Origin of the sequence: Stenotrophomonas sp. BR163, assembly GCF_047520985.2 — a bacterium.
GTDB lineage: Bacteria > Pseudomonadota > Gammaproteobacteria > Xanthomonadales > Xanthomonadaceae > Stenotrophomonas > Stenotrophomonas sepilia.
Window position 1 is genome coordinate 1 of the sequence record NZ_JAXBRE020000030.1, and the last position, 41,811, is coordinate 41,811.

Annotated in this window: 44 protein-coding genes; 14 read left to right on the forward strand and 30 right to left on the reverse strand. The window is 67.4% G+C overall.

Annotated features, from left to right (window positions below):
- Positions 1–51: 51 nt before the first annotated feature.
- Positions 52–1,146, reverse strand: coding sequence for a DNA polymerase IV (dinB, locus tag ACM0PY_RS18130; RefSeq protein WP_088496438.1), 1,095 nt, complete (start codon positions 1,144–1,146; stop codon positions 52–54).
- Positions 1,147–1,336: 190 nt separating this feature from the next.
- Here dinB and fabA point away from each other — a divergent pair, with 190 nt between their 5' ends.
- The gene (fabA, locus tag ACM0PY_RS18135; RefSeq protein WP_005415130.1) at positions 1,337–1,852 is read left to right on the forward strand and encodes a 3-hydroxyacyl-[acyl-carrier-protein] dehydratase FabA; all 516 of its coding nucleotides are present in this window, start codon (positions 1,337–1,339) and stop codon (positions 1,850–1,852) included.
- The gene (gene fabB, locus ACM0PY_RS18140; protein WP_005415129.1) at positions 1,852–3,060 is read left to right on the forward strand and encodes a beta-ketoacyl-ACP synthase I; all 1,209 of its coding nucleotides are present in this window, start codon (positions 1,852–1,854) and stop codon (positions 3,058–3,060) included. The genes fabA and fabB overlap by 1 nt, the downstream gene beginning before the upstream one ends.
- 95 nt (positions 3,061–3,155) lie before the next feature.
- On the opposite strand, the gene ACM0PY_RS18145 is transcribed toward fabB, so the two are convergent.
- Genes ACM0PY_RS18145 through ACM0PY_RS18155 form a run of 3 tightly spaced genes read right to left on the reverse strand, consistent with a single transcriptional unit; the run spans position 3,156 to position 5,598 of the window.
- The gene (locus tag ACM0PY_RS18145; RefSeq protein ID WP_072167739.1) at positions 3,156–3,839 is read right to left on the reverse strand and encodes an HAD family hydrolase; all 684 of its coding nucleotides are present in this window, start codon (positions 3,837–3,839) and stop codon (positions 3,156–3,158) included.
- Positions 3,836–4,537 carry a pseudouridine synthase gene (locus ACM0PY_RS18150; RefSeq protein WP_180885600.1) on the reverse strand — a complete coding sequence of 234 codons (702 nt, stop codon included), beginning with the start codon at positions 4,535–4,537 and terminating at the stop codon, positions 3,836–3,838. Before ACM0PY_RS18150 ends, ACM0PY_RS18145 begins: the two co-directional genes overlap by 4 nt.
- Positions 4,534–5,598, reverse strand: coding sequence for a class I SAM-dependent methyltransferase (locus ACM0PY_RS18155; RefSeq protein ID WP_180885598.1), 1,065 nt, complete (start codon positions 5,596–5,598; stop codon positions 4,534–4,536). The genes ACM0PY_RS18150 and ACM0PY_RS18155 overlap by 4 nt, the downstream gene beginning before the upstream one ends.
- A 157-nt stretch (positions 5,599–5,755) precedes the next feature.
- Between ACM0PY_RS18155 and ACM0PY_RS18160 the strand changes: the two genes are divergently transcribed.
- Positions 5,756–6,019 carry a hypothetical protein gene (locus ACM0PY_RS18160; protein ID WP_005415125.1) on the forward strand — a complete coding sequence of 88 codons (264 nt, stop codon included), beginning with the start codon at positions 5,756–5,758 and terminating at the stop codon, positions 6,017–6,019.
- A 70-nt stretch (positions 6,020–6,089) separates the two neighbouring features.
- Here the strand turns inward: ACM0PY_RS18160 and ACM0PY_RS18165 are convergent, their stop codons facing one another.
- The gene (locus ACM0PY_RS18165) at positions 6,090–6,383 is read right to left on the reverse strand and encodes a DUF3247 family protein (protein ID WP_019660923.1); all 294 of its coding nucleotides are present in this window, start codon (positions 6,381–6,383) and stop codon (positions 6,090–6,092) included.
- 43 nt (positions 6,384–6,426) lie between these two features.
- Positions 6,427–8,415 carry a hybrid sensor histidine kinase/response regulator gene (locus ACM0PY_RS18170; RefSeq protein WP_180885596.1) on the reverse strand — a complete coding sequence of 663 codons (1,989 nt, stop codon included), beginning with the start codon at positions 8,413–8,415 and terminating at the stop codon, positions 6,427–6,429.
- A 244-nt stretch (positions 8,416–8,659) separates the two neighbouring features.
- On the opposite strand from ACM0PY_RS18170, the gene ACM0PY_RS18175 reads away from it, so the two are divergent.
- Entirely contained in the window at positions 8,660–9,223 is a 564-nt protein-coding gene (locus ACM0PY_RS18175; protein ID WP_049412742.1) for a DUF3016 domain-containing protein, read from the forward strand.
- 88 nt (positions 9,224–9,311) lie between these two features.
- Here the strand turns inward: ACM0PY_RS18175 and alr are convergent, their stop codons facing one another.
- Entirely contained in the window at positions 9,312–10,379 is a 1,068-nt protein-coding gene (gene alr, locus ACM0PY_RS18180; protein ID WP_088496435.1) for an alanine racemase, read from the reverse strand.
- Entirely contained in the window at positions 10,358–11,662 is a 1,305-nt protein-coding gene (locus ACM0PY_RS18185; protein ID WP_099486354.1) for a D-amino acid dehydrogenase, read from the reverse strand. Before ACM0PY_RS18185 ends, alr begins: the two co-directional genes overlap by 22 nt.
- A gap of 149 nt (positions 11,663–11,811) precedes the next feature.
- Here ACM0PY_RS18185 and ACM0PY_RS18190 point away from each other — a divergent pair, with 149 nt between their 5' ends.
- A complete protein-coding gene (locus tag ACM0PY_RS18190; protein WP_005407919.1) occupies positions 11,812–12,291 on the forward strand; it encodes an Lrp/AsnC ligand binding domain-containing protein in 480 nt (159 codons plus the stop codon).
- Between the two features lie 111 nt (positions 12,292–12,402).
- Here ACM0PY_RS18190 and ACM0PY_RS18195 read toward each other — a convergent pair whose 3' ends face one another.
- Complete coding sequence (locus tag ACM0PY_RS18195) at positions 12,403–12,582, reverse strand: lana protein (protein WP_072167733.1); 180 nt, start codon at positions 12,580–12,582, stop codon at positions 12,403–12,405.
- A gap of 143 nt (positions 12,583–12,725) precedes the next feature.
- Positions 12,726–13,097: a classical arabinogalactan protein 4 gene (locus ACM0PY_RS18200; protein ID WP_111201836.1), complete on the reverse strand. Its 372-nt coding sequence runs from the start codon at positions 13,095–13,097 to the stop codon at positions 12,726–12,728.
- Between the two features lie 139 nt (positions 13,098–13,236).
- On the opposite strand from ACM0PY_RS18200, the gene msrB reads away from it, so the two are divergent.
- The 5 genes from msrB (at position 13,237) to ACM0PY_RS18225 (ending at position 16,473) form a co-directional block, all read left to right on the forward strand.
- Positions 13,237–13,704 (forward strand): peptide-methionine (R)-S-oxide reductase MsrB, encoded by a 468-nt coding sequence (msrB, locus tag ACM0PY_RS18205; RefSeq protein WP_005415117.1) that lies wholly within the window; start codon positions 13,237–13,239, stop codon positions 13,702–13,704.
- A gap of 91 nt (positions 13,705–13,795) precedes the next feature.
- Positions 13,796–14,650, forward strand: coding sequence for a flagellar motor stator protein MotA (motA, locus tag ACM0PY_RS18210; RefSeq protein ID WP_005407915.1), 855 nt, complete (start codon positions 13,796–13,798; stop codon positions 14,648–14,650).
- A 3-nt stretch (positions 14,651–14,653) separates the two neighbouring features.
- The gene (gene motB, locus ACM0PY_RS18215) at positions 14,654–15,592 is read left to right on the forward strand and encodes a flagellar motor protein MotB (protein WP_134972796.1); all 939 of its coding nucleotides are present in this window, start codon (positions 14,654–14,656) and stop codon (positions 15,590–15,592) included.
- Positions 15,593–15,689: 97 nt separating this feature from the next.
- Complete coding sequence (locus ACM0PY_RS18220) at positions 15,690–16,184, forward strand: hypothetical protein (RefSeq protein ID WP_049440119.1); 495 nt, start codon at positions 15,690–15,692, stop codon at positions 16,182–16,184.
- Between the two features lie 13 nt (positions 16,185–16,197).
- Complete coding sequence (locus tag ACM0PY_RS18225; RefSeq protein WP_061478631.1) at positions 16,198–16,473, forward strand: DUF4031 domain-containing protein; 276 nt, start codon at positions 16,198–16,200, stop codon at positions 16,471–16,473.
- A 94-nt stretch (positions 16,474–16,567) separates the two neighbouring features.
- Here ACM0PY_RS18225 and ACM0PY_RS18230 read toward each other — a convergent pair whose 3' ends face one another.
- Positions 16,568–17,110, reverse strand: a complete 543-nt coding sequence (locus tag ACM0PY_RS18230; protein WP_134969290.1) for a DUF6630 family protein — start codon at positions 17,108–17,110, stop codon at positions 16,568–16,570.
- A gap of 90 nt (positions 17,111–17,200) precedes the next feature.
- Here ACM0PY_RS18230 and ACM0PY_RS18235 point away from each other — a divergent pair, with 90 nt between their 5' ends.
- Positions 17,201–17,449 (forward strand): DUF3297 family protein, encoded by a 249-nt coding sequence (locus ACM0PY_RS18235; protein WP_180886301.1) that lies wholly within the window; start codon positions 17,201–17,203, stop codon positions 17,447–17,449.
- Positions 17,450–17,528: 79 nt separating this feature from the next.
- Here ACM0PY_RS18235 and ACM0PY_RS18240 read toward each other — a convergent pair whose 3' ends face one another.
- The 3 genes from ACM0PY_RS18240 to ACM0PY_RS18250 all read right to left on the reverse strand — a co-directional run bounded on the left by ACM0PY_RS18240 (position 17,529) and on the right by ACM0PY_RS18250 (position 20,526).
- On the reverse strand, positions 17,529–19,178 hold the full coding sequence (locus ACM0PY_RS18240) for a Na+/H+ antiporter (protein WP_069140060.1): 1,650 nt from the start codon (positions 19,176–19,178) through the stop codon (positions 17,529–17,531).
- Positions 19,179–19,295: 117 nt separating this feature from the next.
- Positions 19,296–20,084, reverse strand: a complete 789-nt coding sequence (locus ACM0PY_RS18245; RefSeq protein ID WP_180886299.1) for a dioxygenase family protein — start codon at positions 20,082–20,084, stop codon at positions 19,296–19,298.
- Between the two features lie 31 nt (positions 20,085–20,115).
- Positions 20,116–20,526: a DoxX family protein gene (locus ACM0PY_RS18250; RefSeq protein WP_061478627.1), complete on the reverse strand. Its 411-nt coding sequence runs from the start codon at positions 20,524–20,526 to the stop codon at positions 20,116–20,118.
- 96 nt (positions 20,527–20,622) lie between these two features.
- On the opposite strand from ACM0PY_RS18250, the gene ACM0PY_RS18255 reads away from it, so the two are divergent.
- Complete coding sequence (locus ACM0PY_RS18255; protein WP_180886295.1) at positions 20,623–21,504, forward strand: LysR family transcriptional regulator; 882 nt, start codon at positions 20,623–20,625, stop codon at positions 21,502–21,504.
- A 137-nt stretch (positions 21,505–21,641) separates the two neighbouring features.
- On the opposite strand, the gene ACM0PY_RS18260 is transcribed toward ACM0PY_RS18255, so the two are convergent.
- Positions 21,642–24,704, reverse strand: a complete 3,063-nt coding sequence (locus ACM0PY_RS18260) for a bifunctional diguanylate cyclase/phosphodiesterase (RefSeq protein ID WP_180886303.1) — start codon at positions 24,702–24,704, stop codon at positions 21,642–21,644.
- A gap of 176 nt (positions 24,705–24,880) precedes the next feature.
- Here ACM0PY_RS18260 and ACM0PY_RS18265 point away from each other — a divergent pair, with 176 nt between their 5' ends.
- Positions 24,881–26,992: a M13 family metallopeptidase gene (locus ACM0PY_RS18265; protein ID WP_180886293.1), complete on the forward strand. Its 2,112-nt coding sequence runs from the start codon at positions 24,881–24,883 to the stop codon at positions 26,990–26,992.
- A 108-nt stretch (positions 26,993–27,100) separates the two neighbouring features.
- On the opposite strand, the gene ACM0PY_RS18270 is transcribed toward ACM0PY_RS18265, so the two are convergent.
- Positions 27,101–28,030: an oxygenase MpaB family protein gene (locus ACM0PY_RS18270; protein ID WP_111201830.1), complete on the reverse strand. Its 930-nt coding sequence runs from the start codon at positions 28,028–28,030 to the stop codon at positions 27,101–27,103.
- 309 nt (positions 28,031–28,339) lie between these two features.
- Here ACM0PY_RS18270 and ACM0PY_RS18275 point away from each other — a divergent pair, with 309 nt between their 5' ends.
- The gene (locus ACM0PY_RS18275) at positions 28,340–28,954 is read left to right on the forward strand and encodes a hypothetical protein (protein ID WP_005415104.1); all 615 of its coding nucleotides are present in this window, start codon (positions 28,340–28,342) and stop codon (positions 28,952–28,954) included.
- Between the two features lie 38 nt (positions 28,955–28,992).
- On the opposite strand, the gene ACM0PY_RS18280 is transcribed toward ACM0PY_RS18275, so the two are convergent.
- The 14 genes from ACM0PY_RS18280 to ACM0PY_RS18345 all read right to left on the reverse strand — a co-directional run.
- Positions 28,993–29,337 carry a hypothetical protein gene (locus ACM0PY_RS18280; protein ID WP_111201828.1) on the reverse strand — a complete coding sequence of 115 codons (345 nt, stop codon included), beginning with the start codon at positions 29,335–29,337 and terminating at the stop codon, positions 28,993–28,995.
- 34 nt (positions 29,338–29,371) lie between these two features.
- A complete protein-coding gene (locus tag ACM0PY_RS18285; RefSeq protein ID WP_088496427.1) occupies positions 29,372–30,142 on the reverse strand; it encodes a LytR/AlgR family response regulator transcription factor in 771 nt (256 codons plus the stop codon).
- A complete protein-coding gene (locus ACM0PY_RS18290) occupies positions 30,132–31,391 on the reverse strand; it encodes a histidine kinase (RefSeq protein WP_134972552.1) in 1,260 nt (419 codons plus the stop codon). Before ACM0PY_RS18290 ends, ACM0PY_RS18285 begins: the two co-directional genes overlap by 11 nt.
- A gap of 188 nt (positions 31,392–31,579) precedes the next feature.
- Complete coding sequence (locus ACM0PY_RS18295; protein ID WP_180886291.1) at positions 31,580–33,229, reverse strand: M28 family metallopeptidase; 1,650 nt, start codon at positions 33,227–33,229, stop codon at positions 31,580–31,582.
- 348 nt (positions 33,230–33,577) lie between these two features.
- On the reverse strand, positions 33,578–35,233 hold the full coding sequence (locus tag ACM0PY_RS18300) for a CsgG/HfaB family protein (protein ID WP_180886289.1): 1,656 nt from the start codon (positions 35,231–35,233) through the stop codon (positions 33,578–33,580).
- Between the two features lie 16 nt (positions 35,234–35,249).
- Positions 35,250–35,927, reverse strand: a complete 678-nt coding sequence (locus tag ACM0PY_RS18305) for a hypothetical protein (RefSeq protein WP_151355430.1) — start codon at positions 35,925–35,927, stop codon at positions 35,250–35,252.
- 98 nt (positions 35,928–36,025) lie between these two features.
- Positions 36,026–37,126 carry a hypothetical protein gene (locus tag ACM0PY_RS18310; RefSeq protein ID WP_061478618.1) on the reverse strand — a complete coding sequence of 367 codons (1,101 nt, stop codon included), beginning with the start codon at positions 37,124–37,126 and terminating at the stop codon, positions 36,026–36,028.
- Entirely contained in the window at positions 37,117–38,313 is a 1,197-nt protein-coding gene (locus ACM0PY_RS18315; protein ID WP_134971989.1) for a hypothetical protein, read from the reverse strand. Before ACM0PY_RS18315 ends, ACM0PY_RS18310 begins: the two co-directional genes overlap by 10 nt.
- A gap of 106 nt (positions 38,314–38,419) precedes the next feature.
- Positions 38,420–39,682, reverse strand: a complete 1,263-nt coding sequence (locus ACM0PY_RS18320; protein WP_180886287.1) for an RNA polymerase sigma factor — start codon at positions 39,680–39,682, stop codon at positions 38,420–38,422.
- A gap of 45 nt (positions 39,683–39,727) precedes the next feature.
- The gene (locus tag ACM0PY_RS18325; RefSeq protein ID WP_032128771.1) at positions 39,728–40,084 is read right to left on the reverse strand and encodes a DUF1428 domain-containing protein; all 357 of its coding nucleotides are present in this window, start codon (positions 40,082–40,084) and stop codon (positions 39,728–39,730) included.
- 22 nt (positions 40,085–40,106) lie between these two features.
- Positions 40,107–40,517, reverse strand: a complete 411-nt coding sequence (locus ACM0PY_RS18330) for a VOC family protein (RefSeq protein WP_005415091.1) — start codon at positions 40,515–40,517, stop codon at positions 40,107–40,109.
- A 33-nt stretch (positions 40,518–40,550) separates the two neighbouring features.
- On the reverse strand, positions 40,551–40,973 hold the full coding sequence (locus ACM0PY_RS18335; RefSeq protein WP_134971994.1) for a VOC family protein: 423 nt from the start codon (positions 40,971–40,973) through the stop codon (positions 40,551–40,553).
- 67 nt (positions 40,974–41,040) lie between these two features.
- Entirely contained in the window at positions 41,041–41,454 is a 414-nt protein-coding gene (locus ACM0PY_RS18340) for a YciI family protein (RefSeq protein ID WP_032953878.1), read from the reverse strand.
- Between the two features lie 258 nt (positions 41,455–41,712).
- The coding region (locus tag ACM0PY_RS18345) for an IS3 family transposase (protein ID WP_423171149.1) at positions 41,713–41,811 on the reverse strand (99 nt) is incomplete at its 5' end.

Here is a 41,811-nt window from a genome sequence, read left to right on the forward strand (position 1 = left end):
GGGGTCAGAGCCCGTTGCTGCGCAACGGGCTCTGACCCCACTATTTGATGATTAGGTATCTGTGGGATTGTTCATGTCGTGCTCGAACAACTCCCCCTGCACCACCGGTTCCTTTTCGCGGAAGCCGCCCAGCCCGACACCCACCAGCCGATAGCGCGTCTCCGCCGGCAGGTCGACGCGGGCGCGCAGGGCCAGTGCGATGTCGCGCAGTTCTTCCATCGACTCCGGCGGACGTTCCGGGGTGAAGCTGCGGGTGAGAATGCGGAACTGCGCGGTTTTCAACTTCAGCACCACGGTATGGCCGACACGCTCGGTCTTGCGGGTCGCCTTCCAGGTCTTCTCTGCCAGCTGCACGATGGCCTCGGTCAGGTCTTCCAGCAGCAGGTCTTCGGCGAACGTGTCCTCCGAGGAAATCGACTGCACCTGCTGGTCCGGTTCCACCGGCCGCTCGTCGATGCCGCGTGCGCGGTTGTACAGGCTGCGGCCGAAACTGCCGAACGCTTCTTCCAGATCGATCAGTGCCCACTGCCGCAGGTCGCCGCAGGTGGCGATGCCGCGCGCGGCCAGCTTGCCTTCCATCACCTTGCCGACGCCAGGCACCCGGCTCACCGGTAACGGCAGCAGGAAGGCGTCCACCCGCTGCGGCGGAATCACGAACTGGCCATCGGGCTTGCGCCAGTCCGAGGCGATCTTGGCCAGGAACTTGTTCGGCGCGATCCCGGCTGAAGCAGTCAGGTTCGTCTCCTCACGGATCTGCATGCGGATGGTACGGGCGATATCGGTCGCCAGTTCGATGCCGCTCTTCGGCTCGGTCACGTCCAGGTAGGCTTCGTCCAGCGACAACGGCTCAACCAGGTCGGTGTGGCGCAGGAAGATCTCGCGCACCTGGCGTGACACCGCCTTGTAACGTGCGAAGTCGGGCGGCACGAAGATCGCATCCGGGCACAGGCGTTCGGCCCGCACTGCCGGCATGGCCGAACGCACGCCGAACACGCGTGCCTCGTACGATGCCGCGCACACCACCGAGCGTGCGCCGCGCCATGCCACAACCACCGGCTTGCCGCGCAGTGACGGATCGTCGCGCTGCTCCACCGACGCGTAGAACGCGTCCATGTCAACGTGGATGATCTTGCGCAGTCGGGTCATGTCAGGTGGAAAAGGCGGGGCCGGGCCGGGTGGGCCACACGCCGAAGTATGGTCGTTGCACATCAACAGGATGCGCGTATTCCCTTGAAAACACTACGGTTGCGTACGGTTGAAATGTTTGATCGGCGCAGTTTCCACGGGCATTCTCGGGCGCTTGTTTCCCTGTTCTCCGCTTCCAGGATTGTGCTTCATGACCCGTCTCCACGCGTTCAACCGCGAACAGCTGCTGGCCAGCGCACGCGGTGAACTGTTCGGCACCGCCGCCGGCCGTTTGCCCAACGACCCGATGCTGATGTTCGACCGCATCACCGACATCCGAGAGGACGGCGGACCGCATGGCAAGGGCATGGTACGCGCCGAACTGGATATCCGCCCGGACCTGTGGTTCTTCGGCTGCCACTTCATCGGCGACCCGGTGATGCCAGGCTGCCTGGGCCTGGATGCCATGTGGCAGCTGACCGGCTTCTTCCTGACCTGGCTGGGTGCACCCGGCAAGGGCCGCGCGCTGGGCTGTGGCGAGGTGAAGTTCACCGGCCAGGTATTGCCGGACGCCAAGCTCGTACGCTACGAGATCGACATCAGCCGGGTCATCAACCGCAAGCTGGTGATGGCCCAGTCGGACGCCCGCATGTACGTGGACGACCGCGAAATCTACAGCGCGCGCGACCTGCGCGTCGGCCTGTTCACCGAAACCGGGAGCTTCTGATGCGTCGCGTCGTCATCACCGGCATGGGCATCACGTCCTGCCTCGGCAATGATCTGGATACCGTTTCGGCCGCGCTGCGTGAAGGACGCTCGGGCATCACCGCCCTGGCCGACCACGCCGAAGCAGGCCTGCGCAGCCAGGTCGGAGGCCGCGTCGACCTCGACCTGGACGCCTTGATCGACCGCAAGCAGAAGCGCTTCATGAGCGACGCGGCGGCCTTCGCCTACCTGGCCATGCGCGATGCCATCGCCGATGCCGGGCTCAGCCCCGAGCAGGTCAGCAGCCTGCGCACCGGCCTGATCGCCGGTTCCGGTGGCGGCTCCAGCGAATGGCAGATCGGTGCCGTCGACCTGCTGCGCGAACGGGGTGTGCGCAAGGTCGGCCCGTACATGGTGCCGCGCACGATGTGCTCGACGGTCTCGGCCTGCCTGGCCACGGCCTACCAGATCAAGGGCGTCAGCTACTCGCTGTCGGCTGCCTGCGCGACCTCGGCGCATTGCATCGGCGCCGCTGCGGACATGATCCGGCACGGTGCGCAGGACATCATGTTCGCCGGCGGTGGCGAAGACCTGCACTGGTCGATGAGCGTGATGTTCGATGCGATGGGTGCCCTGTCGACCAGCTTCAACGAAACCCCGGCCAGTGCCTCGCGCCCGTACGACAAGGACCGCGACGGCTTCGTCATTGCCGGTGGTGGCGGCATGCTGGTGCTGGAGGATTACGACCACGCCGTCGCACGCGGTGCTCACATCCATGCCGAGCTGATCGGCTATGGCGTCACCTCCGACGGTGCCGACATGGTGGCGCCCTCCGGTGAAGGTGCGGTGCGCTGCATGAAGATGGCGCTGCAGGGTGTCGATCGCCCGCTGGACTACCTGAACACCCACGGCACCTCGACCCCGCTTGGCGATGTCACCGAGCTCAACGCGATCCGCGAAGTGTTCGGCGATGCAGTGCCGCCGCTGTCTTCGACCAAGGCGTTGTCCGGGCACTCGCTCGGTGCAGCCAGCGTGCACGAGGCAATCTACTGCCTGCTGATGATGCGCGATGGCTTCGTTGCCGGTTCGGCCAACATCGGCGAGCTGGACCCGAAGGTGGAGAGCTTCCCGATCCTGCGCGAGAGCCGCGAGCAGAAACTGGATACGGTGATGTCCAACAGCTTCGGCTTCGGTGGCACCAACGCCGCGCTGGTGTTCGGGCGGGTGTGATGGGGGCAGGTGTGCCGACCAACGGTCGGCACCCACCAATAGATGTAGAGCCGAGCCATGCTCGGCTCAGTGCCGGCCAACGGCCGGCACCCACCTTACTTCGGCAGCAACGGCAGCAGCAGCGCGTGCGCGTCCACCAGGGATCCAACGATGCGGTGTCCCAGGGCACGCAGCTCTTCATCCGGATGCACCAGGTCAGGCACCTGGATCACGGTCATGCCGGCCGCCAGCGCCGCGCGCGTACCGGCCGGTGAATCCTCCAGCGCCAGGCAACGCCCGGGCACCTGCCCCAATCGCTGCGCGGCCAGCAGGTAGATATCCGGCGCCGGCTTCGGCCGCGCCACGTCGCCACTGGTGATCACCGCATCGAAATACGGCAGCAGGCCAGCAGCGGCCAGCTTGCGGTTGGCCCGCGGCTGCCGCGTGGTGGTGGCCACCGCCCGCGGTACCGCGTGCACTTTCAGCAGCTCCAGCAATTCCAGGATGCCCGGACGCAACGGCAACCCGGTCTGTGTGCGTGCCTCATACAGGTCGTGGCAACGTGCGGCCACCGCATCGATCACGCTGTCCTCGATGCCCTGCGCGCGCAGCAGCGCGTGCGAATCGCGGTCGCCGAGGCCGACCATGCGCAGGAACACCGCCTCGTCCAGGCCCAGCCCGAATTCATCGGCGGCCTGGCCCCAGCAGGCCAGCGAGACACGCTCGCTGTCGATCATCAGGCCGTCCATGTCAAAGATGACGGCGTCGGGGAGAAACGGCAGCGCAGCGATGGGGGTCATGGAGCGAACAGCGTATCCAGGTCGGTAGGGGTGAGCTGCCGCCATTGCCCTTCGTCCAGCCCCTGCAGGTCCAGCCCGCCGACGCGGCTGCGGTGCAGGGCCTGCACGTGGTTGCCGGTGGCGGCGAACATGCGGCGTACCTGATGGTAGCGGCCTTCGTGCAGCACCAGCCGCGCACGGCGCGCACCCAGCACTTCCAGTTCAGCCGGCAGCAGGGGCGTCTTCTCCGATTCCAGCATCAGCGTGCCGCTGGCGAACAGCGCCACCTCGTTGCCGCGCAGGTCCTCGCTCAACTCGACCTCATAGACTTTCGGCAGCTTCGACTTCGGCGAGATGATCCGGTGCAGCAGGCCACCATCGTCGGTCAGCAACAGCAGGCCACTGGTCTCGCGGTCGAGGCGGCCGACCGTGGACAGCACCGGATCGCGGTCGCGGAAGCGCGGCGGCAACAGGTCGTAGATCAGGCGCCCGGTGTCCTTGGTCGAACAGGTGTAGCCAGCCGGCTTGTGCAGCGCGATCGACAGCCCCGGCGGTGGGTCCAGCGGCTCGCCATCGACCCGGATGGCGTCATGCGGCACCTGGTCGTCGGCATACAGCACCTCACCATCGGCGTCGGTGACGCGGCCTTCGCGGAACATCCACTGCACCTGCTTGCGGCTGCCATAGCCCAGGTTGGCGATGTGCTTGACCAGCTTCACTTGCCCTTCCCCTTCACGGCTTCCACCAGCTTGAAACCGTCGCGCTCGGCGACCACGCGCACCGCGCCGAAGCTGTCGTTGAGTGTGTGCTCGTAAGGCAGGTGGCGGTTGGCCACCACGTACAGGCGCCCGCCCGGGCGCAACGCCTGCGCAGCCACGGCGATGAAGCGCTGGCCGATGTCCGGGCGGTCAGCGCGCGAAGGCGTGTGGAACGGCGGGTTGCTGATGATGACGTCGTAGCCCGGCTCGATGCCGGCGGTGACGTCCTGCCACAGGAGACGCAGCGGCAGCGGGCGCGGCGGCGGCGCCAGATTGAGCTCGGCCAGCGCCAGCGCGCGCTGCTCGGCCTCGTACAGGTCCAGCGCGGTGATCTTCGGGCAGCGTTCCAGAAGTTCGCGCGACAGATAGCCGTAGCCGGCGCCGAGGTCGGCGGCGCGTCCGGCCAGGTCGGCCGGCAGGTGCTCGGCCAGCAGCGCCGACGCCGGATCGATGCGATCCCAGGCGAACACGCCCGGGCGGCTGAGGAAGCGACCGCCCACGATCGGGCGCACCGCATCCAGCGCCGACCAGCGCTTGGCCAGGTCAACGTCGTGCTGGCCCTGCAGCGGGGCGGTCCAGTACACGCGGCAGTGGTTCTTGGTCAGGCAGCCACCGAGGCCGGCCAACTGCTTGAGGTCGCCCTCGCCCGAACGCGCACCTTCGTTGTTGGACTGGCAGGCAACGATGCGGCCACCATCGGCGACCAGCGCCAGCGCACGGGCGAACAGCGCACGGGCTTCTTCGCGCTGGCGCGGCGGCAGCACCAGCACCAACGGGTAGCGGCCCTTGCCGGCCGCGTCATCCAGCTGCCCGCTCACGGTCCAGCCGGCAGCCTGCTGCAGCGGTTGCGCGAACGGGGCGAAGCTCTGTTCGCAGTGCACCTCGCGGTTGCCGGCCACTTCGCGCAATGGCCAGCCATCGCGGGCACGCAGGAAGGCCACCGGGCCCTCCGGCCAGCGCAGGGCGCCTTGGGAGAACGGCAGGAGCAGGGTTTGCAGGGGGGCGTCGTCGCTGGAGGCCATCGGCGCGGGTACTTCAAGCGTGAGGGCCGTCCATTGTACCGGCTTGGCCGGGCCGGCCCCGGCGGCCCGCTTTGCGAAACCCGAACGGGGCCTTGATCCGCCAGAAACATTGAAACGTTCAGGGTAGAGGCTCCCCCGGAAACCCAGGAGAACCTGCATGCGAGCCTTGTTCGTCGGTGGCGTGGTCGACAACAGTGAAATGGACCTGGAAGGCAGCCATCCGCCCGTGCACTACCCAGAGGACACCGGCGGCGGCCACTCGCGCTATCGGCTGCATCAGATCGGTCATGGTGCCGACGGCAGCGTTGCCTACGCCGTCTATGGGGCACCGGACCTGGCCGATGACGAGGTGGCGAGGGTTGCAGAGGAGCGGGCGTACGCACGCCGATTCGAGGCGACGCCGACGTTGTTCGAGCACTGACACATCTGCAGCGCCCGAGCCCACGCTCGGGCGGCGGCAGAGCCGAGCGTGGGCTCGGCTCTACATCGGATCAAGGCGCCTTGGGTGGCAGGCGGTTGATACTGGCGATTTCATCCAGCCACACATGGTGCTGCTGCACCGGCGTGTCGTAGTCATCCAGGCGCAACTGGCCGTTGCTGCCTTCATCACCAGCGGCGTTGCGGTATTGCTGCACAGTTGGCCTCACCGCCACCGTGCCGAGCAGGCGGCGGCCATCGTGCAGAATCAGTTCCACCTGCGTTTCGCCATCCAGCTGCGGCAGCAGGGCTTCCAGGCGCGCGATCTGCGCCGGATCGGTGTGGATACGTGGAGCTATACGGGACATCGGCGACCTCCTGACTGCAGGGTCGCCGATCGGCCGTGAATGTTCAGTGCAGCGCGCTGTCCGCGCGCGGCACCTGCACCTTGCGCACGGCAGCCACCAGCTGCGCTACCGAGTACGGCTTGGCCACATGCTCCTGGAAGCCCGAGGCCAGCGCGCGGCGACGGTCGTCGGCACGCGCCAGTGCAGTCACCGCCACCGCAGGCAAGGTCGCCGCATCCACGCCCATGTCCTCGCGCAAGGTGCGCACCAGCCCATAGCCATCCATGCCCGGCATGCCGATGTCGGTCAGCAGCACGTGGTATTGCAGGTGGCCGGTGTCGGCCAGCAGTGCCAGCGCTTCGCCGGCCGAACTGGCCGCAGACACGCTGGCGCCCTGCTCTTCCAGCATGCGCCGCAGGTACTCCAGCACTTCCGGCTGGTCTTCCACCGCCAGCACATGCATGCCGCGCAGCGGATACGGCTCGACGATCACCGGCTCCAGGATCGGCCCGCTGATCACTTCGCGCAGCGGCCGCCGTTCGGCATCGGGAAAATGCTGGGGCAGGCGCACGGTGAAGGTCGCGCCGTGGCCGTGGCCCTCGCTGGCCGCAGTGACCGTGCCACCATGCAGTTCGACCAGCTGCTGCACGATCGCAAGGCCCAGACCCAGGCCGCCATGGCGGCGGGTGGTGGTGCCGTCGGCCTGGCGGAAGCGGCTGAACAGATGATTGAGGAATTCGGGTGCGATGCCATCACCGCTGTCACGCACGGTGATCTCCCAGTAGTTGCCGTCGGCCCGCAGCTGCAGGTCGATACGGCCTTCAGCCGGGGTGAACTTGATCGCGTTCGAGAGCAGGTTCCAGAACACCTGCTGCAGGCGCGTGGCGTCGCCCAGCACCAGGCTGGGTTGCGTGGGCAGCTGCAGGTGCACGTCCAGCGCCTTGCCTTCGGCCACCAGTTCCTGCGCGCCGACCGCCTCACCCAGCACCGCGCACAGGTCCAGCACTTCCACCTCCAGCTGCACCTTGCCCAGCAGCATGCTGCTGAGGTCGAGCATGTCCGAGATCAGCCGCTTCTGCGCACCGGCGCTGTTGGCGATCACGTTCAGGCCCTTGTACAGCGGACTGGTGTTGTCCACGCGCTGCAGAAGCAATTCGCTCCAGCCGAGGATGGTGGTCAACGGCGTACGCAGCTCATGCGACAGCGTGGCCAGGAATTCATCCTTCAGCCGCGCCATGTTTTCCGCAGCACTGCGCGCGGCACGCTCGGACTGCAGCAGTTCCTCGCGGGCCAGCTCGATCTCGCGGCGTTCGGTCACGTCCGGGCTGCTGCCGGCCAGGCCGATGAAGCGGCCCATGCGCGAGAAGCGCGGGCGGGCGTTCATCTCCAGCCAGCGCCACTGGCCATCCGCACGGCGTGCGCGCACCAGCGCATGCATGGAGCGCTGCGCCTTCAATGCTTCCTGCAGTTCGTACTCGAAGACCGATGCATCGTCCGGATGCACCAAGCCGCGCCAGACGTCCTCCGGCACGCGCGTCTCGTCACCGCCGAAGAACTCGCTGAAGGCACTGTTGACGAAACGGGCATGGCCGCGCTCGTCCAAGACCCACACCGGCATCGGCAGGCCGTCGGCCAGCGCACTGAAGCGGGCTTCGCTTTCGCCCAGCTCCACTTCCATCTGCTTGCGTGCGGTGATGTCGAAGAACAGGATGCCGACCTTGTCCTCGCCCGGCCGGCCGACGCGCACCGCATCCACCGCGAACGAGCGGCCCAGCGCACGCGCCTCCATCTCGAACTGGGCCGGGCGGCCGCTGCGTGCGACCTCGCCATAGATGCGGAACCAGTCCTGCTCATGGCCGGGCTCCAGCGCCGTCATGCGCTTTCCACGCGCATCCTTCAGCCCGGTGTGGCGCTCGAAGGCATCGTTGACCTCGATGAAGCGGTAGTCGACCGCACGATCACCCTCGAACAGCACCTGGATCACGCAGAAACCGGCGTTGATGCGCTCAAGCACGCCATGATGCAGGTCGGGTTCGGGCGCCGGCACCGTCATCGGTGGGCGCTCCACGAGGGGCGGCAGTGTGGACAAGGGTGTCTGTGCAGGCCAGGTTGGAGGCACAGCATCTTCCAAAGGGCGTATTCACAGCGTCAAGCGCCGTCAGTCATGGTTGACGTCGATGAATTGGCGGCAACCGCTCTTGCAGACAACGCATGCGGCCATTGCCGATACCGGGAAGCAGGATCACACTCGATCTGTGATCAACATCGCCCCCATCGAGGGGACGCAGGAGACCGTGATGAAACGCTCACTCGCGATTGCCCTGTTGGCAGGCGCCCTGGCGGCGGGCGGCGCCAGCGCGGCCCCGCGCACCGTGACCGACCCGGAAGCTCCCCGCGCATTGCAGGCCGATGGCCCGGTCAGCGTGAAGTGGGACGATCCGGCCAAGTTCACCGAGATCCGCCAGAGTACCAACCGCTTCGAAGCCGAGCGTGGCGACTGGGTGCAGCAGCTGGCACGCTACCTGCAGACCGCTGCCGCCAAACCGCTGCAACCTGGACAGACGCTTGATGTGACCCTGGTCGACATCAAGCGCGCCGGTGACTACGAGCCGTGGCACGGCCCGCGCGGCCGCGACATCCGGATCATGCGCGACATCTACCCACCGCGGATCAGCCTGCAGTACACGCTGAAGGACGCCAGCGGCCGCATCGTCAGCGAGGGCGACGCGCGCCTGAGCGATACCGGCTACCTGCACAACATCGGCCTGAAGAGCGACAGCGATCCACTGCGCTACGAAAAGCGCCTGATCGACGACTGGGTGAAGCGGCAGCTGACAGCGCAGGCCACCGCAGCACGGTAGGCCCATCGGCAGGTGTCGGCCTTGGCCGACACGCATTCACAGCGCCGACCAGGGTCGGCCGCTACTGAAGCCGAGCGTGCGCTCGGCTCTACACGTACACCTTCGCCACGCGCTTGACCGCGCACGGCAGCTGGTAGGCACTGACGCCACAGCGCGGCGCCAGCTCCGACAGCGTCGGCGCGGAACCCCACAGCTCCACCACGCTGCCGATGCCGGCCTGCGGATGCGCGGTCAGGTCCACCGTCAACATGTCCATCGACACGCGCCCGATCAGCCCGCCGGGCTGGCCGTCGATCAGCACCGGGGTGCCGTTCGGGGCGAACTGCGGGTAACCGTCGGCATAGCCAAGCGCGACCACGCCCACGCGGGTGCGCGCCTTGGCCACGAAGCGCGCGCCATATCCCACTGGTTCACCGGCTTCAATCCAGCGATCGGCGATCACCTTGGACTGCATCGTCATCACCGGGCGCAGTCGCGCGGTCAACGCGGTGTCATCCGGCAGCGGGTTGGCGCCGTACAGCATCAGGCCCGGGCGCACCCAATCGCTGCGCACCTCCGGCCAGCCCAGCAGCGCCGGCGAGTTGCACACGCTGGTCTCGCCCTCCAATCCATCAATGGCGCGCGCGAAGGTTGCGGCCTGCTCGCGGGTGCGCTCGCTGTCCAGTTCGTCGGCACGTGCCAGGTGGGTCATCAGCACGATGCGCTCGACCTGCGGCAGCGCCGACAGGCGTGCATGCGCCGCGCGGAAGCTGTCCACGTCCAGGCCGAGGCGGTGCATGCCGCTGTCCAGCTTCAGCCACACCGTCAACGGGCGCGGGCTGTCGAACGCCGCCAGTGCCTCCACTTGCCACGGCGAACCGACGGCGAACCAGAAGTCATGCTCGGCCACCAGCGCCATGTCGCTGGGCTCGAAGATGCCTTCCAGCAGCAGGATCGGCGCACGGATGCCGGCCTGGCGCAGCTCCAGTGCCTCCTCGATGGTGGCCACGCCGAAACCATCGGCCTCACCTTCCAGCGCCTGCGCACAGCGCACCGCGCCATGCCCATAGGCATCGGCCTTGATGATCGCCAGGGCCTTGCCACCGCCCAGTTCACGGGCGAGCCGGTAGTTGCTGCGCAGGGCGCCCAGATCGATCAGCGCGCGGGCAGGACGCATGTGCGGTTCTCGTGTTGCGGCGCGTGACCGTACTGGCCGTAGCGGAAAATATCCAGGCCTTCGGTGCTGATCTGCGGCTGTCGCGCGCTCATCAGGTCGGCCAGGTAGCGGCCCGAGCCGCAGGCCATGGTCCAGCCCAGCGTGCCGTGTCCGGTGTTGAGGTACAGGTTGCGGAACGGCGTGGCGCCGATCACCGGCGTACCGTCCGGCGTAGCCGGGCGCAGGCCGGTCCAGAACTGCGCGCGCGACAGGTCGCCGCCCTTCGGGTAGAGGTCGCGGACCACCAGTTCCAGGGTCTCGCGGCGGCGCTGCGACAGCGACAGGTCGAAGCCGGCCACTTCGGCCATGCCACCGACACGGATGCGGTCGTCGAAGCGGGTCACCGCCACCTTGTAGCTCTCATCGAGGATGGTCGAGGTCGGCGCCATCGCCGGGTCGGTGATCGGCAGGGTCAGCGAATAGCCCTTCAGCGGGTACACCGGCAGGCGCATGCCCAGCGGTGCAACCAGCGCTGGCGAGTAGCTGCCAAGCGCAACCACGAAGCGGTCGGCGGTTTCCAGCTTGCCGTCGATGCGCACGCCGGTGATGCGGTCGCCATCGAATTCCAGGCCGGTGATGTCCTGGTCGAAGCGGAATTCGACGCCGGCATCCACGCACATCTGCGCCAGGCGGCGGGTGAACAGCTGGCAGTCGCCGGTCTGGTCACGCGGCAGGCGCAGCGCGCCGACCAGGCCATCGACGTGGGCCAGGGCCGGTTCGGCCTGGATGATGCCGGCGCGGTCCAACACCTCGTACGGCACGCCGTACTGGGCCAGGATCTCGATGTCCTGCGCCGAGGCATCCAGCTGCTGCTGGGTGCGGAACAACTGGGTGGTGCCCAGGTCGCGGCCTTCGAATTCGATGCCGATCTGCGCGCGCAGCTCGTTCAGGCAGTCGCGGCTGTACTCGGACATGCGCACCATGCGCGCCTTGTTGATCGCATAACGCTCGTGGGTACAGTTGCGCAGCATCTGCCACAGCCAGCGGTACTGGGCCAGGTCCATGCCCGGCCTGATCGCCAGCGGCGCGTGTTTCTCGAACAGCCAGCCGATCGCCTTCTTCGGCACGCCCGGCGCCGCCCACGGCGAGGTGTAGCCGAACGACAGCTGGCCGGCATTGGCGAAGCTGGTCTCCAGCGCTGGGCCGGGCTGGCGGTCGATGACCGTGACTTCAAACCCGGCCTGTCGCAGGTACCAGGCACTGGTAGTGCCGATCACGCCGCTGCCGAGAACTAGGACTCGCATGGGACTTCTCCAACCCGATCATTCCCTGCACTGGAGCGTGCCGGGGCCATAATTGGGGAAGTATAGACAGCCAATACCAGTTGATTTGCCTGAATTGAAATCAACAGGCAGGATGTTCTCCTGCAATTCATTCCCCAAGGTTGACGGCCATGGCCACCCGTACCCGCGAACTGGACAAGATCGACCGCAAGATCCTGCGCATCCTGCAGGCCGAAGGCCGCATCTCCTTCACCGAGCTGGGCGAGCGGGTCGGCCTGTCGACCACCCCGTGCACCGAGCGCGTGCGCCGCCTGGAACGCGAAGGGGTGATCACCGGCTATCACGCCCACCTCGACCCGGCCGCGGTAAAGGCCAGCCTGCTGGTGTTCGTGGAGATCAGCCTGGCCTACAAGTCCGGCGACATCTTCGAGGAATTCCGCCGCGCCGCGCTGAAGCTGCCCAACGTGCTGGAGTGCCACCTGGTGTCGGGCGACTTCGATTACCTGCTGAAAGCACGGATCAGTGAAATGGCTTCCTACCGCAAGCTGCTCGGCAGTACGTTGCTGACACTGCCGCATGTACGTGAGTCGAAGAGCTACATCGTGATGGAAGAGGTGAAGGAGACGCTGAGCCTGCCGATTCCGGATTGAAGCTGGGAACCGGTTGGGGTCAGAGCCCGCTGCGCGGGATCCGACCCCGGTCGGCATCTGGCAAGGGGTCGGATCCCGCGCAGCGGGCTCTGACCCCGGTCATGGCGACAGTCAGCGCTGCTGCGGATGCTTCTGCGAGCGCTGTTCCTGCTGCTTGCCGCCCTTGTGCGGCGGCTGCGGCTCCATCTGCTGTTGTTGCTGTTGCTGCTGCGGGTTGCGGCCCTGCGGTTCCTTGCCGGGATGACGGTTCTGCTGGTTTTTCATGGTCGCGATCCAGTGGACGAAGGACATGCGGCGGCGGGATGCCGGCGCAGGGCCACGGTGGTCCCGGAACGGTTAATCGCAGGCGAAAAAGCAGTGATCGGCTGGATGCTGTTTTCGTGCGTTCAGCCCGCTCAGCGCCAGCCAGCAGCCAACCTTGGTGGCACCAGGGCTCAGCGCTTGATCTGCTGCCCGTCGCCGGCCGGCACGCTGTCGTAGTAGCGGCCGGTGCGCGAATCGAACACGCGGTTCGGGCCGGCCGGGCGCACGCCGGGAACAATGCGGCCATTGCGGTCATAGACCTTGTCGGCCGGCTTCGGTACCGGTGCCGGCGCGACCCGGGCCGGACCGGTGGACTTGATCGGCTGCACCGGCTGCGGCGACGGCAGCACCTGCGGTTGCGGGCGAGCAGCCTGTGGCGGTGGTGCCACGGGCTGCGGCGCCACGGTGGTCGCGCTGCGGGTCGCAGTCGGGTCGGCGGTCGGCACCTGCGCCAGCGCCACGATGGGCAACAGGGCCAGCAGCAGGGGAAGGATCGGTTTCATGGCACGCTCCGGCGTGGATCGCGTTCACCTTGCGCCTGCCCCTGTGTGCCGCCCATGAACGGCCATCACACTTGCAAGGTCGCGCTTTCACCCCCACGTTTTCCACCATCCCCAGGCCATCAACCCACGGAGCGCCGCCATGACCGCCTTCGACCTGACGCCCCCCACTGCCACCCAGACCGAGGCGCTGATCGCTGGCCTCAGCAGCGAGGAGCGCCGCGTGCTGCTGCAGCACGGCACCGAGGCGCCGTTCTGCGGCGTGTTCCTCGACAACAAGCGCGAGGGGGTCTACTGCTGCAGGCTGTGCGCGCTGCCACTGTTCCGCTCCAGCACCAAGTTCGATTCCGGCACCGGCTGGCCCAGCTTCTTTGCCCCGTTCGACCCGGCGCACGTGCGCGAGATCCGTGATACCAGCCACGGCATGGTGCGCACCGAGATCACCTGCGCGCGCTGCGGCAGCCACCTGGGCCACGTTTTCCCGGATGGTCCGCCGCCCACCTACGAGCGCCACTGCCTGAACTCCGTCTCACTTTCGTTCACCGGCAATGGCGAGCCCTGGCCCGATCCGTTGCAGCGGGGCGGCGCGGAAAGCGGCGTGGCCGGCTGAAACACCCCGCTGACCGATTTCACAGAATTCCCTCTTCAGAAACCCGGGCGACGGGCCGACAAGGAGATATCCCCTCTCCCTGCGTCGCCCCATGCTCATCATCGTCGGATTCCTGGTCGTCATCATCAGCGTGATCGGGGGCTACCTCGGTGCCCACGGCCGCCTGGGTGCCCTCTGGCAGCCCTACGAGCTGGTCATCATCGGCGGCGCCGCGCTCGGCGCGTTCCTGGTCGGTACCCCGGCCAAGACGGTCAAGCAGACCCTGCAGGCCATGGTCGGCGTGTTCAAGGGCCCGCGCTACAAGCAGCAGGACTACATCGATGTGCTCAGCCTGCTCTATGAACTGCTCAACAAGGCCCGCCGCGAAGGCTTCATGGCGTTGGAAGACCATGTCGAGCGCCCGGCCGAAAGCGCGCTGTTCGGCAACTACCCCAAGGTGCAGGCCGACCACCACCTGATCGATTTCATCACCGACTGCCTGCGCCTGATGATCGGCAGCAACATCGAGCCGCATGAGCTGGAACCGCTGCTGGAACTGGAGCTGGAAAAGCACCACGCCGAGGCCATGGCACCCTCACAGGTGCTGACCAAGGTCGCCGACGGGCTGCCCGGTTTCGGCATCGTCGCCGCGGTGCTGGGCATCGTCATCACCATGGGCTCGATCGGTGGCGACATCGTCGAGGTCGGTGGCCACGTGGCCGGCGCGCTGGTCGGTACGTTCCTGGGCATCCTGCTGGGCTACGGCTTCGTCGGCCCGATGGCCGCCGCGATGGAGGCCCGCGCCGAGCAGGACAGCCGCATCTACGAATCGGTCAAGACCGCCCTGCTGGCCTGCCTGCGCGGTTACAACCCGAAGATCGCACTGGAGTTCGCCCGCAAGACCCTGCCGTCGAACGTGCGCCCGGCCTTCTCCGATTTCGAGCAGCACCTGAAGACGGTCAAGTAAGCCATGGCCGAGAACAAGCCCACCGTCATCGTCCGCCGGGTCAGGAAGGCCGGCCACGCCGCCCATCATGGTGGTTCGTGGAAGGTGGCCTATGCCGACTTCGTGACCGCGATGATGGCGTTCTTCCTGGTGCTGTGGCTGATGGCCACCACCAACAAGAACGACCGTGCGGCCATTTCCGAGTACTTCCGCAACCCCAGCCCGTTGAGCGGTCAGAGCGCCACGCCGGCGCCCGGCATGGCCGGCCCGGGCGGCGCCAGCACCTCGATGATCAAGCTGGGCGGTGCCACCGACATTTCGCGTGGCAACAGCAACGACCCCTTCCAGAACCAGAAGGAAGCGGTACCGCAGCCGGTGGACCAGCAGCAGCGCGACAAGCAGCAGCTGGAAGCACTGATGAAGGAGCTGCAGGAAGCGATCAGCAGGAGCCAGGCCCTGGAGCCGTTCAAGGACCAGCTGCTGCTGGACCTGACCCCGGAGGGCCTGCGCATCCAGATCGTGGACAAGCAGAACCGGCCGATGTTCGACCTCGGCAGCGCCACGCTGAAACCGTACACGCAGCAGATCCTGCACGAGCTGGCCAACTACCTGAACCACGTGCCGAACCGGATCAGCCTGACCGGCCACACCGACATCACCGCCTATTCGGCTGCACGTGGCTACGGCAACTGGGAACTGAGCGCCGATCGTGCCAATGCCGCCCGGCGCGCGCTGGTGGACGGCGGCCTGGAGGACAACAAGATCACCCGCGTGGTCGGCCTGTCTTCATCGGTGCTGTTCGACAAGGGCGACCCGCAGAACCCGATCAACCGCCGCATCAGCATCGTGGTGATGACCCAGGCCGCCGAAGCGGCCGCCTTGGCGGGTGCCGGCCCGCAGGTGGGGCTGTCGGCGCCCACCACCGACCCGGACGTGCAGGCCGCGCAGGGTGAGGCGCACTGAACCGGGGTCAGATCCCTTTCCCGTGGAAAGGGATCTGACCCCACCTGCGCGCGGCCGCTACAATGGTGGTCTTTCCGTTTCCAGGTGACCCCACCCCATGTCCCAGTCCTCCAAGGCCAAGCGTGACAAGCGCAAGAAACAGCAGGGCAAGCGCCCGTTCCTCCGCCTGAACGCGCAGCAGCAGGTGCAGAACCATGCCGTGCTGACCAACGAAGACGGCCAGGTGGTCGCCGCCATCGGCCTGCAGGGCCGCGAATGGCTGCTGGCCATTGGTGGCCAGACCATGGGCAACGCCGAGAACCCGGTGCCGATGCTGGCCATGCTCAAACACCTGTCCAACGTGCAGGAGAAGGAAGGCCGCAAGGTCAACCTGGAGTACTCCGAACTGCTGCAGAAGCTGCTGGACACCCTGGCCGCTGAATCCGGCCAGACCGCTGACGAGTATCTGGACAAGCTGGTGTCCGAGTTCGAGACCGTGGAAGCCGAAGAAGGCGAAGAAGCCGCTGAGGCCGCCGAAGGCGATGTGGTTGAAGCTGCTGCCGACGCCGAGGCCACCCCGGCCGCTGACAGCGACAGCAAGCCGCAGGCCTGAACCGGCCGCGGCGGTGACGGTCTACGTCGATGACGCGGTGCATCCCTGGCGCGGACAGCGCTGGGCGCACCTGATGGCCGACACCCTGGCCGAGCTGCACGCGATGGCGGCGCAGCTCGGCATCCCCCCGCGGGCCTTCCAGAACAAGGCCAGCGGTGCCCATTACGATGTCACGGTCGAGCTGCGCGCGCAGGCGATCGCGCTTGGCGCGCGAGCGATTTCCCGGCACACCGAGCGCGAACTGGTCAAGGCGGTGATCGCCAACGCCCGGGCGCAATACCGGCCATAGGCTCGGCTGCCGTTTGCCTTCTGTAGTGCCGAGCCGATGCTCGGCTGCTCTACGCGAAATGCAGCCGAGCGTGGGCTCGGCTCTACAGGCCCGCTCAGAACGGGTCGCTGCCCAGCCGGATTTCCACGTTCAGCAGCGAGCACAGCGCCAGCATCGCGTCGTCGTCACGGGTCAGCGCCATCACGCCGGTGAAGCCGTCGCGGCCGGCATCCACGCTCCACAGCGTGTAGTTGTGCTCGCGCAGGCGGTCGAAGGCGGTGGCCATCAGCTGCACGCCGTCCAGGCCTTCGGCAAAGTCCTCGTCGTCCAGGTCGCCACCCCAGTCCAGCTGCAGGTTGAAGCGCGCCGACAGCTCGTTGACCGCCGACTGCAGCGATTCCAGGTCGTCGCGCTCCACATCGAAACCGGACTGCCAGGCGATGGCGGTGAACAGCGCCGGCAGCCAGTCGCTGTCCGCTTCCAGCGGCTGCCCGTCCTCGGACAGGTGCTCGCGCCAGCGGTTGAACTGCTGCAGGGCCAACTCTTCGTCGCCCGGGTTGATCAGCACCAGCAGGTTCCAGACCCGCGCCTCGAATCCATCCTCGTCGAAGTCGTGGATGTCTTCCTCGAAGTCGAAATAGTCGCTGTTGTCGGGCATGGCGGAACGTCCTCTGGGGCAGGCCGGCATTCTACGGTTTATCCTGTGCCGCTGAAGCCGGCCTTGGTGGCCGTCACTGTGAATGAAGCGATGAGCGATACCCCTCCCGACCATCTGGCGATCAACCCGGCCAGCCCCTTCCATGATGCACAGGCGCTGGAGCGCGGCGTCGGCGTGCGTTTCAACGACGTCGAGCGCGACAACGTCGAGGAATATTCGATCAGCGAAGGCTGGATCCGCGTGCAGGCCGGCAAGGCCCGCGACCGCCGTGGCAATCCGATGACGATCAAGGTCAAGGGCAAGGTCGAGGTGTATTTCCTGGACCAGAAGCCGGAATAACCGGCTGTTCCGACCTGGGGTCAGATCCCTTTCCTGCGGAAAGGGATCTGACCCCGCTCGACGGCGCATGGCCGCCGCGTCACTCGCGCTTGCGCGATTCCAGCAGGTCCAGGTTGCGGATCAGGCGCCGCGAGATCTCGTCGGAGATCACCCCGCGCCGGGTCAACCGGAACAGTTCCTCGCGCTCGGCATTGAGGCCGGCGCTGCGCAGCTGGCGGTACCCCAGCTCCATGCGCCGCACCTTCTCCGGGTCCACGTCGGGCCCGTCGTTGTCCTTCTCCAGGTGCCGCTGGTACAGCAGGCTCACCCGCGAGGCAGCGTCGTTGTACAGCTGCACGTTCTCGGTGTTCTGGTTCATCACCAGCTGCTGGCGCATGCGCTCGACCCCGGCCAGCGCGGCCTTGGACGACAGCCGGCGTGCCAGGTCCTCTTCCTTGCGCTCGCCCGAATCGGCCGGCAGCTGCAGGCCCTTCAGCAGCTGCGGCAGCGCCACGCTGGCGCCGACCAGCGAGAACAGGATCACCGCCGCGGCCAGGAAGATCACCAGGTCGCGCGCCGGGAACGCGCTGCCATCAGGCAGGAACAACGGCAGGGTCAGCACGCCAGCCAGGGTGATCGCGCCGCGCACGCCGGCCACCGAGGTCGCCACCACGATGCGCCAGTTCGGTGCCTCGCCGCGTTCCAGGCCTCGGCGGCGTGCACGCAGCAGGTTCCAGCGCAGCGATAGCCATACCCACAGCAGGCGCAACAGGATCAGTGCCAGGTTGATCACCACCACGTACACCAGCAGCCACCATGCACTCTGGTGGCCGGACTCGTTCATGGTGGTGGTGGCGCGCTCGACGATGCCGGGCAGCTGCTCGCCCAGCAGCACGAACATGATGCCGTTGAAGCTGAACTGCAGCATGTTCCAGACGCCCGCGCGCTGTACGCGCATGCTGCCGGAGACACGGCCGGTCAGCTCGACGTAGCTCATCGCGATACCGGCGGCGACTGCGGCGAGGATGCCCGAGGCATGGATTTCTTCGGCCAGCAGGTAGGCCGCGAACGGGATCAGCAGGTTGACCAGCATCGCCGCACCCGGCTCTTCGCCGAAGCGGCGCCACAGCCAGCGCTGGAAGGTCGACACACCAAGGGTGACCGCCACGCCCACCGCAAGGCCGGCCACGGCCACCCACACGAAGGTCAGCGAGGCCGTGGCCAGCGAGAAGGAACCGGTCATCACCGCCGCCACCGCGAAGCGGAAGCAGACCAGGCCGGACGCATCGTTGAGCAGCGACTCGCCTTCCAGGATGTGCATCAGTCGCTTGGGAATCGGTGCCTTGGAGGCGATCGCGCCGACCGCCACCGGGTCGGTCGGCGAGACGATGGCCGCCAGCGCAAAGCACACCGCCAGCGGCATCACCGGAATCATCCAGTGGATCAGCAGGCCGGCACCGATGACGGTGAACACCACCAGGCCGAACGCCAGTTCGAGGATCGCGCCCTTGTCGCGGAACAGGCCCTGCTTGGGGATGCGCCAGCCATCAAGGAACAGCAGCGGCGGCAGGAACAGCAGGAAGAACACTTCCGGCTCCAGCGCGTGGCCGCGGTTGAACACCCCGGCGATGACCGCGCCCAGGCCGATCTGCACCAGCGGCAGCGGCAACGAGAACGGCAGGACGCGAACCAGGTAGCCGCTGGCGACAACGGCCACCAGCATCGCCAGGACGACTTCAATGGTATGCATGCTTCTTCCAGGAAGCGGCGCGCGGGGAGGCTCGAAGGCCAGCGCCGGAAACCCGGAAAAAACTACCACATGCGGCCATGAGCGCGACGGCCGGGGCGGTCGCGCGTCAGCCCCGGCTCATGCCCCGTCGAAGCGGTACAGGTCCATGGCGAGGAAGCCGGCGTCGATGCCGGCATCGATGCGCCGCGCACCGAAGCTGTCCTCGCCGGCTGCGCCCATCGCGAAGAACAGCGGCAGCAGGTGCTCGTCGGTCGGGTGCGCGCGTTCGGCGAACGGCGCCTGCCGGCGGTAGTCGAACAGGGCCTGGCGATCATCGGCGGCCAGGCGCTGCTCGACCCACTCGATGAAGGGCCGCACGTACGGTGCTTCCTTGCCGTCCTGGTAGTCGCCCCAGTCGTGCAGGTTGTGGGTGATGCTGCCCGAGCCGACCAGCAGCACGCCCTGCTCTCGCAGTGGCGCCAGCGCGCGGCCCAGCGCGAACTGGTGCCCGGGGCCGAGCAGCGGCTGGATCGACAGCGGCACCACCGGGATGTCGGCTTGCGGGCGCAGCAGCCGCAGCGGCACCCACGCGCCATGGTCGAGGCCACGCTGAGGGTCGAGCGCCACCGGCAGGCCGGCAGCGGCGATGCGGCCGGCCACTTCTTCGGCCAGCGCCGGATCGCCGGGCGCCGGGTACTGCAGTTCGAACAGTGCGCGCGGGAAGCCGCCGAAGTCATGGATCGTCGGCGGCTGCGGATGCGCGCCGACCCGCGGCTGCCGCCCCAGCCAGTGCGCCGAGGCCATCACGATGGCGCGCGGCGTCGGCAGGTCGCGCGCCAGCTCGGCCAGGCGCACGCCGACCTGGCCCGGATGCAGGGCGGTCATCGGCGAGCCGTGGGAGATGTACAACGAAGGCAGGCGGGACATGGAATGCTCCAGTTGCAGGGTCAGGCGGCGATCAGCGCGAACGCAGGGTCCACTTGCCGTCGCCGACCAGGAACAGCACCACCAGCGCCAGCGCCCAGAACGCCGGGTATTCCCAGCCGCCGCCGGCATTGGCGAAACCGAAGCCGTTGGCGCCGTGCACGGTGACGATGGTGCCCAGCAGCAACGGGACGCCGGCCAGGCCCACCCAGCGCGCGTAGATGCCCAGCAGCAGCGCAGTGGTGATCACCAGCTCGGCGCCGATGGTGAGGTAAGCCAGCACGCCGGGCAGGCCCAGCGATTCGAAAAATGCCGCCGTACCGGCCGGGGTGAATACCAGCAGCTTGATCAGCGCATGGACCAAGAACAGCACGCCCAGGGCCAGGCGCAGCAGGGTGGCACCGTACGGGGCCAGCGGCGAGACAGGAGCGGTCGTGGTGTGCATGGCAAAGCACTTTGAAGGGAATGGAGACAGGTTATTGCGCCTTTACGAGCCGATAAATACGATCGCTTGACCGTATTTATTTCAGAAGACGCAACAATGGACACCCTCGAGGCGATGCGCGTGTTCGTAACGGTGGTCGAGCGCAACGGCTTCAGTGCCGCCGCGCAGGCCCTGGACATGTCGACCGCCGGCGTCACCCGCCAGGTCGCGGCACTGGAAAAGCGCCTGTCCACCCGCCTGCTCCACCGCACCACGCGGCGGGTCAGCCCCACCAGCACCGGCGCCGCCTATTACGCCCAGTGCGTGCGCCTGCTGGCCGAGTTCGACGCGCTGGAGGCCAGCATCGGCGCGCAGGCGCTGGAACCCTCCGGCACGCTGCGCATCAACGCACCGGTCAGCTGGGGCATCGCCCGCCTTGGCCCGTTGCTGGCCAGCTACCGCGAGCGCTTCCCGCAGGTGGAACTGGACCTGGCCCTGTCCGACCGCCTGGTGGACATGGTCGAGGAAGGCTACGACGTGGCCATCCGCATCACCCGCGAGCCGAGCCCGGCGCTGATCGCGCGCCGGCTGGGCGAATCGCGGGTGAGCCTGTGCGCGGCGCCGTCCTACCTGGCTGCACGCGGCACCCCACAGACGCCGCAGGACCTGCAGGATCACGCGTGCCTGAGCTACAGCTACTGGGCCGCTGGCGACCACTGGCCGCTGCAGGGACCCGGCGGTGAAGTGAAGGTGGCGGTGAACAGCCTGCTGCACGCCAACAACGGCGACGTGCTGCGCGAAGCGGCGATCGCCGGCATGGGTGTGATCCTGCAACCCGACTTCCTGCTGGAAGACGCGCTGGCCGATGGCCGCCTGGTGCGCGTGCTACCGGAATGGGAGGCCTCGCCGATCGGCATCTTCGCGGTGTATGCCAGCCGTAGCCACCTGGCGCCGAAGGTGCGCAGTTTCATCGACCACCTGGTGGAGGCCGGGGTGTAGCCGAGGATGGCACTTGCCGGCCAGCGGCCGGCACTACCGTCATGCTTCCGTCTGATGCTTGCCGGCCAACGACCGGCACTACCGTCATGCTTCAGTCGGGTAGTGCCGGCCGCTGGCCGGCAAATACGAAGCCCCGATCAGGCAGGGACTTCATCCAGCGCGTCGATGATCCGCTCCAGCGGCGCCGGCTGCCCCAGCAGGTAGCCCTGCACCTGGTCACAGCCGTGCGCGGCCAGCCAATCCAGCTGCCCCGGCGTTTCCACGCCCTCGGCGATGATGGTCAGGCCCATGCTGTGGCCGAGCGACAGCAATGCGCGGCAGATCGAAGCGTTGCGCGGATTGGTTTCCACGTCGGCGACGAAACTGCGATCGATCTTCAGGATGTCCAGCGGCAGGTGCTGCAGGTAGGACATGCTGGAATAGCCGGTGCCGAAATCGTCCAGCGACACGCTGATGCCCTGCTCGTGCAGGCGTTGCATGGTCTGCATCGCCTGCGCCGGCTTGCGCATCAGGCTGCTCTCGGTCAGCTCCACGTGCAGCGCACCGCGGGCCAGGCCGAATTCCTGCTGGGCTCGGGTGAACTCGGCCACCAGGTCGCTGTTGAAGAACTGCACGGCAGACACGTTGACCGCGATCGGCAGCTCGCCCCAACCGGCCTCGACCAGCCGCCGCTGTGCCTTCGCCGCGGCGCGGATCACCCAGCGGCCCAGCGCCAGGATCAACCCGGTGTCCTCGCACAGCTGGATGAACTCGTTGGGCGGGATGAAGCTGCCATCGGCCTGCGGCCAGCGCAGCAGGGCCTCCAGCGCGGCCGGGCTGCCATCGCTGGCGTGCCGGATCGGCTGGAAGTACAGCTGGAACTCGTTGTCGATGGCGGCGTGGATGCGCCCGGCCAGGCGCAGGCGGTCGGCCAGCCGCGTGGTCACTGCCGCATCGAACCAGACCACCACGTTGCCCTCGGCACGCGCCGCGTGCGCGGCCTGCGCGGCCATGCCGATCACCTGTTCGGCGCTGTGGCCGTCACCGGCAGTGTGCACGGCCACACCGATGCGCGGCTCGAACTGGTGCAGTGAATCCTTGCCACGCATCGGCGCTGACACGATCTGCAGCAGGTCATCCAGCACGCGCTGGGTATCGTGCTCGGGCCCGATCGCGAACACGAAGTCTTCCGCCGGCTGGAATGCCAGCGTGCCGCAACGCGCCCCCAGTCCACCGAGCCGGGTCGCCATTGACTGCAGCACCGCATCGCCGATCTCACGGCCCAGCGTATCCGCCACCAGCTGCAGGCCACGCAACTGCACGAAGGCGATGGTATAGCCCTGCTGCTGCTCGTCCAGCTGTTCGGTCAGGGCGCGCACGTTGAGCAGGCCAGTGGCCGGGTTGTGCCGTGCCCGATAGGCCAGGTCGCGCTCGTAGGCCAGCCTTTCGCTGACATCCTCGGCCAGCACGAGGCACGCCGGCTGTCCATCGAAATCGAGTTTGGACAGGTGTGCGCGCACCTCGAACACACTACCGTCCTTGCGCCGGTGCAGGCGCACGGTCGCGTCCGGAGGATCGCCCACCTGTGCGCGCTGGATGGCACCACGCACTTCGTCCCAGCCTTCTCGCGGGCGGATGTCGAGGATGCTCATCGCCAGGAACTCGTCGCGGCTGTAGCCGTACTGGCGCACCGCAGCGTCGTTGACCTCGATGAAGCGCAGCGTATCCGGGTCGAACACCCAGAACGGCGCCGGATTGCGGTCGAACAGCAGCCGGAAGCGGCGTTCCACTTCGCTCACCTGCTCGCGCGCCTGGTAACGCTCGCTCAGGTCGGTCAGCGCGCCGATCATGCGCCGCTCGCTGTCGGCCACTTCCACCCGCTGCCCACGCGCGCCCACCCAGCGCACCTCGCCTCCGGGCAATACCAGGCGGAACACCTGGTCGAGCACGGCGCTGCCGGCGAATGCCTGGTCAAAGGCATGCTGCAGGCGCGCGGCATCGTCGCGGTGCACGCGTGCGAAGAAATCGGCCACCGGCAGCGCATCGGTCTGCACGCCAAAGATCTCGCGCGCCAGCGGCGACCAGCGCAGCAGTGCGGCGTCCTCATCCACATACCAGGTACAGACACGACCGACCTGGTGCGCAAGACGCAGCTCGGCGTGGCCTGTTTTCAGCTCCTCGGCCATCGCCTGCTGGCTGCGGGTGCTGCGCCGTACGGCGTACAGCAGCACCAGCAACACTGCGATGTAAGCCAGTACGATCGCCACCGACGCCTGCAGGTACGGCCACCACGGCGCCAGTACGTCTTCGTCGGCCAGGCCGACCTGCACCGCCAGCGGGCTGTGTTCCAGCGTGCTGATGGTCATGATGCGCGGTACGCCGTCGACCACACCCGGCACGCTGCCCAGCTCGACCACCGCCTGCGTGCCGAGCAGGTCACGGCGCGGCAGGCCGTAGCGGCGGCCCACCGTGCCGTGCGGATCAGGCACGCGGGCCAGCATGTAACCCTCGGCATCGCTGATCGAGACCAGTCCGTTGGGGCCGACATCGAGGCCGCCGACGATGCGTTGCAGTTCGCCACAGCGCAGCCGTGCCAGCAGCCAGCGTTCGCCGGCCATCGGCAGCGCCAACGGCACCACCCAACCGCCATCGCTGGCCCGCTGCGGCGGGCCGATGTACAAGGCGCTGCCCTGGCCACGACGCTGCGGGTCGGTCCACAGCGGCAGTTGCAGGTCGCCCTCGCCGGCCGTCAACGGTCGGCCATGGCGGTCGAGCACGGCGATGCTGTGCAGTTCGGCATGCCGGCCCAGCACCCCGCCGATGGAGGCATCCATCAAGGCCGGCGCCTGCGCCGGCACGCTGCGGAACAGCTCGGCGGCGTCGGCGGCGATGCCGGACATGGCGCGCTCCAGGTTGCGCAGTTCCAGCGCCAGCAGGCGCTCGCTGCCCACCGCCAGCGCCCGGCTCTGCCGCTGTGCCGCTTCCAGGCGGCGGTGGTAGTCATTGACCAGCATGAGGGTCAGGCCGGTTACCAGCAGCACGCCCAGCAGCACTCCGCCCCAGGTAATGGCGCGGAGCGGGCGGGCCAACGCGCGTTTCAGCGCGGGCATCGGCGGGTGTTCCTTGTGCAGTCGGCTGGCTTCATGCGCGAACGAATCCTCCACGTCCCCGACCTCAACGGCCGGTGGACGCCATTCTTGACGCCTGACCCGCCCCCGCATGGCCACCTCCCCGTGTCCGCGCAGGGTTCCAGGGTCCAGCATGCACCACCCCGGTGACGGCGTGAAGATCGCGTCTGCGCGTTCAGCCAGATCCTGCACAGGACGGGTGGCGCAAGGACGCGGCCAGTGGCGCCGGAGCGGATTAGACTTGGGGTTTTCCGCTGCAAGAGAAGTCCATGTCCAAGCTGCGCCGTCCCACCCTGGCGCTGGCCATCGTTGCCAGCCTGTCCCTGGCCGCCTGTGACCGCCCGGCCGAACCGGCCGCCGGTGCCACCGCGCCGGCCGATGCCGCCCCCGCTGCGGCCAAGCCGATGCTGGGCAGTTTCGGCTTCGATGCCAGCGGCATGGATCGCAGCATCGCCGCCGGCGACGACTTCTTCGGCTTCGCCAATGGCACCTGGGTGAAGAACACCGAGATTCCGGCCGACCGCTCGCGCTTCGGCAGCTTCAACGTCATTGCCGAGAAGACCCTGGCCGATACCCGCGCCATCCTTGAAGGGGCGGCGGGCAACACCAAGGCCAGCGGTGACGACAAGCTGATCGGCGACTACTACGCTGCCTACATGGACGAAGCCGGCATCGAGCAGCGCGGCGTTGCACCCGTGGAGCCGCAGCTGAAGGCGATCGATGCGATCACCGACAAGGCCGGCCTGGCCCGCGCCCTCGGCGGCGACCTGCGCGCCGACGTCGACCTGCTCAACGCCACCAACTTCTACACCGACCGCCTGTTCGGCCTGTGGGTGTCGGTGGACCTGCTGCAGCCGGACCGCACCGCGCCGTACCTGGTGCAGGGCGGGCTGGGCATGCCCGACCGCGATTTCTACCTGGGCGGCGGCCGCATGGCCGAGCTGCGCAAGCAGTACCAGGCCTACATCGCGCAGATGCTGCAGCTGGCCGGTGTGGCCGATCCGGCCGGCAAGGCACAACGCATCCTGGCGCTGGAGACGAAGATCGCGCAGGCGCATGCCACCCAGGAAGAAACCAATGATGTGACCAAGGGTGCCAATCCGTGGACCCAGGCCGACTTCAACGCCAAGGCGCCGGGCATGGACTGGAACGCCTTCCTCGACGCGGCCGCGCTGGGCAAGCAGCAGGACTTCATCGTGTGGCAGCCCAAGTCCGTGGCCGGCCTGTCCAAGCTGGTCGCCACCGAGCCGCTGGACGCCTGGAAGGACTACCTGGCCTTCCACGCGCTGGACCGTGCCGCCGCCTACCTGCCGAAGAAGTTCGCCGATGCCCGCTTCGCCTTCCATGGCACCGCGCTGAGCGGCACGCCGCAGCAGAGCGACCGCTGGAAGCGCGCCGTGGATGATGCCAACCATGCCGTCGGCGAAGCCATCGGCAAGCGCTATGTCGAGAAGCACTTCGACGCGAAGACCAAGGAACGCGCGGACGAGATGGCAAAGAACATCATTGCCGCCTTCGCCAAGCGCATCGACGCGCTGTCGTGGATGTCGCCGCAGACCAAGGCGAGCGCCAAGGCGAAGGTGGCCGGCCTGACCGTGGGCATGGGCTATCCGGAAAAGTGGCGCGACTACACTGGCCTTGAGATCCGCCGTGATGACCCGCTGGGCAATGCGCAGCGCGCCGAGCTGTTCGAGTACCAGCGCAACATCGCCAAGCTGGGCAAGCCGGTCGACCACAGCGAGTGGGCGATGCTGCCGCAGACCATCAATGCGATGAACGTACCGCTGGAAAACCGCCTGGTGTTCCCGGCCGCGATCCTGCAGCCGCCGTTCTTCGACGGCGCCGCCGACGACGCGGTGAACTACGGTGCGATCGGCGCGGTGATCGGCCACGAGATCAGCCATGGCTTCGACAACGCCGGTGCGCTGTTCGATGAAACCGGCAAGCTGCACAACTGGTGGACCGCCGAGGACCTGAAGCAGTTCAACGCCGCCGGTGATGCGCTGGCCGCGCAGTTCAGCAGCTACGAGCCGTTCCCGGGCGTGCATGTGAACGGCAAGCTGACCCTGGGCGAGAACATCGCCGACGTGGCCGGCCTGGGCACCGCCTACGATGCCTACCAGCTGTCGCTGCAGGGCAAGCCGGGCCAGACCCTGGAGGGCTTCACCCCGGACCAGCGCTTCTTCCTCGGCTTCGCCCAGGCGTGGCGCAGCAAGAGCCGCGAGCAGGCGCTGCGCAACTCGCTGCTGACCGATGTGCATGCACCGGGCCAGTTCCGCGCACTGACCGTGCGCAACATCGACGCCTGGTACCCGGCGTTCGAGGTGAAGGAAGGCCAGAAGCTGTACCTGGCCCCGGACAAGCGGGTCAAGGTGTGGTGATGTAACCGGAACGGGCGCCGCAAGGCGCCCGTTTCACTTGCGGGTAGCTGCCAACCTTGGTTGGCGCTTCCGCGGCACCGCGAAAAGCGTGCCAACCAAGGTTGGCACCTACCAGGCAACCGCGGGCCACTCGCGCAGGATCTCCACCGGCGCGCCCATGCGTGCACAGGCGCGGCTGGCGAGGCCGTCGGGCAGCGCACGGCGGAACAGCGGCGCCATGCCCTGCATCAGCTTCGCAGACGCCGCAGCCTGGGCGCGCTGGCGGCCACTGCGTGCAAGCATGCCTTCGGCCCAGTCCGGCAACAGCGCCGCGCCCGCACCGAGGAACACCTCGCGCGACAGCCCCGGCACCGGTACCGGCAGGCGCACGCCGGACAGCACCTCCAGCACCTCGCGCGAGCGCTCATCCACACGCAGCTCCGGCTGACGTGCACAGAAGTACGCCGCCACTTCCGCTTCGCTGCGCGGCACATCCACCGCGCCCAGTGCCTCGGCCACGCAACGGTACTCGTCGTAATAGCGATCGGCGATGTGCGCCGGCACCTCGCGCCCGTAGCGTCGGAACCCCTGCAGGAAACCGAAGGCTTCGGTCACGTGCACCCAGGTCAGCAGTTGCGGATCGTCGGCGGCGTAAGGCTCGCCCTGCGCGGTCTGGCCGCGGATCCGCGCATGGATGCGGCGCACCCTGGCCACCAGCGCCTCCACCTCGCCGCTGGGCGCATAGCTGGTGCCGGCAACGAAGGCGGTGGTGCGGCGCAGCCGACCCACCAGGTCCTGGCGGAAATTGGAGTGGTCATAGACCCCGGCCAGCGCGCGTGGGTGCAGGGTCTGCAGCATCAGCGCGCACAGGCCACCGGCGAGCATCGATGGAAATTCGGCGTGCAGCCGCCAAGTGACGCTGTCCGGGCCGAACCAGCCCGGATCGCCCTGCGGATGGTCGTAGTCGATACCACTCTGGCCGCGCGGGAAGGCGTCCAGTACCCAGCGTCGGATCGGCGCCGTGACGGGGCGGGAGAGTCGCTGCAGCAAAGCCGGCATCACAGGTCCAGGAGAGGCGGAAGAACAGTCGCGTCTTGCGCGGTTGGCTCCGATTCTCGGCGATCACGCCTCCGGCGGCGAGCCTCCCCGCTCAGCGACGGTTTCATGTGCGGCCGCAGCACGTTTCACCCTGCGACATCCTGTCGCAGGCCGTGACTGCGATGCTGCATCGCACCAATTTTCACTCCCGCCGGTCAAACCCTTGCGCCGCTTGGCATTGCCCCCATTGCACGGCTCGCTGGAAGTGCTAGAACTGGATCCGCCACACCGTCCAATGCTGATCGACGCACGTTCCACAAGGAGCCAGCCATGATTGCCTTGTTCAAGGGTTTGGGAATTCTGCTTCGCGACAACGAGCTCTACAGCAGCCCGTTCGACAAACAGGTGGCGCACTGGCGCAACCTCAGCGAGCAGCAGATCCGCGATGAAGTGGCTGTGCTGGCCCAGGCCAAGTGCCAGTGGCTGATCGCCTCGATCGTCGGCTGGCAGGCGGCCTCGCTGCTGATCCTGGGCCTGATCGCCAACTACCTGTGGCGCGACGACTTCCATATCACCTTCACCCGCGTGGTGATCGTGTTCGGCTCGTGGGTGTCGATCCTGTTCGTGATCTGGTTCATGGCCAACATGTTCGATCAGCAGGCCGGCTTCGAGCGCTGGATGAAGGCGTTCAACAGCCGCGCCCGCATCAGTTCCAAGGCCGACAGCGTGGAGCACGTGGCCGAGGCGCTGGACCTGGCCGAGCACTACCCGGAAGTGCTGGACTACAAGCAGGCGGTCACCGCCAAGCGCGAACTGCGCCACGAGGACATCCGCATCATGACCGAGATCGGCCGGATGAAGCAGCACTCCGAACTGGTCGGCCGCCTCAACCATGTGGGCGAGACCGAGCACCATCACGACCTGACACTGCAACCTGCCTACTGAGCCTTCAGGGAAGCGGGGGACCCACACTGCCACCGTGATCACTCACGGTGGCAGTGTTCTATCGGGTCCTGGCTGACGCACTGGCGGAAGCCGTCGGGTAGCCCACGCATGGCCTCGGTCTTGCCTGCTGCAACGGCGAACCGGCGCAGCGGCGGTGTGGTGCACGCGGCATCGGAGCTGCACGCTGGGTCCAGCACCAGGTAATGGCAGTGGCCACTGCTGCTGGCAATGCACTGAAAGCGCGCCTCGCCATCGACCACCGTACTCTTGCTGTACAGCGTGTCCACGCCGTTGGCATGGGTGCGGGTGATCGAGGTGTTGCGGGATTTTTCGCAGCCGGCCAGTGCCAGCACGGCAACGCACGCAATCAGCAGACGGGACATGTTCATTCCTCGGTGCAGGGGGATGCGGCTGCGGCTACATGCCGCGGAACAGGCTCATGAACGGCTGGCTGACCACCAGCGTCTCCGTGCGCCCGCGCAGGCGCAGCACGCCGCGCCCGGTATCGTCGCGGCTGACCGCCGCCACTGCCTTCATGTTGACGATGGTCGAACGATGGATCTGGCGGAAGTGCTGCGCATCGAGCACTTCCAGCAGCTCGCGCAATGGCGTGCGCAGCAGGCTTTCGCCGCTGGCGGTGACCACGGTGGTGTATTTGTTGTCCGCGCGGAAGTACGCCACGTCTTCCAGCATGATCAGCTGCGTCTCGCGGCCGTTGCTGGCGGTGATCCAGGCCAGTGGCGGGCGCTCGGCTGCGCCCTGCGATGGGCCCAACCGCTGCAGCAGGCGCTCGAGCACGGCATCGTCCTGGCGCGTCGATGGCAGCCGCGACAGGATGCGTTCGCGGGTGGCCAGCAGGCGCTCGTCGCTGACCGGCTTCAACAGGTAATCCATCGCGCCCTGCTCGAACGCATCGATGGCGTACTGGTCGTAGGCGGTGACGAACACTACCTGGGTGCGCGGGCTCAGCTCGGACAGCGCGCGTGCCACCTCGATGCCGCTGATGCCAGGCATGCGGATATCGAGAAAGGCGATGTCCGGCTGCTTCTCGGCCAGCTGCTCCAGCGCGCTGGCGCCGTCCTCGCACTCGGCCACCAGCTTCAGGTCCGGCCACAGCCGGCGAAGTTGCTCCACCAGCGACTGCCGCAGCAGTTCTTCGTCTTCAGCGATCAGTGCCTCAAGCGGCATGGCTGCGCTCCTTGTGCGACTGCGGCAGGGTCATGGTCGCTGCCACGCCACTGGGGAAGTTGGCGACGATCGCCACGCCGGCCTGCTCACCACAGGTCAGGCGCAGGCGCTCGCGCAGGTTCTTCAGGCCGATGCCGGTACCACTGGTGCCCTGGCCGAAGCCGAGCCCATCGTCGGCCACGGTCACCGTCACGTGGTCATCGAAGCCGCGCGCCAGGATCCAGATCGTGCCTCCGCCGGGCTTGGGTTCAAGGCCATGCTTGATCGCGTTTTCCACCAGCGTCTGCAGCGCCATCGCCGGCAGGTGCACGCCATGCAGTTCGTTGGGCACCTGCACTTCCACCGCCAGCCGTGCGCCCATGCGGATGCGCAGGATCTCCAGGTAGGCGCGGGTGCGTTCCAGCTCCACGCCCAGCGTGGACACCGATTCGTCCACCTGTGGCAACGAGCTGCGCAGGTACTGGATCAGGTGGCCGAGCATCTGTTCGGCACGCGCCGGATCGGTGCGGGTCAATACCTGCGCGTTGGCCAGCGTGTTGTAGAGGAAGTGCGGTTCCACCTGCGCATGCAGCAGGTTCAGCCGCGCCACCGACAGTTCCTTTTCCACCTGGGTCTGTTCGGCCGCAGCCTGTTCGTCGCGGCGCTGGTCGGCGACGCGGCGACTGATCGCACGGGTGACTGCTTCGGCGTTCTCGAAGTTGCTGCCCTCGTCCAGCGCCAGCAGGTCGGCCCACCAGCCGGCATCGGGTTCGAACAGCAGGGTAACGGTGCTGGTGCCCTGCCCCGGCGTGACCGTTGCCAGCACGCTGTTGCGCTTGATCGCCAGCCGCGCAGGCAGGTTCCAGCGCGACGGCTGGCGGCCATTCCAGAGATCGACCCGGCGTACATAGGCGCGCACCTGCAGGCTGCCGGCCGAGCTTTCCACGTCTTCCACGCGGGGTAGTTCGGAGATCGCCGCCTCCACCACCGAGAAGGCGTGGCTGGCGTCCATCGGCAGTTCGATCTGGCGGCGCTGGCGACCGGACAGGGTGGTGGCATCCAGGCGACCGGCGACCAGCCAGACCCGGCGGATGTGGGTGATGGCACTGCCCAGCGCGGAAATGATCAGGAACATCGCCAGCAGGCCGAAAATCCAGCCTGGGCCATCGTTCATGCCACTGAAGACGCCGCTCCAGACCATGCCAGCGACGAACAGCGCCGCAGCCCAGGCCAGCAGGTGACGGAACAGGAGTGAGAGGCTGGCGAACACGGCGGCGCCTTGGAGGAAGGGGGTGAGCCGAGCATAGGGCGGCCGGCCGGGCAAGCAAGCGGCCTGCGACGAAGGGCCGGAAAGTGCGGATGGAAGCCGTTCTGGTAGTGCCGGCCGCTGGCCGGCATCCCGTTATGTCCGCAAACCTGGCAGCAGTGCCGGCCAGCGGCCGGCACTACCGGTGCTTCTTACTTGCGCTGGCCGGCGCTGGCGTCACGCACGGCGCGGAACGACTCGTCCTTGCTCCAGTTCGGCCAGGCACGGGAGTTGGCCAGCTGGTTGCCCAGCGTGTACAGCACTTCCAGGTCGCGGGCGGCACCGGCGAACACCCAGTCCGGCTGCCATTCGTCGCCCTGCTGGTGGTAACGCTTGGCGGTGTAGTCCTCGGAGGCTTTCTTGCCTGCGGCGACGCCACCGTCCACCCAGTCCTGGCCGGCCGACCAGGACAGCGCCGGCACGCCACGCTTGGCGAACGGGAAGTGATCGGAGCGGAAGAACAGGCCCGCTTCCGGCTTCGGGTCCGGCGTGTAGCGGATGTCCCAGCCCTTGGCCACGTCCTTCAGCTGGTCCAGCAGCTCGAAACGCGCGGCGCCGTAGATGCCGAAGTCACGCGACGGGCCGAATGGCGCCATGCCATCCATGTTGATCACCGCCACGGTCTTTTCCAGCGGGTACAGCGGATGGGTGGCGTAGTACTCCGAACCCAGCAGGCCCTTTTCCTCGGCGGTGACCGCCAGGAACAGCAGCGAGCGCTGCGGGCGCTTTTCCTTGGCGAAGCCACGGGCAAGCTCGATCAGCGAGGCGGTACCGCTGGCGTTGTCCAGTGCGCCGTTGAAGATGCGGTCGCCACGCGCGTCCGGCTCACCCACGCCGATGTGGTCCCAGTGCGCGCTGTAGATGATCGTCTCGTCCGGGTGGCGGCTGCCTTCCAGGCGTGCGGCCACGTTGTGCGAGGTGATCACTTCGGTCTTCACCGCGTACTTCGCGTCCAGGCTGGCGCCGGTCAGCGGCACCGGGGTGAAGTCGCGCTGCTGCGCCTTCTTCTTCAGCGCCTCGAAGTCCTGCCCGGCGGAGCGGAACAGCTCCACCGCCAGGTCGCGCTGGATCCAGCCTTCCAGCAGCGGGTGGCTTTCGGCCGGGTTGTCGCGCACCACGTCGAACATGGTGTTGGTGTTGGAACCGGCCACGGTGGCCCAGCCATAGGAGGCCGGTGCGGTCTCGTGCACGATCAGCACACCCAGTGCACCCTGGCGCGCGCCTTCCTCGTACTTGTAGGTCCAGCGGCCGTAATAGGTCATGCCCTTGCCGTCGAAATCACCCTGGCCGGTCTCGAAGTCCGGATCGTTGATCAGCACGACGGCGATCTTGCCCTTCAGGTCCACGCCCTTGAAGTCGTCCCAGTTGCGCTCCGGCGCTTTCACGCCATAGCCGAGGAACACCAGCGGGGCCTTGCTGATGTCGACGTTGCTGGCGCCGTTCATGGCGGCGCGCACGGCAATCTGCTTGCCCTGCTCCAGCGCAACGGTCTTGCCGCCCTGGTGCAGCGCCAGTTGCGGTGTGCCGACGATATCGCCCTTGCGCAGCGGCACGGCCTGGGTCCACAGGCGCTTGCCGTCCTTCAGGTCGCCGCCCGGCTGCAGCCCGGCATCGGCGAACTGCTTGCTGAGATAGGCGATGGTCTTCTCTTCGCCAGCGGTGGCCGGCGAGCGGCCTTCGTAGCCGTCGGAGGCCAGTTCCTTGACGTCGGCGGAGATCCGCGCGCCATCGAATTTCGGGGTGGCCGCCATCAGTGCGCTCGACACCGACAGGGCCAGCACGCCCAGTACCACTCGTTTCATTGCTCTCTCCAGCAGGGAAATCCTTCTGGAGTGTAATGGGATTCGGCAGGGCTGCGCCCTGCACCTGCCGACACAACGGCAACAGCCGAAGCAACAGCAAAGGCTGGTTTCCTGAGGGTAGGCGGGGTGGGTCCGGTTGCGGGGGACGCCGTAAATACGTCCATGTAGGCTCGGTCGCCGCATCCATGCGGCTCACGCCCCCGCAACCGGACCCACCCCGCCTTCGACAGGTTCCCGCTGCTGTTGGTGGGTGTCGACCATGGTCGACACGGACGGAAACAAGAAGGGGTCAGATCCCTTTCCCGGCAGGAAAGGGCTCTGACCCCATCTGTGTGTCGCTTGGGCGTGTTACCAGTTCGGGTCTTCGGCCGGGGCGGCAGCAGGCTTGGGCTTCGGCTTGGCCACCGGGCGCGCGGCGGTAGCCGGTGCTGCCGAGGCCGTTGCGCCAGCAGCAGCGGCAGCCGGCTTGCTGCCCAGCTTCTGGCGCAGTTCGATCTGGCCCGGACGGAAGCCGCCGCGCATCGCGTCAACGCCATCTTCGATGGTGCCGTACGAGGTCTGCGCAGCCACGCGGTCGATGCGGATGGTGCAGCACGGGTGTTCGCTGCGGCCCAGCGAACGGCCGGTCTGCGGGTCCTTCAGTTCCTCGCCCAGGCGCACGGCCTGCCAGCGCTGGCCGGCCTGCACGGTGTCACCGCCCTGGCTCAGCACCACCTGGTCACCGTCCACCGACACCACCGATACCGGGAACAGCGTGGTGACGATGCTGGTGCCGATCTGGCCGGACAGCGATTCCATCATCGCCGCAGCCATGTTGCGGCCGTTCACCACACGCGGCAGGGTGCTCGGGCCGGTCGAGGCCAACTGGTGGTCGAAGCTGTCGGACATCACCACCTGGCCGGTGGTGGCGTTGATCAGGCGCAGGGTGATGCGGCCGCCACCGGAGTACGAGGTCACCTGGCGGTCGGACATGCGCAGGTTGCGCACGCTGCGCGGGTACTCGAAGCGTTCGATGGTCGGGATCAGGATCAGGTCGGTCGCCAGCTGCTGGCCGACGCGGGCAGTGTCCTGCAAACGCACGTTGCCGCTGTTGATGTGGTCGATCTCGGCCTGCAGTTCGTCGCCGAACTCGCGATCCAGCACGATGAAGCGCTGGGTCTGGGTCAGCGTGTCGGACAGGCGTGCGCGGATCGCGTCGGCCACTTCATCGGCGCTCACGCGGCCATCGCCCACGGCATAGCTGCCGGCCTTGGTACGCGGCAGCGCGACCACGATCTTCGGCTTGCCCTGCTCGTCCGGTGCGCGGTACTGGGCGATCTGGGCACGCACGCGTACCTTCCAGTAGCTGCGCATGCTGCGGTGGGTCACGTCGGAATCGAACGAGCTTGCGCCACGCTTGGCATCGACGCTGACCTTCTCGTCGTAGCGCTCCTTGACACTGGCCGAGGCACCGCCGCCCTTGGCCGTGGCTTCGCCAGAGGCGCTGGCAGAGGCCGAACCCTTGAAGCTCCAGCCTTCATCGCTGGCGCGCACGCGGGCAATGGTTTCCTCGTCCAGCTGCCGCACTTCTTCCTGCGACAGGATTTCATAGCCCAGCACCGCGCCCTGCGAGCCGGCGATCATCTGCTGGGTGAACGCGTCGGCGCGGATATCGCCGACGTGTTCATCATCCACGTCCACATGCAGGCCTGCGCGCAGGCCCTGCATCTGGCTGGCCACGCGTACGCCGTTGACCTGCGCCACCGCCGACTGCAGCGCCGCCAGCACCGCCAGTTCCGGGGTGCTGCCGATGCCGTCGGCCTCGCGCGCGACCTGGGTGGTGCCGCCGAAATCCGGCGTGCCACGCAGGGGCGCTGCTTCCACTGGCGCATTGCTGGCCAGTGCACTGGTTGCCTTGTCCTTGGCGGGTGTGGGCGCATCGGCGGCCGGGGTGTCCTGCTTGCCGCAGGCTGCAAGCAGCACGGCAGCCAGGCCCAGGCCGATCAAACGGGAGGTCGTACGCATGGGGTTGATCCTCGGATCAGATCGAGTCGAGCATCGAATCGGCGTTCGACGGCACCTTCACCTTGCTCTTCTTGGCGAAGGTCACGGCCGACTTGGTCGAGCCGTACAGGCCCTGGATGAAGCCCGGCGATTCCTTGGCCACCCATGCACCGGCAGCCAGCTTGCGGCCGACGGTGGCCATCTGGGTGGCGCCCAGGTTCTTCATGCCGGCGGTGAAGTTGCTGGCTTCGCCGCCCAGCTTCTGCGCTTCGGCAGCCGACGCCAGCAGCGAGACCAGGCCTTCGGCATAGTGCTGCTTGGATTCAGCGTTCAGCTCCGGCTGCGCGGCCTGGCGCTCGTCGATCGCGGCCTGAGCGGCTTCGCTGACCGACACCGACTTCTTCATCGCATCGACGCTGACCGAACCCGACGACAGCGCCTGGCGCTCGGCTTCCAGCAGCTGCACCTGCTCGGCCAGGCCGAAGGCACGGGCGAACGAGGTCTGGGCCTGCAGCGAGTGCGACTGCGAGCTGACGAAACGACGCACCAGTGCTTCCTGCGCGGCTTCATCCGGTGCGGCGGCGCTGGAGGCGCTGCTGCTGGAGGTACCGGTGGCGGCGCCGGCCAGGTCCTTCAGCTTGCCCAGGCCCGCGTGGGCCGGCATCGACAGGGTGGCGGCCGCGATGGCCACGACAAGAGCAGTATTGCGGATCATATGAGTGTCCTTTGGGAGAGACGGCCGCGGTGCGGCACGTGGGGAATCGGTAACCCCGGTGGATGCCGAGCGCGCTCGGTACCCACCGGGGTGGCGGATCAGCGGACCGCCTTGACGTTCAGTTCGTTGATCATCTGCTGGGCGGCCTTTTCGGCAGCCAGCTGCAGGGCATTGGTACGGGCCACGGTTTCATTCGGGCCGGTACCGGAGAACTGCACCGGGCCGACCGACGACACGGTGCGCGGGAAACGACCGGTCACATCCAGCACCTTGCCGGTGACGGTGACGAACACGCGGGTGTTGCCACTGGCCGGGTCGCGGTCGCGCATGCCGATGTCGAGGGTGCCGACGGCGATGTACGGAATGTTGGCCGCACGGATGCCGTTGGCGGTGTCACGCAGGGTGGCCGGGGCCAGGTCGTTGCCGGTGCTGAAGTCCTTGCGGATGCGCTCGATGCTGAGCAGGCCACGCGATTCGCCTTCCACGTATTCGGCTTCAACCACTTCGTAGCCCGCGGCGCTGAAGGCCCCGGTCATCGCGGTGTTGACCTCGGCGGCGTTGGCCACCTTCCAGGTGATGTTGTCGGCGCGCGCGGTGGTGCTGCCGCCGCTGGTGACCGACACCGAACCATTCTGGTTGATGCTGCCGTTGGTGCTGACCGAGTTGCCGCGGAAGCTGTCGCCCTCACGGGTGTTCTCGCTGTAGCTGCTGCTGGCGTCGACGCGGCGGTATTCCTTGTCCTGGAACGACTGCACGGTGTCCTGCGAGCGCGCCATGAACAGGAAGGTCAGCAGCGAGCGCTGCGCGGCGGTGGCACCGGCCACGGCCGAACCCGCATCCAGCTTGGTCTGCAGCAGGGTGGTGTTGATCTCGGCGCGGACGGTGACGGTGTAGGTCTTGGCCTTCTTGTCTTCGGTGTCCGACAGCGGCACGGCGCTGAGCACGTAGCGGTCGATCTCACCGATGAACTCGGCGCGACGCGCTTCGAACAGGCGCAGCTTGGCCGCACCGGTTTCGGCGATGTACGCCTCCAGGGCATTGACCTTGGCCTTGTTCAGGGCCTGGGCACGGGTATCGGCACTCAGGCGCAGGCCGTAGCTGGCCGAGCCGGTGCCGCGCGAACTCGCGGTCTGCGCAGCGACCGGCGAGGCCACCACCAGCGCGATGAGGATGAGCAGGATGGTACGCATCAACGACATGACTTGATCAACTCCTGGAGGGCTTGGGTCTGCTGTTGCAACGGGCGGCCGCCCGGCTTCTGTTCGTCCAGCCAGGCGCGCGAATCGGCACGCTTGGCGGCGGCGCCGGCGAAGGCATCGAGCCCGGCCAGCATGGTTTCGTAGCTGGCCGACCACTGGTCGACCTGCCACTGCGTGGCCGGCACCACCTTGGTGGCGCCCTTGCGCAGCGGCTGTTCGAAATAGACCTTCCCCGAGAACGGCTCGGTCACCCTGGCGGTGAAGAAGGCGCCGAACAGCATCGTCTTCATCGCCGGGGTTTCCTCGATCACACCGCTCTTCAGCGCATCGACCTGCAGGTTGATGACGTAGTCGGGCTCGGGAATCTTCAGCTGGTAGACCTTGCCGTCGGCAAAGCGGGCAGCCATCGCGCCACCGATCGCCTGGCCCGAGGCCGGCGGCAGCAGCCCGACGCCGGTGTTGGACGACAGCGTCTTGGACAGTTCATGGGCGAGGGTGGCGCGCAGCGGCGCTTCCCACTTCGGGTCGGGCAGCTTGGCGCGGACCGCGTCGGACAGGGTTACACCACCGACCTGCAGACGGCGCACCGCCGCGTCGGGCAACCTGGCCTGGGCGAGGCTGGCCGCCAGCACCTGCGACAGGCTGGTATCGGCGCCACCATACAGCAGATCGGCGACGATCGCGTCGATATCGTCGTTGTCCGGTCGGTAATCCTGCACGTCGATGCGCTGCAGGGTCAGCGGATAGGACGCGATCACCTGGCGCTCGCGGAAGTCGAAGAACAACGCCTGCAGCGCCACTTCCACCAGCACCTTGTACTGGTCGCCGATCGGCTCGACCGAGACCAGTTCGCGGTCCAGCGCCGCGGCCAGCACGGTGGCGCTGGTGGTGCCGTCGAGCATCGCCACCGGCTGGTCGATCAGCTCCAGGTGGGCCGGTGCGCGGCGCTTGAGCGACTGCGCCAGCGTCTGGTTCAGCGGGATCAGGCCACGCCGTTCCAGCACCGCATGCGCATGTGGGGTGGTCGCCTGCACGGCGGCGGCGTCAGCGGTATAGGCAAAACCGGCCCAATAGGCCTGCTGCGATTTGTCCGCGGCCTGCACGGCCATCGGCCATACGGCCAGGCACAGGGCACAGGCAAGCAGGCGCGCAAAAGCGCGCGATGCGCTCTTCGTCCTTGAATACATCCAACCGCTCCTCGGTCAATACGCACGGAATGCGGGCGCTGATGCGTCCGCTGGGCGCGAAACATAGCCGCTAAGGCGCGCGGCGACAAGTGCTGTCCTTGTCGGCTCAGTCCGTGGGGGGCAGGCCCGCCCGTTGCCGCAACAGTCCGCGCTCGGCCTGGTTCTGGCTGAGCCGAGCCGCCTCGCCAAAAGCGTCACGCGCATCCTGCTCGCGCCCCAGTGCCTGCAACAGCTCGCCACGCACCACCTGCAGCGGCGCGTAGTCAAGCAGGCGCGCGTCGACCAGCAAGGGCTGCAGCTGCGCCCAGGCGGCAAAGGGACCGTCGCTGCGCAGGATCGCCACCACCCGGTTCAATGCCACCACTGGCGAAGGCTGCACCTGCAGAAGCTGTGCATAGAGCGCAGCAATGCGCGGCCAATCGGTATCCTCGGGGCGGCGCGCCGCTGCATGGCAGGCCGCAATGCGCGCCTGCAGCACGTAGGGATCGTCGCCACCACCCGCGGCCAGCGCACGCGCCAGCACCTGCTGCCCACGTTCGATCTGCAGCCAATCCCAGCGTGCGCGGTTCTGCTGGTCCAGCAGCACCGGCACGCCCTGCGCGTCCACCCGCGCCGCTGCGCGCGAGGCCTGCAGCTCCATCAGCGCCAGCAGGCCCAGTACCGGCGGCACCGGCAACCGATGGGCCAGGATGCGGGCCAGCCGCAGCGCTTCCTCGCACAGCGCCGGGCGCATCCAGTCGTCGCCGGCGCTGGCCGCATAGCCTTCGTTGAACACCAGGTAGATCGCCTCCAGCACCGAGGCCAGGCGCTCCGGCATCGCCTCCGCGCGCGGCACTTCATAGGGCACCTGCTTCTGCGTCAGGGTGCGCTTGGCGCGCACGATGCGCTGGGCGATGGTCGGTTCCGGCTGCAGGAACGCGCGCGCGATCTCCACGGTGGTCAGGCCACCGAGCAGGCGCAGGGTGAGCGCCACGCGCGCATCGGCCGGCAGCACGGGATGGCAGGCCACGAACATCAGCCGCAGCAGGTCATCGCCCAGGTCGTCCTCCAGCGCCTGGCTGTCATCGGGTGCCGGCAGCGCCGCCGGATGCAGTTCCTCGCCCCATTGCGCGTGCTGCTGCGCCACGCGCTGGTGCTGGCGCAGCACATCGATGGCACGGTTGCGCGCGGTGGTCATCAGCCAGGCTCCGGGGTTGTCCGGGATGCCCTGCTCCGGCCAACGCTCCAGCGCGGCCAGCCAGGTGTCCTGGGCCAGTTCCTCGGCACGGCCGACATCGCCACCGAGCAGCCGCGCCAGGCGCGCGATCAGCACTGGCGACTCCATCCGCCAGAGGGCTTCCAGACGCTGCGTCAGTGCGGGCTCGAGCATGCGCCGATCACAGCACGCACGCCCGGCCCGCACAAGCGCCGCAGCTCACGCTTCAACAATCGGCTTGAAGCCGCCCCAGAACATGCGCTTCGTATCGAACGGCATGTCCTTCGGGCCCAGCGACGCCAGTCGCGGGTCGGCCATCACCTTTGCGTTGATGCGGTCGCGTGCCGCGCGCGAGCGGAACACCACGAAGGCGACGATCACCGTCTCGCCCGGTTTCGCCTTGACCGCGCGCGGGAACGAGGTGCTCTTGCCCGGCTCCACATCGTCGGCCACGCATTCCATGTACTGCAGCGCGCCATGGTCCTTCCACACCGCGCCGGCCTTGCGGGCAAGGCGGCGGTAGGCCGCCACCTTGTCCTGCGGGCACGGCAGCACGTAAGCGTCCACGTAAGCCATGCGGGTTCTCCTGCGGCGGCCGTCAGCCCGGCTCGCCGTCCATGTGTGCGATCTCCCAGAGATGGCCGTCCAGGTCCTGGAAGCCACGCTGGTACATGAAGCCGTAGTCGCGCGCCGGCTGCGGTTCGCTGGCGCCGGCGGCCAGGGCCTTGTCCACCAACTCGTCAACGGCCTTGCGACTGGGTGCCGAGAGTGCGTTGATCACTTCGGTGTGGGTATGCGCGTCGGCAATCGGCTTGTTGGTGAACTGCTGGAAAAAGGGCTGGGTCAGCAGCATCACGTAGATGCTTTCGCTGATGACCATGCCGGCCGCGTCGTCGTTCGTGTACGTCGGATTGAAGCTGTAGCCCAGCGCGGTGAAGAACGCCTTCGACTTCTCCAGGTCCTGCACGGGCAGGTTGACGAAGATCATCTGCGGTTGTGGTGCACTCATCGTTGAAGCTCCTTGTGGATGACAGAGGCGGGATCAGGGCTGCTTCATGCAGTTGACCATCCACGGCTTGCCGTAACGGTCGATCAGCATGCCCCAGCGATGTGCCCAGAACGTTTCGCCGATCGGCATCTGTACCTGGCCACCTTCGGCCAGCGCGGCGAACACGCGTTCGGCTTCTTCGATGCTGTCGACATCGACATTGATGGTGGTCGAGCCGCCCTCGCCGCCGCCGGGGCCGTCGGCTGCCATCAGGATGGCGTTGCCGATCTCGAGCTGGCTGTGCGCGACGTGGTCGAGGGTTTCCGGCGGCATTTCGTTGCAGCCCGGCGAGCCATCGGAGGGCGGCATGTCGCGGTACTTCATTTCCGAGGTGACCTGGCCACCGAGTGCCTTGGCATAGAACGCCATTGCCTTGTGGGCCTGGCCGCTGAAGCCGAGGAAGGGAATCAGTCTCATGGCAATACTCCGTTGTGCGGTTCAGGGTGGTAGTGCCGGGGCGTGCCCGGTTGGGAGAGGAATCGGGTCAGCCTTCCAGCTGTGCACGCAGACGCTGTTCCTGCTGCTGTAATTCGGGGGTGAAGGCTTCACCAAAGTCTTCTGCGGAGATCAGGGGACGCAGTTCCAGCGTGCCGCCCTCGCCGAACGGCGCACGGCTGGCCCATTCAACGGCCTCGTCCAGCGACCGCACCTCCCACAGCCAGAAGCCGGCGATCTGTTCGCTGGCAGGACCGAACGGACCGGCCTCGACCTTGGGTGCCCCGGCGCCGAAATGAATGCGACGGCCGCGCTGGGTGGCGTGCAGGCCTTCACCGGCCAGCATGATGCCGGCGGCCACCAGTTGTTCGTTGAAGGCACCCATTTCGGACAGTTCCTGTTCGCTGGGCATGCGGCCGGCTTCGGAGTCGGCGTTGGCCTTCACGATCACCATCACTTTCATTTTGGTCTCCCGTGGGACGCGTGGTGCGTGCCCTTCACTGGGTACAACGAACCAGGGGACTGGGAATCGACACGTCTGTTGGAAATTTTTTTTCTTCCGCGGAAGGCACGCCTTCGGCGGGAGTCGGCGAACGGCGGAGCCCCTCCGTGGTGGGTGGGAGTCGCTGAAAGCTCGGTTCATGGGTTTGGCCGGGTGGGTAGGCGGGTCGGGGGACGCCGTAAACCCATCCATGAAGTGACCCCCGAGACTTGGACGGGGTCAGGCGGCCGATTGGGCCTGCTCCCGGTACTTTACCGGGCTTAGCCCCTTCAATTTCAATCTGATTCGCTCTTGGTTGTAGTACTTGATGTACTCCAC

Coding starts and splice junctions, on each gene's coding strand:
- fabB (WP_005415129.1), top strand. CDS start 1,852: ATGCGTCGCGTCGTCATCACCGGCATGGGCATCACGTCCTGCCTCGGC.
- dinB (WP_088496438.1), bottom strand. CDS start 1,146: ATGACCCGACTGCGCAAGATCATCCACGTTGACATGGACGCGTTCTAC.
- ACM0PY_RS18285 (WP_088496427.1), bottom strand. CDS start 30,142: ATGCCGCTTGAGGCACTGATCGCTGAAGACGAAGAACTGCTGCGGCAG.
- ACM0PY_RS18255 (WP_180886295.1), top strand. CDS start 20,623: ATGGACACCCTCGAGGCGATGCGCGTGTTCGTAACGGTGGTCGAGCGC.
- ACM0PY_RS18280 (WP_111201828.1), bottom strand. CDS start 29,337: ATGTCCCGTCTGCTGATTGCGTGCGTTGCCGTGCTGGCACTGGCCGGC.
- ACM0PY_RS18265 (WP_180886293.1), top strand. CDS start 24,881: ATGTCCAAGCTGCGCCGTCCCACCCTGGCGCTGGCCATCGTTGCCAGC.
- ACM0PY_RS18335 (WP_134971994.1), bottom strand. CDS start 40,973: ATGAGACTGATTCCCTTCCTCGGCTTCAGCGGCCAGGCCCACAAGGCA.
- ACM0PY_RS18250 (WP_061478627.1), bottom strand. CDS start 20,526: ATGCACACCACGACCGCTCCTGTCTCGCCGCTGGCCCCGTACGGTGCC.
- ACM0PY_RS18155 (WP_180885598.1), bottom strand. CDS start 5,598: ATGGCCTCCAGCGACGACGCCCCCCTGCAAACCCTGCTCCTGCCGTTC.
- ACM0PY_RS18185 (WP_099486354.1), bottom strand. CDS start 11,662: ATGCGAGTCCTAGTTCTCGGCAGCGGCGTGATCGGCACTACCAGTGCC.
- ACM0PY_RS18330 (WP_005415091.1), bottom strand. CDS start 40,517: ATGAGTGCACCACAACCGCAGATGATCTTCGTCAACCTGCCCGTGCAG.
- fabA (WP_005415130.1), top strand. CDS start 1,337: ATGACCCGTCTCCACGCGTTCAACCGCGAACAGCTGCTGGCCAGCGCA.
- ACM0PY_RS18245 (WP_180886299.1), bottom strand. CDS start 20,084: ATGTCCCGCCTGCCTTCGTTGTACATCTCCCACGGCTCGCCGATGACC.
- ACM0PY_RS18165 (WP_019660923.1), bottom strand. CDS start 6,383: ATGTCCCGTATAGCTCCACGTATCCACACCGATCCGGCGCAGATCGCG.
- ACM0PY_RS18325 (WP_032128771.1), bottom strand. CDS start 40,084: ATGGCTTACGTGGACGCTTACGTGCTGCCGTGCCCGCAGGACAAGGTG.
- ACM0PY_RS18195 (WP_072167733.1), bottom strand. CDS start 12,582: ATGTCCTTCGTCCACTGGATCGCGACCATGAAAAACCAGCAGAACCGT.
- alr (WP_088496435.1), bottom strand. CDS start 10,379: ATGCGTCCTGCCCGCGCGCTGATCGATCTGGGCGCCCTGCGCAGCAAC.
- ACM0PY_RS18190 (WP_005407919.1), top strand. CDS start 11,812: ATGGCCACCCGTACCCGCGAACTGGACAAGATCGACCGCAAGATCCTG.
- ACM0PY_RS18160 (WP_005415125.1), top strand. CDS start 5,756: ATGCGAGCCTTGTTCGTCGGTGGCGTGGTCGACAACAGTGAAATGGAC.
- motB (WP_134972796.1), top strand. CDS start 14,654: ATGGCCGAGAACAAGCCCACCGTCATCGTCCGCCGGGTCAGGAAGGCC.
- ACM0PY_RS18310 (WP_061478618.1), bottom strand. CDS start 37,126: ATGTCGTTGATGCGTACCATCCTGCTCATCCTCATCGCGCTGGTGGTG.
- ACM0PY_RS18315 (WP_134971989.1), bottom strand. CDS start 38,313: ATGTATTCAAGGACGAAGAGCGCATCGCGCGCTTTTGCGCGCCTGCTT.
- ACM0PY_RS18270 (WP_111201830.1), bottom strand. CDS start 28,030: ATGCCGGCTTTGCTGCAGCGACTCTCCCGCCCCGTCACGGCGCCGATC.
- ACM0PY_RS18305 (WP_151355430.1), bottom strand. CDS start 35,927: ATGATCCGCAATACTGCTCTTGTCGTGGCCATCGCGGCCGCCACCCTG.
- ACM0PY_RS18235 (WP_180886301.1), top strand. CDS start 17,201: ATGAGCGATACCCCTCCCGACCATCTGGCGATCAACCCGGCCAGCCCC.
- ACM0PY_RS18220 (WP_049440119.1), top strand. CDS start 15,690: ATGTCCCAGTCCTCCAAGGCCAAGCGTGACAAGCGCAAGAAACAGCAG.
- ACM0PY_RS18170 (WP_180885596.1), bottom strand. CDS start 8,415: ATGACGGTGCCGGCGCCCGAACCCGACCTGCATCATGGCGTGCTTGAG.
- ACM0PY_RS18340 (WP_032953878.1), bottom strand. CDS start 41,454: ATGAAAGTGATGGTGATCGTGAAGGCCAACGCCGACTCCGAAGCCGGC.
- ACM0PY_RS18200 (WP_111201836.1), bottom strand. CDS start 13,097: ATGAAACCGATCCTTCCCCTGCTGCTGGCCCTGTTGCCCATCGTGGCG.
- ACM0PY_RS18230 (WP_134969290.1), bottom strand. CDS start 17,110: ATGCCCGACAACAGCGACTATTTCGACTTCGAGGAAGACATCCACGAC.
- ACM0PY_RS18275 (WP_005415104.1), top strand. CDS start 28,340: ATGATTGCCTTGTTCAAGGGTTTGGGAATTCTGCTTCGCGACAACGAG.
- ACM0PY_RS18145 (WP_072167739.1), bottom strand. CDS start 3,839: ATGACCCCCATCGCTGCGCTGCCGTTTCTCCCCGACGCCGTCATCTTT.
- msrB (WP_005415117.1), top strand. CDS start 13,237: ATGACCGCCTTCGACCTGACGCCCCCCACTGCCACCCAGACCGAGGCG.
- ACM0PY_RS18295 (WP_180886291.1), bottom strand. CDS start 33,229: ATGAAACGAGTGGTACTGGGCGTGCTGGCCCTGTCGGTGTCGAGCGCA.
- ACM0PY_RS18240 (WP_069140060.1), bottom strand. CDS start 19,178: ATGCATACCATTGAAGTCGTCCTGGCGATGCTGGTGGCCGTTGTCGCC.
- motA (WP_005407915.1), top strand. CDS start 13,796: ATGCTCATCATCGTCGGATTCCTGGTCGTCATCATCAGCGTGATCGGG.
- ACM0PY_RS18260 (WP_180886303.1), bottom strand. CDS start 24,704: ATGCGGGGGCGGGTCAGGCGTCAAGAATGGCGTCCACCGGCCGTTGAG.
- ACM0PY_RS18175 (WP_049412742.1), top strand. CDS start 8,660: ATGAAACGCTCACTCGCGATTGCCCTGTTGGCAGGCGCCCTGGCGGCG.
- ACM0PY_RS18320 (WP_180886287.1), bottom strand. CDS start 39,682: ATGCTCGAGCCCGCACTGACGCAGCGTCTGGAAGCCCTCTGGCGGATG.
- ACM0PY_RS18300 (WP_180886289.1), bottom strand. CDS start 35,233: ATGCGTACGACCTCCCGTTTGATCGGCCTGGGCCTGGCTGCCGTGCTG.